At 52.8% G+C, this 57,671-nt stretch carries 44 protein-coding genes, 1 tRNA gene, 6 pseudogenes and 1 riboswitch (1 of these 52 running past the window's edge); of the genes and pseudogenes, 20 read left to right on the top strand and 31 right to left on the bottom strand.

Annotated features, from left to right (window positions below; all coding sequences use genetic code 11):
* The 4 genes from DXB00_RS08430 to DXB00_RS08415 form a co-directional block, all read left to right on the top strand.
* A protein-coding gene (locus DXB00_RS08430) for a LacI family DNA-binding transcriptional regulator (RefSeq protein WP_118729217.1) crosses the window boundary here: on the top strand, positions 1-88 show its end. Its footprint begins 926 nt before the window's first position; 88 of the gene's 1,014 nt are visible here — the last part of the coding sequence; its start codon lies off the left edge, out of view; it ends in the stop codon at positions 86-88.
* Between the two features lie 299 nt (positions 89-387).
* Complete coding sequence (locus tag DXB00_RS08425; RefSeq protein WP_118729218.1) at positions 388-1,398, top strand: Gfo/Idh/MocA family protein; 1,011 nt, start codon at positions 388-390, stop codon at positions 1,396-1,398.
* 96 nt (positions 1,399-1,494) lie between these two features.
* Positions 1,495-2,433, top strand: coding sequence for a sugar phosphate isomerase/epimerase family protein (locus DXB00_RS08420; RefSeq protein ID WP_118729219.1), 939 nt, complete (start codon positions 1,495-1,497; stop codon positions 2,431-2,433).
* Between the two features lie 46 nt (positions 2,434-2,479).
* Entirely contained in the window at positions 2,480-3,883 is a 1,404-nt protein-coding gene (locus DXB00_RS08415) for an MFS transporter (RefSeq protein WP_158578286.1), read from the top strand.
* A 121-nt stretch (positions 3,884-4,004) separates the two neighbouring features.
* Here the strand turns inward: DXB00_RS08415 and DXB00_RS08410 are convergent, their stop codons facing one another.
* The 3 genes from DXB00_RS08410 to DXB00_RS08400 all read right to left on the bottom strand — a co-directional run bounded on the left by DXB00_RS08410 (position 4,005) and on the right by DXB00_RS08400 (position 15,286).
* The gene (locus tag DXB00_RS08410) at positions 4,005-4,196 is read right to left on the bottom strand and encodes a helix-turn-helix domain-containing protein (RefSeq protein WP_118729221.1); all 192 of its coding nucleotides are present in this window, start codon (positions 4,194-4,196) and stop codon (positions 4,005-4,007) included.
* 301 nt (positions 4,197-4,497) lie between these two features.
* Positions 4,498-11,268 (bottom strand): S8 family serine peptidase, encoded by a 6,771-nt coding sequence (locus tag DXB00_RS08405; protein WP_118729222.1) that lies wholly within the window; start codon positions 11,266-11,268, stop codon positions 4,498-4,500.
* A 31-nt stretch (positions 11,269-11,299) separates the two neighbouring features.
* Positions 11,300-15,286: an S-layer homology domain-containing protein gene (locus tag DXB00_RS08400; RefSeq protein WP_118729223.1), complete on the bottom strand. Its 3,987-nt coding sequence runs from the start codon at positions 15,284-15,286 to the stop codon at positions 11,300-11,302.
* A 577-nt stretch (positions 15,287-15,863) separates the two neighbouring features.
* A riboswitch (purine riboswitch) is annotated at positions 15,864-15,964 on the top strand.
* Between the two features lie 68 nt (positions 15,965-16,032).
* Here DXB00_RS08400 and DXB00_RS17710 point away from each other — a divergent pair.
* Both DXB00_RS17710 and DXB00_RS08395 read left to right on the top strand, forming a co-directional pair.
* Complete coding sequence (locus DXB00_RS17710; protein WP_305143098.1) at positions 16,033-16,635, top strand: amidohydrolase family protein; 603 nt, start codon at positions 16,033-16,035, stop codon at positions 16,633-16,635.
* Positions 16,635-17,348, top strand: a complete 714-nt coding sequence (locus tag DXB00_RS08395) for an amidohydrolase family protein (protein ID WP_305143097.1) — start codon at positions 16,635-16,637, stop codon at positions 17,346-17,348. Before DXB00_RS17710 ends, DXB00_RS08395 begins: the two co-directional genes overlap by 1 nt.
* A gap of 56 nt (positions 17,349-17,404) precedes the next feature.
* Here the strand turns inward: DXB00_RS08395 and DXB00_RS08390 are convergent, their stop codons facing one another.
* The gene (locus DXB00_RS08390; protein WP_116705343.1) at positions 17,405-17,620 is read right to left on the bottom strand and encodes a hypothetical protein; all 216 of its coding nucleotides are present in this window, start codon (positions 17,618-17,620) and stop codon (positions 17,405-17,407) included.
* Positions 17,621-18,018: 398 nt separating this feature from the next.
* Here DXB00_RS08390 and DXB00_RS08385 point away from each other — a divergent pair, with 398 nt between their 5' ends.
* Both DXB00_RS08385 and DXB00_RS08380 read left to right on the top strand, forming a co-directional pair.
* Complete coding sequence (locus tag DXB00_RS08385; protein ID WP_118729224.1) at positions 18,019-18,441, top strand: MarR family winged helix-turn-helix transcriptional regulator; 423 nt, start codon at positions 18,019-18,021, stop codon at positions 18,439-18,441.
* Between the two features lie 11 nt (positions 18,442-18,452).
* Positions 18,453-19,079, top strand: a complete 627-nt coding sequence (locus tag DXB00_RS08380) for a YczE/YyaS/YitT family protein (RefSeq protein WP_116705346.1) — start codon at positions 18,453-18,455, stop codon at positions 19,077-19,079.
* An 18-nt stretch (positions 19,080-19,097) separates the two neighbouring features.
* Here the strand turns inward: DXB00_RS08380 and DXB00_RS17705 are convergent, their stop codons facing one another.
* The 10 genes and pseudogenes from DXB00_RS17705 to iolC all read right to left on the bottom strand — a co-directional run bounded on the left by DXB00_RS17705 (position 19,098) and on the right by iolC (position 28,372).
* Positions 19,098-19,232 carry a hypothetical protein gene (locus DXB00_RS17705; RefSeq protein ID WP_278278737.1) on the bottom strand — a complete coding sequence of 45 codons (135 nt, stop codon included), beginning with the start codon at positions 19,230-19,232 and terminating at the stop codon, positions 19,098-19,100.
* Positions 19,233-19,472: 240 nt separating this feature from the next.
* Positions 19,473-20,657 (bottom strand): Gfo/Idh/MocA family protein, encoded by a 1,185-nt coding sequence (locus DXB00_RS08375; protein WP_118729225.1) that lies wholly within the window; start codon positions 20,655-20,657, stop codon positions 19,473-19,475.
* Positions 20,658-20,671: 14 nt separating this feature from the next.
* Complete coding sequence (locus DXB00_RS08370) at positions 20,672-21,352, bottom strand: 3-oxoacid CoA-transferase subunit B (protein ID WP_118284779.1); 681 nt, start codon at positions 21,350-21,352, stop codon at positions 20,672-20,674.
* Positions 21,345-22,040: a CoA transferase subunit A gene (locus DXB00_RS08365; RefSeq protein WP_118284780.1), complete on the bottom strand. Its 696-nt coding sequence runs from the start codon at positions 22,038-22,040 to the stop codon at positions 21,345-21,347. Before DXB00_RS08365 ends, DXB00_RS08370 begins: the two co-directional genes overlap by 8 nt.
* A gap of 20 nt (positions 22,041-22,060) precedes the next feature.
* The gene (gene iolE, locus DXB00_RS08360) at positions 22,061-22,948 is read right to left on the bottom strand and encodes a myo-inosose-2 dehydratase (RefSeq protein ID WP_118729226.1); all 888 of its coding nucleotides are present in this window, start codon (positions 22,946-22,948) and stop codon (positions 22,061-22,063) included.
* Positions 22,949-22,959: 11 nt separating this feature from the next.
* The gene (gene iolD, locus DXB00_RS08355; protein WP_118729227.1) at positions 22,960-24,822 is read right to left on the bottom strand and encodes a 3D-(3,5/4)-trihydroxycyclohexane-1,2-dione acylhydrolase (decyclizing); all 1,863 of its coding nucleotides are present in this window, start codon (positions 24,820-24,822) and stop codon (positions 22,960-22,962) included.
* Between the two features lie 33 nt (positions 24,823-24,855).
* Positions 24,856-25,641, bottom strand: coding sequence for a sugar phosphate isomerase/epimerase family protein (locus tag DXB00_RS08350; RefSeq protein ID WP_158578287.1), 786 nt, complete (start codon positions 25,639-25,641; stop codon positions 24,856-24,858).
* A gap of 62 nt (positions 25,642-25,703) precedes the next feature.
* Positions 25,704-26,510, bottom strand: coding sequence for a 5-deoxy-glucuronate isomerase (locus DXB00_RS08345; RefSeq protein ID WP_117490217.1), 807 nt, complete (start codon positions 26,508-26,510; stop codon positions 25,704-25,706).
* A gap of 1 nt (position 26,511) precedes the next feature.
* Positions 26,512-27,344: pseudogene (locus tag DXB00_RS08335) on the bottom strand (class II fructose-bisphosphate aldolase).
* Positions 27,341-28,372 carry a 5-dehydro-2-deoxygluconokinase gene (iolC, locus tag DXB00_RS08330; protein WP_118729230.1) on the bottom strand — a complete coding sequence of 344 codons (1,032 nt, stop codon included), beginning with the start codon at positions 28,370-28,372 and terminating at the stop codon, positions 27,341-27,343. The pseudogene DXB00_RS08335 and the gene iolC overlap by 4 nt, the downstream one beginning before the upstream one ends.
* Positions 28,373-28,527: 155 nt before the next feature.
* On the opposite strand from iolC, the gene DXB00_RS08325 reads away from it, so the two are divergent.
* Both DXB00_RS08325 and DXB00_RS08320 read left to right on the top strand, forming a co-directional pair.
* The gene (locus DXB00_RS08325) at positions 28,528-29,274 is read left to right on the top strand and encodes a DeoR/GlpR family DNA-binding transcription regulator (RefSeq protein WP_118729231.1); all 747 of its coding nucleotides are present in this window, start codon (positions 28,528-28,530) and stop codon (positions 29,272-29,274) included.
* Between the two features lie 134 nt (positions 29,275-29,408).
* Complete coding sequence (locus DXB00_RS08320) at positions 29,409-29,861, top strand: VOC family protein (protein ID WP_116705357.1); 453 nt, start codon at positions 29,409-29,411, stop codon at positions 29,859-29,861.
* A 171-nt stretch (positions 29,862-30,032) separates the two neighbouring features.
* Here DXB00_RS08320 and DXB00_RS16350 read toward each other — a convergent pair whose 3' ends face one another.
* The 3 genes from DXB00_RS16350 to DXB00_RS08310 form a co-directional block, all read right to left on the bottom strand.
* Positions 30,033-30,188: a hypothetical protein gene (locus DXB00_RS16350; RefSeq protein ID WP_158578288.1), complete on the bottom strand. Its 156-nt coding sequence runs from the start codon at positions 30,186-30,188 to the stop codon at positions 30,033-30,035.
* A gap of 178 nt (positions 30,189-30,366) precedes the next feature.
* Positions 30,367-31,305 (bottom strand): tyrosine-type recombinase/integrase, encoded by a 939-nt coding sequence (locus DXB00_RS08315; RefSeq protein ID WP_119214787.1) that lies wholly within the window; start codon positions 31,303-31,305, stop codon positions 30,367-30,369.
* 124 nt (positions 31,306-31,429) lie between these two features.
* Entirely contained in the window at positions 31,430-31,666 is a 237-nt protein-coding gene (locus DXB00_RS08310) for a hypothetical protein (protein ID WP_118729233.1), read from the bottom strand.
* A gap of 402 nt (positions 31,667-32,068) precedes the next feature.
* Here DXB00_RS08310 and DXB00_RS08305 point away from each other — a divergent pair, with 402 nt between their 5' ends.
* From DXB00_RS08305 to DXB00_RS08285, 5 genes and pseudogenes are all read left to right on the top strand, one after another.
* The gene (locus DXB00_RS08305; protein ID WP_118729234.1) at positions 32,069-32,269 is read left to right on the top strand and encodes a hypothetical protein; all 201 of its coding nucleotides are present in this window, start codon (positions 32,069-32,071) and stop codon (positions 32,267-32,269) included.
* A gap of 425 nt (positions 32,270-32,694) precedes the next feature.
* Positions 32,695-33,833, top strand: a pseudogene (locus DXB00_RS08300) (macro domain-containing protein).
* Positions 33,834-33,910: 77 nt separating this feature from the next.
* Positions 33,911-34,555, top strand: coding sequence for a vWA domain-containing protein (locus tag DXB00_RS08295; protein WP_119214786.1), 645 nt, complete (start codon positions 33,911-33,913; stop codon positions 34,553-34,555).
* Between the two features lie 5 nt (positions 34,556-34,560).
* Positions 34,561-35,376: an ADP-ribosylglycohydrolase family protein gene (locus DXB00_RS08290; protein ID WP_118729236.1), complete on the top strand. Its 816-nt coding sequence runs from the start codon at positions 34,561-34,563 to the stop codon at positions 35,374-35,376.
* A 34-nt stretch (positions 35,377-35,410) separates the two neighbouring features.
* Complete coding sequence (locus DXB00_RS08285; protein ID WP_118729237.1) at positions 35,411-36,268, top strand: GIY-YIG nuclease family protein; 858 nt, start codon at positions 35,411-35,413, stop codon at positions 36,266-36,268.
* Here DXB00_RS08285 and DXB00_RS18175 read toward each other — a convergent pair.
* Entirely contained in the window at positions 36,185-36,463 is a 279-nt protein-coding gene (locus tag DXB00_RS18175) for a helix-turn-helix domain-containing protein (RefSeq protein WP_118729238.1), read from the bottom strand. The genes DXB00_RS08285 and DXB00_RS18175 overlap by 84 nt on opposite strands.
* 188 nt (positions 36,464-36,651) lie before the next feature.
* On the opposite strand from DXB00_RS18175, the pseudogene DXB00_RS08275 reads away from it, so the two are divergent.
* Positions 36,652-36,988 (top strand): annotated as a pseudogene (locus tag DXB00_RS08275) (transposase); the annotation flags it as partial.
* Between the two features lie 154 nt (positions 36,989-37,142).
* On the opposite strand, the pseudogene DXB00_RS08270 reads toward DXB00_RS08275, so the two are convergent.
* From DXB00_RS08270 to DXB00_RS08260, 3 genes and pseudogenes are all read right to left on the bottom strand, one after another.
* A pseudogene (locus DXB00_RS08270) lies at positions 37,143-37,854 on the bottom strand (IS256 family transposase); the annotation flags it as partial.
* A gap of 52 nt (positions 37,855-37,906) precedes the next feature.
* The gene (locus DXB00_RS08265; protein ID WP_118729239.1) at positions 37,907-38,473 is read right to left on the bottom strand and encodes a Uma2 family endonuclease; all 567 of its coding nucleotides are present in this window, start codon (positions 38,471-38,473) and stop codon (positions 37,907-37,909) included.
* 220 nt (positions 38,474-38,693) lie between these two features.
* A complete protein-coding gene (locus DXB00_RS08260) occupies positions 38,694-41,195 on the bottom strand; it encodes a tyrosine-type recombinase/integrase (protein WP_118729240.1) in 2,502 nt (833 codons plus the stop codon).
* A 341-nt stretch (positions 41,196-41,536) separates the two neighbouring features.
* On the opposite strand from DXB00_RS08260, the pseudogene DXB00_RS08255 reads away from it, so the two are divergent.
* Positions 41,537-41,839: pseudogene (locus tag DXB00_RS08255) on the top strand (transposase); the annotation flags it as partial.
* Positions 41,840-42,847: 1,008 nt separating this feature from the next.
* Here the strand turns inward: DXB00_RS08255 and DXB00_RS08250 are convergent.
* The 5 genes from DXB00_RS08250 to DXB00_RS08230 form a co-directional block, all read right to left on the bottom strand.
* Positions 42,848-42,923 (bottom strand) — tRNA-Met (locus DXB00_RS08250).
* 99 nt (positions 42,924-43,022) lie between these two features.
* Positions 43,023-44,549: a sensor histidine kinase gene (locus DXB00_RS08245; RefSeq protein WP_119214784.1), complete on the bottom strand. Its 1,527-nt coding sequence runs from the start codon at positions 44,547-44,549 to the stop codon at positions 43,023-43,025.
* The gene (locus DXB00_RS08240) at positions 44,546-45,226 is read right to left on the bottom strand and encodes a response regulator transcription factor (protein WP_116705062.1); all 681 of its coding nucleotides are present in this window, start codon (positions 45,224-45,226) and stop codon (positions 44,546-44,548) included. Before DXB00_RS08240 ends, DXB00_RS08245 begins: the two co-directional genes overlap by 4 nt.
* A 228-nt stretch (positions 45,227-45,454) precedes the next feature.
* Positions 45,455-49,147, bottom strand: a complete 3,693-nt coding sequence (locus DXB00_RS08235) for a M56 family metallopeptidase (protein ID WP_119214783.1) — start codon at positions 49,145-49,147, stop codon at positions 45,455-45,457.
* Positions 49,148-49,159: 12 nt separating this feature from the next.
* Positions 49,160-49,531, bottom strand: coding sequence for a BlaI/MecI/CopY family transcriptional regulator (locus tag DXB00_RS08230; RefSeq protein WP_118360575.1), 372 nt, complete (start codon positions 49,529-49,531; stop codon positions 49,160-49,162).
* A 1,033-nt stretch (positions 49,532-50,564) separates the two neighbouring features.
* On the opposite strand from DXB00_RS08230, the gene DXB00_RS08225 reads away from it, so the two are divergent.
* Genes DXB00_RS08225 through DXB00_RS08215 form a run of 3 tightly spaced genes read left to right on the top strand, consistent with a single transcriptional unit; the run spans position 50,565 to position 51,775 of the window.
* Positions 50,565-51,002: a hypothetical protein gene (locus tag DXB00_RS08225; RefSeq protein ID WP_118729243.1), complete on the top strand. Its 438-nt coding sequence runs from the start codon at positions 50,565-50,567 to the stop codon at positions 51,000-51,002.
* Between the two features lie 6 nt (positions 51,003-51,008).
* Positions 51,009-51,482, top strand: a complete 474-nt coding sequence (locus DXB00_RS08220) for a ribonuclease domain-containing protein (RefSeq protein ID WP_118729244.1) — start codon at positions 51,009-51,011, stop codon at positions 51,480-51,482.
* A gap of 26 nt (positions 51,483-51,508) precedes the next feature.
* Positions 51,509-51,775 carry a barstar family protein gene (locus tag DXB00_RS08215; protein WP_158574361.1) on the top strand — a complete coding sequence of 89 codons (267 nt, stop codon included), beginning with the start codon at positions 51,509-51,511 and terminating at the stop codon, positions 51,773-51,775.
* Positions 51,776-52,098: 323 nt separating this feature from the next.
* Here DXB00_RS08215 and DXB00_RS08210 read toward each other — a convergent pair.
* From DXB00_RS08210 to DXB00_RS08190, 5 genes and pseudogenes are all read right to left on the bottom strand, one after another.
* Positions 52,099-52,949: pseudogene (locus DXB00_RS08210) on the bottom strand (MetQ/NlpA family ABC transporter substrate-binding protein).
* 70 nt (positions 52,950-53,019) lie between these two features.
* On the bottom strand, positions 53,020-53,673 hold the full coding sequence (locus DXB00_RS08205) for a methionine ABC transporter permease (protein ID WP_110435731.1): 654 nt from the start codon (positions 53,671-53,673) through the stop codon (positions 53,020-53,022).
* Positions 53,660-54,685 carry a methionine ABC transporter ATP-binding protein gene (locus tag DXB00_RS08200; RefSeq protein ID WP_118729245.1) on the bottom strand — a complete coding sequence of 342 codons (1,026 nt, stop codon included), beginning with the start codon at positions 54,683-54,685 and terminating at the stop codon, positions 53,660-53,662. The genes DXB00_RS08205 and DXB00_RS08200 overlap by 14 nt, the downstream gene beginning before the upstream one ends.
* 281 nt (positions 54,686-54,966) lie before the next feature.
* Positions 54,967-55,689: a lysozyme family protein gene (locus tag DXB00_RS17185; protein WP_227600490.1), complete on the bottom strand. Its 723-nt coding sequence runs from the start codon at positions 55,687-55,689 to the stop codon at positions 54,967-54,969.
* Between the two features lie 161 nt (positions 55,690-55,850).
* Positions 55,851-57,017, bottom strand: coding sequence for an ABC transporter ATP-binding protein (locus DXB00_RS08190; protein ID WP_119214782.1), 1,167 nt, complete (start codon positions 57,015-57,017; stop codon positions 55,851-55,853).
* Positions 57,018-57,671: the final 654 nt, after the last annotated feature.

The following is a 57,671-nucleotide window of genomic DNA, read 5'->3' as shown; positions in this document are numbered from 1 at the left end:
CCTATTTGAATATATCATCTATGACCGCACGCCCGAATGCAGCACGGTCTACACCAAAAACGAAATCATCATTGCGGAAAATGCGTAAATTTTTCGGCAGCCCCAGCGGACACTTCTCGTAGTGTCCGCTTTTTTCGTCTGCCCTGTTTTGTGAAGGGTGCATAAAAAATTTGTAAAAAGTATGTGCGGTATTCCTGTTTACAAATTCAGATTTACAATGATATAATCATTTTGCAAACAAGAGATACCGGTATCGTAAACAGCGATTCCGGTATCGTAGAAACATTATATTCATCTAACGCAAGAAAACCGCCTCTGGCGGGAAATTTTTTAGAAAGTTACGATACCGGTATCGTAACTTGAAAAGTACAAAAGGAAGGTATAAAAATGAGCGAACTGAGAATTGGTCTTGTAGGCACCGGCGGTATCGGCCGCACCCACATTGAACGCATCAACAACACCCTGCAGGGCGGCAAGGTTGTAGCCTGCGCGGATCCGGTAGGCGCATTCGGTCTGTCGGTTGCAGAGAAGTACGGCATTAAGGGCTTCGAGAACCCGATCGACATGATCAACGATCCTGAGATTGACGCTGTCATGTGTACCACCGCTGATCCGTATCACGAAGAATACGTTCTGGCTTCCATCGCAGCCGGCAAGTATGTGTTCTGCGAAAAGCCGCTGGCTCCCAAGGCTGATGCCTGCAAGCGCATCGTAGAGGCTGAGATGAAGGCTGGCAAGAAGCTGGTTCAGGTTGGCTTCATGCGCCGTTATGATGAAGGCTACAAGCAGCTCAAGGCAGCGGTTGACAGCGGCAAGTACGGCGAAGCGCTCCTGCTGCACTGTGCACACCGCAACCCGTCCGTTCCGGCTGACTGGGACAACTCCATGGCGGTTGAGAACTCCATGGTTCACGAAATTGACGTTCTGCGCTGGCTGCTTGGCGAGGACTACGCAACCGCTGAGGTTCGTTACGGCAAGTCCACCAACAACGGTCCGAAGGATCTGCACGATCCGCAGATTATGATTCTGACCACCAAGTCCGGCGTACGCATCGACGTTGAATCCTTCGTAAACAACAAGAACGACTACGACATCAAGTGCGAAATCGTATGTGACGGCGCGGTACTGAATATGCCCAAGCCGAATTACATCTCGGTCAACGCGAACGCAACCACCGGTCAGGCAATGTACACCGACTGCTTCCAGCGCTTTGCAGATGCATACAACGCGGAGATTCAGACCTGGATCAACGCTTCCAAGGCAGGCTATGTTGACGGCCCGACCGCTTGGGATGGCTACTGCTGTCAGGTTGCAGCGGCTGCCGCTTCCAAGGCACGCGAGACGCAGACCATCGTTCCGGTCGAGTACGACGAAATGCCGGATTTCTATAAGAAGTAACGCTGAATCTCTCCAATATCCCTCATTTCTTCTCCGAGGCAGGCGCCTGATACCCAGCACCTGCCTCAATCATTCAAAACAACGGAGGTTTTATAGATGAAACTCGCAATTTGCACTGACGTATTCGCTGATCTGTCCTACACGGACATGCTTGACAAGGTAAAGTCCCTCGGTATCGACGCGGTCGAGATGACCGCCGGCGGCTGGGGTGCGCGCAAGCACTGCAACACCGCCGAGCTGCTCGCGGACGAGGGCAAGCGCAAGGAGTTCATGGGCGAACTCGAGAAGCGCGGCATGCGCATTTCTGCACTGAACACCTCGTGCAACCCGCTTTGGCCGTCCAAGACCGGCGAGGAATACAAGAAGTCCATGTACGACTGCGCAACGCTGGCCGGTCTGCTAGGCGTTAAGAAGATCGTAGCGATGGCAGGTCTGCCGGCAGGCAGCGAGACCGACACGACCCCGAACTGGATCACCTCTACCGTTTCTTGGCCGGATTTCATGGCTCCGGCTTACGAGTACCAGTGGAAGGTGACTATTGAGTTCTGGAACGAGTTTATTGTGCACTGCAAGAAATGCGGCATTGAACATATTGCAATCGAAGAATTTCCGGGTACAATGGTATGGTCGGCTTCTACCCTGCTCAAGCTGCGTGAGGCTACCGACCCGATGCTTGGCATCAACCTTGACCCGTCCCACATGATGGTTCTGGGTGCGGACCCGATCGCGGCTGCTCGTGCTCTCAAGGGCTGCATTTTCCACGTTCACGGCAAGGATGCCCGCATCGAGCGCGGTCTGGCTGACACCGACGGTCTGCTCGAGCCTCGCCCCGTTACCGAGTCCGCTGACCGCGTTTGGAACTACGTTGCAGTCGGCTGCGGCAAGGATTTGCAGTGGTGGAAGGAATTCTTCTCCGTTTGCCACATGATGGGCTACGACGGAGACGTTTCCCTCGAGATGGAGGACCTGACCATGACCGTTGATGCAGGTGTCAACACCTCGATCGACGCGCTGCGTCAGACCATCAGCCAGTAAAAAAGCAGCAAAAAAAAGAAAAAGAGAAAGAAACGAGGTAAAGAGTATGAATCTGAACGGCTACGGCAAGCTGATCAAAAAAGATCGCGTGTCCGGATTTGAGAAATTCGCCTTCGGCATGGGTGAAATTTCAACCAATATCGTTTTCACCATCGCAACCAGCCTGCTGACGATGTTCTACACCGATGTAGCGCACGTTTCGGCGGCCGTTATCGGTATGATTATCGCGGTTTCGCAGATTTTCAACGGCATCTCGGATATTTCCGCAGGCTTCATCGTGGACCGCACCCGTTCCAAGTACGGACGCGCCCGCGTCTGGATGCTGCGCATGTCCATTCCGTATGCGATCGCAGCCGTGCTGCTGATGACCGTTCCGCAGCATGTGGGACAGTTCGCACAGGCGATCTACGTGTTTATCACCTATAATCTTATGCTGACCGTGGTCTATACCATGTTCCAGCTTCCGTTTGCGACCACAATGACCTATATGACGCGCGATCAGGACGAGCGCGCCAAGATCAATATTGTCCGCATGGCGATGAGTCCAATCGGCAACATTCTGGTCACCTATTTCTTCACCCGTATCCTGAATTCTATGCCGGGCGGCATGGATTCCCAGCGCAACTGGATTGTGCTGACCGCCATTTACGCTTCTCTGGCAGCGGTTGCGATGCTGTTCTGCTTCGCGTGCGTCCGTGAGCGCGTGCAGGTGCTCGATGAGTACGGCGAGGAGAAGATCCCGCTGAAAAAGGCGATTCCGGCGCTGTTCAAGAACAAATACTTCATCATGCTGTTCCTGTTCTTCGTATTCTTTGCCATGTACCAGACCTTCTCCGGCACGATGGCATCGTACTACTGCAAGCAGATCATTCAGGATTCCAATATCATCGGCAACGTAAACGCGGCTTGCTACGGTATTTCGATTTTTGCAACGTTGCTGCTTGGCAAGGTCATGCACCTGACCACCAAGCGCAACTGGTGCATTATCGGTGCACTCTTTATCATCGCCGGCTCTCTGGTAGTGAAGATTGCTCCGCTGAGCGTCACGATGGTAACGGTCGGCGGTCTGCTCCGCGGTATCGGCATGACACCGATTCTCGGCCTGATCTTCACCATGATTGCGGATGCCATCGAGTACGGCCAGTGGTACACCGGCCTGCGTACCGCCGGCGCGATTCAGTCTGCCGTTACTTCCGGTCAGAAGTTCGGACAGGGCATTGGCTCTGCGCTGATCGGCTTCATCATGTCCGCTTCCGGCTACACCGGCGCGGCAGTTGAGGCAGGCTCCAAGGCAGCAGCAACTATCTCCAACCTGTACATTTACGGCATTGCCATCCTCGGCGCAGTCATGATCTTCATCCTGCTGTTCTATAAGCTGGATAAGGAATACCCGCAAATCATCAAGGAACTGCTCGAACGCGAGTCCAAGAGCAAGTCGAACAACGCTTAACCTGCAATCTCTCCTATATCTTTCCCTCTATGCAGACCAGCGCCTCACCGATTCTGTGAGGCGCTGGTTTTTTGTGCGTGTGAGACCGCTGCCGAGCTATATGCTTGGAACACAGGGATTTCTACAGCTTTTCATCATGCTTCGTATGCGTCATGCTGTGCCAGAAGGATTGACGGAATTTCCCGGGCGGCGTGCCGGTGTATTTCTTGAACATTGCATTAAAGTGACAGATACTGCTGAAGCCGAGCATATCCGCAATCAGTGTGACCGCATGCATAAGCATATCCTGCATCTCGCCGATACAGCGCTTCATCACATACTGCGCATTACTAACTATTGACTACTTCGCAAACTGTCCGACTCTTTCCACTTGATATGAAGTAATTATCTTGCGTACATACCAAAGCCTTCAGGCATGGGCTCGGTGATATCGGGCACGCCGACAAGTTTTTTCTCGATGATCTCGCGGGTGCGGGTACCGTCCGAGATGGCGCGCTCTGGGAAGCCGAGCGGATTGAAGGTCGCAATCCCCTAATGCAGTTCTTCTTTCAGCCTACATTAGGGGATCATTATCTTGAGTGATTCTATCGATTCGCTACAGTGTTTTAATCGACTTACTTGCCCATCTCGCAGAAGCGCATGAGAATTGCAGCAACCTCTGCGCGGGTTGCATTGCTCTTCGGGTTGAGTTTGCCGTTCGAGCCGTTTACAATGCCGTTGGCAACTGCCCACTGCATTGCGTTCACCGCGTAAGTGCTGACACTTGCAGCATCAGAGAACTCGCTCAGCGAACCGGAAGCTGCCGGAGAGCCAGCGTAGCGGTACAGCATGGTAACCAACTGCTCACGGGTAATATTGACGTTCGGATTCGTGCCGTCGGAAACACCGTTGGTCTTGGCCCAGTTCATGCCCTTCTCGTACCAGGTCGAACCGCCGGTGGTGTCCTCGCCAGCGTAGCGAGCAAGGATCGTCATCAGCATACCGCGGGTCGTGGATGCATTCGGAGAGAACTTTCCACTACCTGTGCCGCTCATCAGCTTCTTGCCGGACACATAAGAAATGGCAGATGCAAACCAATCATTTGCAGTCACATCGCTGAATTTTTCAGTTGTTGTACCGCCGGTATTACTGCCATTGTTCGGATCAGCAGGCTTCACAGGTGTTGGGCTGCCGCCAGAGGAAGAACCACCGCCACCGGAAGATCCGCCACTATTTCCGAAATCCTTCCATTTGAGGAGTGTACCATCGCTGCGCCGAACGTCATAACCTGAAGTCGGCACGATTTCCGGCGCATCGGTTGCAATGATAAACCGTCCATCCGTATTGTTGGTAAATGCAGTCTCATCGACCGCTGTTACTGTTTTCGGCAGAGATACCTCGTGCATTTGATTACCTGCAAATGCATTTGCAGGAATTTTCTCCAAGCCATCCTCATAGCCTGGCAGACGATCCTTGACCACAAGCTCAACAATCTGGTTGTTCATAAATGCTTCTTCGCCGATCTCTTCCGCGGTATCCGCCAGAACAACGCGACCGATCTTGTTGTTTTTGAAAGCTCGGGTGCCGACATGAGCAGTGTACTTACCGAGCTGCAGCTCGGTGATTTGGTTGTTCTCAAATGCGCCGGTACGTACACGATGTGTCAGCTCCGGCAGTTCTACCTTTTCGATAGCATTGCCGCGGAAAGCATATTCATCAATACTACGCAGCTTGGCGCTGTTAATGTTCTTCAGGTTCCATCCAAAGGACTGCAGCCCGGTGTTCATAAACGCGCCGATGCCGACAGTTTCCACGCTGTCCGGCAGGATTACACTGGTCAGTTTTGCATCCGCAAAAGCAAACGGTGCAATTTCCGTGATAGCACCTTCACTGCCCGATGCTGGAAGTGTCAGCGCACCGCCTTCTCCCAGATAACGAAGAATGGTCGTGCCCTCAATAATATAGTCCTTGCCCGGATTTTTTACAACCGTCTGTGAACCAGCTGCCTTGCCGTTGATTTTCAGAGTGATAACGGCATTTTCTGTCTGCCGGTCAATCGGCAGATCGAAATAGCCATCCGCATTAGCCGTTGCTGTATAGGTTTTGCCGTTTACAGTTGCCTCAACGGCTGCATTCGGCAGCGAGAAGCCGCGCAGTGTTTCATCTGTATCCAACACAGGGGTACACAAATGCGGTGCCACCGTATCATACAGGAAGGTCAGCGCATTGCTGCGTGCCAGCTTGAGCTTTACCGATGCATCGGTGCTGATATAGGAAACGCCTTCAATTCGAATATCCGGCGGCGTAATGGTCACCGTCTTGCCGATCTGATAGAACGCCGACGCCGGAAGATTGCGCGTCATGCGGGTTTGATTCGGCGCGTACAGCGTATTTCGTCCCAGAATATCCTCGGAATCGCGGATATTGACCTCGGTCAATGTTACCGTCGCTGGATTGATCAAATACTGCTGATCGACCGATTGCAGCTTGGTATTCTCCGCGGTGAACACCTGTGCATACGGAAAATCATACGAACTGCGGACACCGAACGCCTCATCGGCAATTTCGGTCAACTTATCCGCATAAACCTGCACATCGCGAATGCTATCAAAGGCATTTTTGCCGATCTTGGTCACGCCCGGCATGGTGATGCGCAGCGGACTGCCCACTGCCTGGAAGGCTTCCTCAGCAATCTCGTGTACGCTTTCCGGAATGGTCAGCGTCAAGCCCTTATCCGAATCGCTGTACTGATACTTGAATGCGCCCTTGCCGATGGTCGTGAGTGTGGAGGGGAACGTTATGTTGCGCAGCGCGTTGACCTTGAAGGCCTCCTCGTCAATCGTCTCCACGCCCTCCGGAATAACAACGCTCGTCAGTTTGCGCGCGCTGTCCTTGCCGGTGCCGTCAAATGCAGCCTTGCCGATATGCTTGACGGCTACGCCGCCAATCGCTGCCGGAATGACAACCTCTGCCTTGCTGCCCTGATAGCCGGTGATGGTCTGCGTTTCCGGGTCAAAGATAAAAGCATTTTCGTCATCAATCACAGGCGGCTGCTCACCGCTGCCGCTACCGTTGGGATCATCTGTTTCCGGATTGCGTTCCGCATCGGTCGGATACAGCCAGTTTGCTCGGATAGCATAGCCGCCGGCAGGAGAGATCGTCGAAGTGGCTGTAAAGGCGCCATCGTAAACGAAAGAGCGCTCTACCGCCTTTTCCACTGCTCCGGTGTCATAAAGAACGCCCATGCAGTCAGCAAAATCGGTCTTATCTTTCGCGTAGGTGACGGCCACATAGATCGGCTTGTCGGTCTTTACCGTGTACTCGGAAAGATCGACGGTGTTCCACGCATTGGGCGTTTCCACCTGATAATCGTGGAACGGCGCCAGCTCGATCAGTCGGCCGGTATCGTTATAGGTCAGCACGCCGACCTGCACATGCTCACCGCTGTAATACTGGTTCTGCACGAAGAAAATATCCGCGCTTTGCAGCATGCCGCCCTTGTGCGGCGTCTGGAAACGTACCGCTGCGCCCTTCGGGCCGCTGGTGAACTGAATGGTCTGCGCGGTATCCGCAGAAGCGTTGATGCCGTAGTCGGTCTTTTCGCTCTCCACGCCGGAAATGGGCGTGAGTGCTACGGTTTCCATGGTGTTGCTGCCCGCGCCGATCGTGATCTGCTTTTCTACTGCCATATAGCCGTTTTTATAGAAGCGGGCGGTATAGGTGCCGGCGTATACCTCCGCGGTATAGGCACCGGAAGCGTCCGTCGTCAGCATCGGCACATTTTCGTCATCGACCAGACGAACCAGTGCTCCATCCAGAGCGTTTCCGTCTGCGTCCGTTACCTTGCCGGAAACAGCAGCCTTTTCAGCCGGGTGCATGTAAACGGTCGGAACCGTGATCTTGCCCTTGCCGGAAACGGCCTGCGTCTGCGTCTGATAGCCATAGGCCTCAAAGCGCAGCGTATACTTGTTGTCCCCGGAGGCCGCCTGCGTGATAGAATAGCCGCCGTCGATCTCGCTGGACTGCGCGGTGCGCTCCGAACCCTCCACCGTCACTTTTGCGCGGAATGGAATGCCGGACGTACCATCACTGGTGCCGCTTGTCACCACAGCCATGCCGATACCAGACTGATCGTGATAGCCGGTCAAGCCGTTTGTCAGACCGTAGCCAAGCGCCTGACGCGCCTTACCCTTGATTGTGCTGGACAGCTGACTGCTTTCCGATGCAGAATGATACTCCTGCTGCTCGCTGCCGATCATAACATTGTCGATATGCCAGCCAAGGTTGTAACTAGAAAGGTATACTGTTTTTCCTACTGCGGCGCGGAAACGAATATTCACCGTTTTGCCGGCGTAATCTTCCAGCGAAACGCCGATCTGATGCCAGGTAAAAGTCTGCTTATCATCCATCACCGTTTCGCGGGATACGAGCGGCTGCCAGTAGTCACTGTCCGCCGGTTTGATCTCCACCGTATAGCTTACAGCGTCCGAGGCAGATTTAGAGCCGCAGTACGAATCAAAATAGAGGTAATCGCCAGACTGCACTTGCGTTTCAGGCAGCATCAAACCGGCATCCTGACAGTTCGAAGGCCGCTTGTTCAGTGTAACACCCCATTGAGAAGTAAGGTTTTTAGAAAGCCCTTCCCATGCATCGCGTTCAAGCAGTTCACGATCCGCAAGATCCTCCGGTAGAGTGGGCGTACCATGAATCCAGTCATTCACTGTGCCGGTGATAGCAGAGGCGGTAAAACCGCCGTTATCCGATTCAAAATCGTACTTTGTAAGATGCTCCGGCACCTTGTAGGTCAGCGTCAGCTCGTCCGAATACTCGCCTTCGTTGCCTGTAAAGTCCACTGCCTTGACGCGATAGGTATAGGTCTCGCCGTTTTGCGCGGTCGCGTCGGTGTAGTTGACATGATAGTGCGACAGGGGACGCTTATCCTCCTCGCCCTTGTTGATAAACTGAAAGGCATCGTAATCCTGCTCGATCTCGGCCAGCGTTTCAAAATCACCGCCCGCGGTCTTGCGCTCCAGAACATACTTTGCCATATCGGTCTCTTCGTTGGCGTCAAAGTGCAGGGCAAGTCCCTTGCCGCTGACGCTGGCAGCGAGCGCCTGCACCTGTCCCGGTGCGACGGTTTCATTCTTCACGACCGAAAGGTTATCCAGATACCAGCCGACGCCCTCGTCCGGGTCGGAATCGTGGCCAAAGAAGTACACACGGATCTGGATGGGAGCCTCCGCGCCTGCGTACTTTTCCAGAGAGAAGGTGCAGTGCGTCCATTCCCGCTCGGTAATATCCGGGCGGAGAATCACATCGTAAAGATCCTTCCAGCTATCCTCACCTCCGCCGGTGGTGGATACCTGAATTTTCGCCAGACACAGGCCGGTAAAGCCGGTGTACATATCCATGCTCAGCGACGGATGCTCGTCTGCCTTTACCGTACTGAGGTCGATCGGCGGCAGATACAGATTGCTGTCCACCCGGCGCTCAAACCAGGCCTTGCCGGGGTTGATGCCGATATAGGTCGTGTTGCCGTCGCCGGGCAGCTCGGGCTCGCCCTTGTTCGTGCGCTTGGAGATGCCCCAGCTACCGTCCATGAGGAAGCCGGGCAGACCGTTATCCGCATTTTCAAAATTCTGCGTCCACGGCAGGGTCATACCCGGCAGCACGCTGACCGTTTTATCAATGGTCGTTTCGTGCATGCCGTAGTCCACCGTCTTGACCGCAAGCGAAAGTTTGCCCTTTGCCAACTCCTTGCTAGGGATGGTGTAGGTGTATACGCCGTTGTTCTGCTCGCCGGAGGCGAGGCTCATTTTCACCGTTTGGGCCTCGGCGCCCGGCACGGTATAGGTCAGCTCTGCGCTGCGGATGGATACCGCATCGGCAAGACGTGCCGTCACCTGAATATCGCGCCCCAAATAGTATTCATCCTGCATATCAAATGCGGCGGTCGGCGTGTCGGTGTCCTCACCATCCTGCAATACTTCGCCTTCCAGCGTAACAGTATCGCGGCCTGCTAGCTTGGCAACGGCATCATAGGCGTTGACCAGGCCATAGCCGTAGGCGATATTGGGCGATTCTGTATAGGTGCTGTCAGTCAGCGGCTCGGCCGTTTCCTCCAGCAGTGCTCGAACCTCCTCCAGCGTATCCACCTTATCCTCGCAGTCCAGCTTTTTCGCCGCGGCGCGGATGAGTGCGACAACGCCGGTCACATGCGGCGCCGCCATAGAGGTGCCGTTCCAGCTGACATAGTTGCCGTTTGAATCCACCGAGCGCACCTGTACGCCCGGCGCAGAAATTTCCGGCTTCTGTCCGGCCTCCGGGAAGGCGGACGGTCCCTTGTTGGAGAAATTGCCAATCTCCTTGTCGCGGTCGGTCGCGGCAACAGCCAGTACATTGGCGTAGTTTGCCGGGTTGGAGATCGTACCCGCGCCGGGTACCTCGCCAGAGGTATTGCCGGCGGCAAACACCGGGATAATGCCGGCATCGACCCAGGCGTCTACAACATCCTCGAACCAGCGGTCGTCATCGTTGCTGCCGCCCCAGGAGTTGTTGATAACATCCGGCTTTTGCTCCAGCATCCATTCTGCCGCAGCGATCAGGTCGGATTCCCGGCCGCCGTCCTCGCTCATGGCGCGGGCGCTGATGAATTTCGCGCCCGGCGCGACGCCGATGCGGTTGAGGTTATCGCCCTCGCGGCCGACGATCGTACCGGCGACATGCGTGCCATGATCGTCCGACGAGGTGTGCTGCGGGGTGTCGTAGCCGTCCACAAAGTCCTTGTACTTGCCGCTCCACGCGTTTTTCAGCGCGTTTACATTGTAATTTGCGCCGCCGTCGATGATACCGACGGTCGCGCCGGTGCCGTCCACGCCGAACTCATCCCACACCTTATCGGCATGCACCTGCAAAACGCCCCACTCAATATCGCGCTCATCCGGCTGATAGATGGTGTTTGAGAACAGCTTGATGCTGCTCTCCTCCTCTTCGGCATCCTCTACCGGCTCTACACGCTCTACGGTGCCGTTCCATGTGATCTCGTCCACATCATCCAGCTGCGCCAGCTTATAGACCAGCTCTTTCGAGCTGATCTGCGCATGGATGACGTTGGTGATATAGAACGATTCCCAGCTGATTACATCGTCGCTCGCATTTTCCAACAGAGCGCGGGCCTGCGCCTGCGCCGCGTCCGCCTTCTGCTTGAGGGTGAGGGAGGAGCCCTCTGCCGATTTGAAGTAGATCAGCAGGTCATACGGCGCTTGTTTGCCAGCCAGCACCGACTGCACCGCGGCGCTCTGCGTATCCGCCGCAAAGGCGTATGCCGGCATTGCGCCGGGCAGCAGCACCGCCGCCGCCAGCAGCAGCGAAAGCCCTCGCCGCAGTATGGTTTTCATTGGTTGCATATGTGCTTTCTCCTGTCAGTCCATAATGAGATCAATAAATGTACTTGTACAGCACCACATCAACAGAGGCCGTTTTGTAGCCCGCCTTGTACAGCGTGATAGTGAATACCGGCCAGTCTGTTTTTTCATTCGTGAAGGACGAATCGTTAAAATTAAACAGCTCTAGCATTTCGTTCTGATGCTTGTACAGGCTTTCCAGAACGACTGCCTTTACGCCGCCGGTGCTCCAATTTGTGGTGGTGGAATCCACACCGAGGATCACCTTATTATCCGGCTCACTCTTTTTGGCGATGGTCGCACTCATGTTCTTCCAATCGTCCGCGGTAAGATCAGAACCATCCGCAACGAACAGGCTGATCGTGCTGGTGTAGAATGCTTTGGGCAGACCGTCCTGCATATCCGTTACCGCATTGCCGTAATTATCTCCGATCTTATCGGTCTGAATCGGCAGGTCATGGCCGTTTTCGTTCACCGCGCCGTAGGTGACGGTAAAGGTCGTCGGATTCGTAACGCCGACGACCTTCGCCGTCAGCGTTACGGTATTGCTTTCCAGATAGTCCTTAATGGACGCGTAGGGGATCTCCACCCAATAGGTGTACGCGCCATACGAGCCGGTAGAAACCACCTTCGCGTTTTCGATCTTGTTTTCGCCGTAGTACACTTCCAGACCGGTGTAGCCCTCTTCCGAGCCGCTAAGCTGCGCCCGCGCCGCCGCATACGGAGACAGGTCAGACACATTACCCACCGTCAGCGAACGATCCTTCTTGTAGGACAGCGTGACCTCCGCAGATTCGTCATCTGCTGCGGCAGAAACCACAATCGTTACCGTTTTTGCTTCCGCAAGGCTGGACGCACCGAGGAGCTTTTCGCTTACCAGCGTGATCGTCTTGTTTTCGGTATCCACAGTATAGTCCTCACCGACCTTGAGCGTCGTTTTATCTTCGCCGGCCTTGCGCGCTACCTCAATCGTGCTCATGCTCTCCTTATCAAAGCTGAAATTGCTGAGCGTCAGCATCGGATTCTCCGAAGCGTAGTAGCTGGACTGATTGGATTTCAGCGCAGGCGCGCCCATGTAGGACAGGCGGATGCTGACGCTGGACAGACCTCGTACACGCATGACAAGCGTTGCATAGTCGCCGCCGTAATAGCTGTTGGAGAGATGCTCCTTCACCGCGTCAAACGGTACGGTCAGCTTGTATACATTTTCCGTATCGGTCGCCGTCAGCGTGATGCCCTCCGCGGTATCCCCGCTGCCGAAGGCGAAAGTGGCTGCCTGCGCATCCTCCGCCGGCACATTTACGAAGGTCACATTGGTCGTAAACGGCTTCTTACGGGAGATACTCGAGTATTCCGTGCTGCCATAGGCGATGCCCTCAAACTTTGCGCTGCGGTCGGTCTTGTAGTTAATGCTCATGTTGAATTGGCTGCTGCCCAGAGACAGCTTTGCGGAAAGACCGTAGCTCGGAATCGTGCCGTTCAGCAGCTTTTCGCTGTTGATGGTGATGGTTTTGGCTTCGGCGTCATAGGTCAGGCCGTTGCCGACGGTCAATGTCACCATGTCCGAACCATACCCCTTTGTCAGATTAATATCCGAAGCACTGCCCTTGAAGTTATTAACCGTAACGGTAACATCTTCATTCCAGTTGTAGGTTTTGTCCGTATCCCAGTCGATGGAGAGCATGTTCTCCGGCGCGGTGAACTTGATCTGCATGGTGACTTCGTAGCCATCAACAAGCGGCGAACGGTTAATGCAGTTGTTGTACTTGTTGCCTCCGCTCAAATAGTCCAATGTATTGCGCACAGTAACGGTATTGCCCGCGCCCATCTTGCCTTCCTTCACACTCCATGAAGAACCCAGAACGCCCTCAACCGTATTGCCGTTGGACAGCTTGACGGTTACCTTAGTCGGTAAGTTATAATAATAGGATGAGAGGTAAGATGAACTGTAATCGCATTCCAGTGTCGAGATCGGCTCATAGCCGGTAACGGTGATTTCGCCGTTTTCGGCTTCCCGCCACAAGGCCGTTACGGTCGTATCGGCAGTGATGGTGATAGTATCGCCCGGTTGCTTTTCCTGCGCTTCGCCGTCGCCGGTCTTTACGCTCCATGCCTGGAATACATGGTTGGATATTTCTTCGCCGTCTGTTGTACCCTTCGGTGCAGAAAATGCGCAGGTGGGAAGCTCATATTCTGTGTTTTCCTTTACTGCTGCAGGATCCATGCTGCCGCTGCCCTCACCGGCGGAGAAGGAAATTGCGTACTCGCTCACCGGCACCGTCACAGTAATTTTGCCGGAATCCGCTTCCGCGCTGTTTTTGTGCTCCGCCTTGACCGCAATGGCGCGGATGCGGGTCATTTCGGTGGTCAGCGTCACCGGAGAGGCATAAACCGCGCTTTCGGCGGTCGGCTCGGTGCCGTCCGTGGTGTAATGAATGACGGCGTCCTCAGTCGCACAGCTCAGCGCAAAGCGGTCGGTCGTCAGAAACGCAGAACCGGTCTTGGACGCGCCCTCGCCGTCCGTAAACGCGATGACCGGCGTCGCCGCCTGCTTCATTTCAGTCCACAGGGCATACACTGTGGTGTTCGCGGTGAATTTCGTATCGGTTGTTACCTTTGTACCGGTGTTGTTCTTTTCGGTCGTCCAGCCTGCGAACAGATAACCCGCGCGCGTCGGCTGCGCCGTCGGCAAAGCAGAAAGAACGCCTTTTGTCGTTTTTAGCGCTGCCGGAGCGTTTTCACCGCCGTTGGCATCAAAAGTGATAGTGTATTCGGTCTGCGCAGACGAACTGCCTCCAGAGGAAGAACCGCCACCGGAGGACGATCCGCCACCGCCGCCAGCGGTGCCGGACGAAGCCGTTCCGACCGTTTCGGTCTTGCCTGCGGATACAACCTTATCACCGGCCTTTACGCCAGAAACGCCGCTGGCTGCCGTCACCTTTGCTCCCTTGTTGGTCACTGAAATGTCGTTCGCATTCGCTTTGACTTCGGTCACCTTGCCCTCGCCGGATACCTTGACACCTGCAGCATTGGCATAGATTGTGCCGACAGCGGCATTCTTCTGCACAGAAACGGCCACCTTGCTTGCGGCGGTCACGCTGTCCAGCTTGCCGTCCACCGTCAGATCGGTATAGGCGGTAACTGCGCCGAGCTTGCCATCTACCGCATGAATCAGCACCGTATCCGATGGATTAGAAACGATCGTTCCCTTTGCAGCCGTTGTGCCAGATGCAGTAACACCGCCCGCGCCGCCGCGAATAACAATGCGGCCGGTGACGGTAACATTGCTCAGCATAACGCCGTCCGCACCATCCGCAATGACGAGATCGCCATTGACCGTCACGCCGGAAAGCAGCGCGCCGCTAGCACGGACGATTAAGTTGCCCTCTACCGTGCGATTCGATGCACCCTCTTCTCCGATAAAGGTATCGGTCATGCCGGTGATCAGCTTGGCAAACTCCGCGCGGGTGATGTTGGCTTTGGGGGTCAGACGGCCGTTTGCGCCGTTCACATAGCCGCCTTCTACCAGCGCCGCAATGCTGTCTGCCGCCCAAGGAGATACACTGCCGTTATCTGTAAATTGTTCAAGTGCCGCAGAGGAATCGTCTGTCAACGCAAAGGCGCGCGCCAGTACAGTAAACGCCTCCTCGCGTGTAACAGGATCGTTAGGATTCATCATACCGTTAGAACCCTGCAGAATCCCCATCTGCACAGACTTTGCTATATCGTTATAGTACCACTCACTCGGCAGTACATCATTAAAATTCGTCAAGGAAGCACTCTTCACTGCGCCAAAGGCACGATTGACGATGGCAGCAAGCTGCGCGCGGGTAAGCAATCCCTTGCCATTGATTTTGCCGTTTGAACCGCTGAGCAGACCGTTGTCGATTGCACGAATCAACGGTTCTGTTGACCAGTCATTCGGCAAATCGCTGAAATCAGAACGATTTGCTGCAAAAGCGTTCGCTGGCAGAAGCATCGTACCGGCCAACACCAGCGCAAGAGTGTTTTTCTTGTTCATATTCTTCCTCCTTCGATCCTTAATTAGCCAAAGCTAACTTCCAATCCGAAAATTTGTCCCTCTCCAGGGACAGTTGCGTGGTTAGCGCATGCTAACCACGCAAAGAAGTATATCACGCTTTTTTTTCGATGTCAATTCTATGTTGATTTTGTGTCTTTTCCTGTCCGATCCAAAGAAAGCAATATTTTCCCTGGATTGATAGAAACTTGCAATTATTCAAAAAACAAAAAGCTTCCGACAGGCTTGTAAACACAATAACCTATCGGAAACTTTTTGCGCGTTGTAAAATGAAGTTGCGCATTTTACAACGCGCGGTTTTTATATTTTCGCTGTCTTTCTCAACTGGTATCTCCGAACAATTTCCCACATTGTATTGACAAACATCCAGCCGAGACCGTCGAAAAACTTCGTTTTTCCGACAATCTGTATTGCCTTAATATATAGTGTATTTGCCCTGATGCAATACATTTCCGCAGCCTTTTTCATTCACTTTTCTCATCGGCTCAACCCCAAGGATAGCATTTGACCATGTCTTACAGAATTCTTCTCTTGACAGCGGCGGCTTTCCTCTGCTATAATACCGCTCGGAAAAAGAGCTCATATAATCTCGCTTGATATGGCGCGGGAGTTTCTACGAGATCGCCGAAAGATCTTACTATGAGTGTCCGATGATGGAACAGGTCCATCTTTCGGGCACTTTTTTCATGTCCATTTTTACAGAACATCGTACAGAAAGGTCGATCACAATGAAACTGCTCAAAGGCAACATTATTCACGCGCCCATGCTTGAAAAGCTCGAAACGATCGAAAACGGCGCACTTCTGCTGGAGGACGACGGCACAATCCGCGAGGTGCTGCACGCGGCGCCGCAGGACTTTGACGGCCGCGTCTACGACTGCTCAGGTCTGCTCATCATGCAGTCGTTTGCCGATATGCACCTGCACGCGCCCCAGTTTCCGAACGTCGGCATGGGCATGGACCTGCCGCTGCTCGACTGGCTCAAAACCTACACGTTCCCGGTCGAGGCGAAGTTCGCAGACCTCGACTACGCCCGCCGCATCTACCGCCGTCTGGCGCACGACCTCATCGCAAACGGCACAACGCGCGTGTGCATGTTTTCCTCGCTCCACACGGACGCGACGCTCGTTCTGATGGAGGAGCTCGAAAACGCCGGTGTGACCGGCTTTGTCGGCAAGGTCAACATGGACCGCAACGGCGGTGAAAACCTTGAGGAGACCACCGAGGAGTCCATCCGCGAAACGCGCCGCTGGCTTGAGGCTGCCGCCGCTTCCGCTTTGTCCGCCCGATCATCACGCCGCGCTTTACCCCAGCCTGCACAGACGAGTTGATGACCGCGCTCGGCAAAATTGCCACCGAGCAGAACCTCTGCGTCCAGTCGCACCTGTCGGAAAACCTCGACGAAATCGCATGGGTGCGCTCGCTCCACCCTGACTGCGCGCAGTATTGGGAGAGCTACGACAAGTTCGGCCTGTGGAAAAGCCACACGGTCATGGCGCACTGCATCCACTCGGACGAGCGCGAGCGAACCGCCATCCGCGAGGCAGGCGTCGTTGTGGCACACTGCCCGGACTCCAACATCAACCTGTGCAGCGGCATCGCGCCTGTGCGCGAAATGCTGAACGAAGGCATTCACGTCACCCTCGGCACGGATATTGCCGCAGGCTCGTCCCTCGCCGGCAGCCGCATGGTCACGATGAGCATTCAGGCGTCCAAGGTTCGCAGCTTCACCGACCCGGCACACCCGGCGTTTCTGACCGTGCCCGAGGCGTACTACCTCGGCACGACCTCCGGCCACCGCTATTTCGGCGCAGGCAGCGGCTTCACCCCCGGCGACCGCCTGCACGCTGTCGTGGTGGATGACCGCAGCTTCACCGAGACCCCGTGGGCGCTCAGCCTGCCCGAGCGGCTTGAGCGCGCCCTCTACACCATGAACGCCGCAAATATCACAGCCGTCTGGTCGGAGGGCCGTCTGGTGCATACCCACGAGGCGAAACCTGTCCGTGAACACAGAACGCGCATCGTCGCGCGGGGCGCGAAATAAGCTTGCACAGAAAAACCGGAGAGCCGGGGGATTTTTCCCTGCTCTCCGGTTTCGCTTTATTCTTCTATCCGGTCGAGAATATCGTCCGCGAGGTCCTCAAGCTGCTCGTGCTCCTCGCTCCACTCGTCGTAGGCTTCGGAGCTCATGTTCTCCGGCTCGCGCTCGTCGAGCGCGGCAATGCGGCGGCGTATCTCTGCAAGATACGCCGTGAGCGCCTGCCGGTCCATCACGTCGAGGTCGGGCGACGCGCCGAATGCAATGATTTCCGCCATCTCTGCTCTCCCCTTTCCGTTGTGGCTCTATCATACCATCTTCTGTCGCGCCCCGTCAATACGTTTCGCGGTTGTCTTTTTCTGTATCCTGTGCTATGCTAAATGCACAGTCACCGCTTTCCCGTTTCTACGAAAGCGGTTTCGATTTTTTTGAGCAAAGCCTGCAAATAAAAAGTCAAGTTCCAAACAGGACTTGAGAAAAGAAAAATTTCGGTTGATTGTAAACTGAAGTTGAACACTCAAGGCAATACCGCATACCTGGGTAAGAGCGATTTGCGAGCACAGTTTGCGCTATTTCCACGAATTTTTTCGTTTTCCGCGTTGGTGCTCTTGACATACGAACCAATCCGCGCTAATATACAATGTATTGTATATTATATTTAACAAGGTGAAATTACATGGATATTTCGTATATTCTCACACGAAAAATACAGCAATTATCGCATCGCATCGTACTGCGCCGCAACAAGGATCTGAAAAGCATGGGACTTACCGCCGAGCAGGCGGACACGCTCCTGTTCTTTCATGCGCACAGCGGCAGCTCCGCCTCCGACCTACGGTGCAGCCTCGGCGTGACCCACCAAGCTGCGCGCGCACTCGTGCAGCGCATGGCGGACAAGGGTCTGCTCTGCGTGACGCCTTCGCCGCGCGATGCGCGGTACAAGCTGATTGCGCTCACCGCCGAGGGCGAGGAGCTTTACGAAACCATGCAGCGCAACTGCACGAACTTCGGTGACCGTCTTCTCGAGCACATCCCGGCAGACGACCGCGAAAAACTGCTTGCGATGATCTCGCAGGCGCTCGACAACATGGAAAAGTGAGGTGAAACCGCATGAAACCTTCCTCTGATCTCAAAAAGCGTACGGCCTGGTATATTCTCGGTCTGAATCTGATTGCAGCGGCAGTGGTGCTCAACATCCGCTACAACGTCGGCGTTGCCGCGTTCAGCTCGGTGATGTACGCCATTTCAGAGATTTATCATATCTCGCTCGGCACAGCATCCATTCTCTGTTATCTGCTGTTTGTGGTACTGCAATGTATCCTTTCGCGCAAAATCACACTTACTTATCTGCTCGAAATCCCGCTTTCGTTTGCGTTCGGCATACTTACCGACGTGTACGACTGGCTCATTCCCGTGCTACCGTTTCCGCTGCCACTGCGGCTGCTCTGCTTTGCGCTGACGATGTTCATCACCGGCGCGGGCGTGTTCCTCTGCGTCAAGAGCCGCATGGTGCTTACCCCGACCGATGGCATCGTGAACACGATATCCGAGGTGTTTCATCTGCGGTTTTCCACCGTCAAGAACGGGTTTGACCTCTCTATGGTTGCCATCAGCGCTGGATTGTGCCTGTTCCAGCACTGCCCGTTTTACGGCATCGGTGTCGGCACGGTGCTCTCCGCACTGCTGCTCGGACGGGTCCTCAAGCTTTTTGAACTGCTCCCGCTGTCCGGCGCATAAAAACGCCGCCTGCACACATCATTCCTTGATGTAGCGCAGACGGCGCAGAAACTCTTCGTTATCGGTTTTTTCGCAGATGGCGTCAATGCCGGAGAAGATGATCCAGACCGCCATGCCGCGCCGCGCACACAGTACGAACAGATCAATGATCACACCGATTCCTGTCCCGCGAACGGGAAAAAGCGAATCAGCCGCTTGCCTGCCTTAGGAATTAAACAGGCGCACAAACCGTTGAGGTCTGTGCGCCCTTTTCATCTGTCAAATCTTAAATTTAGTTATTTCCCAACATCAAATGCCGTTAATACGTCCGAGTCTACCTCCCCGTCTTTGATTGTATGGGGTATTTCAATGGTATATCCCGTGTTAGTGTAAATACACATACTTTATAGTTTGTCAAGTGTAGTTCACCCAAACACTGTCTTGATCCGACGAACGCACACAGTTTTCGATGAAACGGACACCCTCCGCACCGTCGCGGATATTCGGGAACCAAATATCATCCATGACTACATTGGACGATTCTCCATGGATAACACGATCCATTGCAGTTGCGAACCGGCGATACAGATTCGCCCAAGACTCAAATAGCCCTTCGGCATGTCCACCTCCCATGCGGTCACAAGTGATGGCTTCGTCATCCTGATAGAGATATCCCTGACCACGATCTAGAATCTGAACTGGCCTTCCCTGCTCCTCAAAAATAAGCTGATTGGGGTGTTCATCCCACCACTCGATAGATGCCTTTTCACCGACTACTCGGATTTTCTGCTGATGGGTAGAACCAGCGTTGACACAGCTCGCCCACAGGTTGCCGACCGCACCATTATCGTATTGGATCAGAACAAAAGCGTTGTCCTCCAGAGGGGCACGGCTCTTGACAAAGCTCTGTCTGGCACACATCAGCTTTTCAATTTTGAGGTTGGGTACCATGGTTTCAGCGAGGAACAGCGCATGTGTACCGACATCCCCTAATACGTAGGAAGGTCCCGCCTTTTCGGGGGTGACGCGCCACTTTGTACCCGGATCATTCGCTTCCACAGCGGAGGAATGATAGCCGTGCGCAAATTGCATGTTGATGATGCGGATTTCGCCTAACATCCCTTCCTGAATCATGCGGCGTGCCTGATGAACCATCTGAGCACCAGTATAACCGTAGGTCACGCCAACGATGCGATTTTGCTTTTTTGCAAGAGAAACCAGTTCTTCAGCCTGTTCAGTTGTAAAGCAAAGCGGCTTTTCACAGATGGCATGCAGACCGGCTTCGAGCGCGGCTTTCAGGATCTCGTAATGCGTAAAGTTGGGAGTCGCGATAGAGACCGCCTGAATGCCGTCCGGGCGCTTAGCTTCCTCGGCAAACATGGTCTTGTAATCGGGGTAGCAGCGCTCGGGGGCAACGCCCCAGTTGACGCCGAATTCCCGGCCGCGCTCCTCGTTCACATCGAACGCACCCGCGCACAGCGTGAACAGGCGATCCCGCAGCGCGGAATTGCGGTGGATATAACCGATCTGGCTGCCGCGGCCGCCGCCAACCATACCCCAGCGAATGGGCTGTTCCAGATGGAATTCCTCGTTAAACATAATCAATATCCTCCTTATACGATATTCATTTCTGTCAAATTTTTTGAAATTGCAAACTCAGCTTCGGTTACTGCCTGCACATCGTCAATCGTATACTGTGGATTTAATTCAGTCAATACAAGACCTGTATCTGTAACATTAAACACACACATTTCAGTGATGATTTTAGTGACACAATGTACTGCTGTTAACGGAAGCGTGCATTTTTTCAGAATTTTAGGAATGCCTCGTGCCGTGTGTTCCATCGCAACAATGACCTGACGAACACCTGCCAGCAAATCCATTGCGCCGCCCATTCCGGGGGTTTTCTTTCCAGGGATCATCCAGTTTGCAAGAGATCCCTCCTGATCCACTTGCAGGCTTCCCAGAATCGTGACATCTACATGTCCGCCCCGAATCAGACCGAAGGAGGTCACAGAATCGATGAATGCGCCTCCGGATGCTACCGCAGCCAGTTTGCCGCTGGCATCTGTAATATGCGGATGCCGCGTATCATCCTGCACCTTGTCTAATCCGATAATTCCATTCTCCGATTGGATCGTCACACGGATATCGGAGGGTAAATACTGCGGAATAAGCGTCGGAAGCCCAATGCCAAGGTTTACGACCATGCCATTTTTCAATTCCAAGGCTGTGCGACGTGCAATAATCTCCTTGGCGGAACGTGCTTCAAATGCGTTCAGAGCTTCACTCATCGTCTTGCCCCCCATTCACAATATAATCCACCAGAATCCCGTATGTCTGCACATCTTCAGGTCGAATCTCTCCCACGGATACCAGTTGCTCGGCTTCTGCAATGACGATATCTGCAGCAGTTGCCATAACCTGATTGAAATTGCGAGCCGTGCCGGCATACCAGACATTTCCTTCCTCATCTACCTGCTGACCACAAATCAACGCGAAATCAGCGCTCAGAGGACGCATCAGTAAATAGTCAACACCGTCGATGTTCTGCCGCCCGACCACATAATCTTTTGCGTCCTCAACCAACGTGCCAACGCCGGTTTTGGTTAAGGTTCCGCCCAGACCGGCACCGCCTGCTCGGATCATCTCCGCCAAAGAGCCTTGCGGCAACAGATCAATACGCATGGTACCGGCATTCATCTGCTCTGTTGCCTCTGGGTTCAGTCCAATATGGGTAGTAACTAAGCGGCTGACCTGATGATTGTGAATCAGCTTGGCTACGCCATAATACGCTTCTCCGTTCGGGCCTTCCAAGAGACCGGCATCGTTGCAGATGATAGTAAGATCCTTCTTTTGACTGGCTGCTAGCGCATCCATGAGACGATGTGCCGTGCCACATCCCAGAAACCCGCCGCACATGATTACGGCACCATCCGGAATCATATCAACAGCTTGCTTAGCGGAAAGTTGTTTCTTCATGCTGCACCGTCTCTCCTTAATTATACGCCGAGCTGCTCGCGCATGAACGCGCGCGCTTTCTGGGCGTACTCCAGCGGATCAGCCTTAGCGGGATCCTGCTCGGCCTCCACAACGATCCAGCCCTCGTAATCGCTGGTCTTCAGAATCTCAAAGATCGACATCCAGTCCACGCAGTTGCCGTCGCCCGGCACGGTGAACATACCGTTCTTTACACCCCACAGGAAACTGTGGCCACCCGACTTGACCTGCTCAAACACCTCGCTGCGGACATCCTTCACGTGGATGTGCGCAACACGGCCGATGTACTTCTTCAGGATCTCGACCGGGTCCTCGCCCGCAATCGTCGAGTGGCCGGTGTCGAACAGCAGTCCGACCAGAGCCGGATCGGTCAGCTTCATCAAGCGGTCGATCTCATCCAGCGACTGAATGCCTGTGCCAACATGGGGATGGAAGCAGACCTTCATTCCCTTCTTTTGGGCGCGGCGGCCCAGCTCGTTCAGACCCTCGGCCAGATTCTTCATCTGCTCCTCAGTCAGGATCGGGCAGTTGGAAAAGAGAGGAGTCTCCTCCTGGCCGTGTACGGTCACGCCGCATTCACCGACGCCGATCACACGAGCGCCCAAGCCATAGGTAAAGTCCATGTGCTTTTCAAACTCTGCAAAGGTACGCTCGTTCTCAAAGGTGGTGAAAAAGCTCGAGAACCACATATTGCAGATCTGCAGACCGCGCAGATCGAGCGCCTTCTTGAGCACATCAAAATCCTTGGGGTATTTGCAGCCACCCTCGCTACCCTTGTATCCAGCCAGAGCCATTTCGCTCAGGCACTGCTGATAAGTCAGTTCGCCGCCCAGAGAGGGCAGGTCATCGTTCGTCCAGTTGATCGGCGCGCAGCCAAATTGTACCTTCATATTTATTCTCCTTAATATTTCCGCAGATTCTTGACAACATCATTCAGCTTTTCGTAAGCCTTGCGCACGGATTCCTTCTCGGCGACAGAGGCGGTGCCAACACGCCAAAAATTCTCATAACCTTCGGTCATCGTTCCAGGCAGAACCATGATCTCGATCAGGGTCGAGACATCGGACTGCTTGCTGGCCTCGATGGCAGCGTGCAGCTCGGTGAGCGTGGTGACGCGCCAGGTCTTTACGCCATAGGCAGAGGCAAGCTTGGCATAGTTCACCGGGACGTAACCGCCGGTCAGTCCGCCGGTGGACTGTTCACGGAAGCGGAACTCAGTGCCGAAGGTACCCATGCCCTGCGAACGCTCCAGATTGTGAATGCACTGGTGGCCGCTGTTGTTGAAAAGCAGAACGTTGATCTTGTGCCCCTCCTGAATGCTGGTCAGCAGATCGGAGTGACCCATCAGGAAGCCGCCGTCGCCGACGAAGGTATAGACCTCGTGCTCGGGATCGGCCAACTTGACGCCCAGAGCGCCGGAGACCTCATAGCCCATGCAGGAGAAACCGTATTCCAGATGGTATGCACCCGGACGGCGCGCAGTCCAGACGCGTTCCAGATCGGACGGCAGACTGCCGGAGGCGGCAACGATATTGTCCTCGCGCAGCAATTCATTCAGTTCCATCAGCACGCGGGTCTGGTTGAGCGCCGCGGCTTCCGGAGCCTCCAGCTGCGCCAGACGCGCAAGCTCGGTCTGCCAAGAGCGCTTTGCGTCCTTTACCTCATCGCTCCAGTCGGTGTGCCAGCCGCGCGCCTGCAAAGCGGTGTGCAACGCCTCCACGCCTGCACGCGCATCGGCGACAACCGATTCGGCATCCAGCTTGAGCGCGTCCATGCGGCTGGTGTTGATGGAAACAAAGCGTGCATCGGCTGCAAAGCCATTCTTGGAATTGGTAACAAAATCATTGAGTTTGGTGCCGACCGCGAGAATCAGATCGGCCTGCTTGGTGATCACGTTGGCAGACAGCGTGCCGCAGATACCAGCGCAGCCGAGATACCAGTCGCTTTCGCAGCTGACCTCGCCCTTGCCCGCCTGCGTCTCGGCAACCGGAATACCAAATTCTTCAGCGAACGCCAGCACAGCCGCGCCCGCATCGCTGTAGCGCACGCCGCCGCCCGACAGAATGACCGGCTTCTTGCTGGTCATCAGAAGTTCTGCTGCCCGCTCCACTGCCTCGGCACTCGCGGGCTGGCGATCCAAATGCCAGACGCGTTTTCTAAAGAATTCTTCAGGGTAATCATAGGCTTCTCCCTGTACATCCTGAGGAAGGCAGACAGTGACCGCACCGGTCTTAGCAGGATCGGTCAAAACACGCATGGCGTTGAGCATGGCTGTCATGAGTTGTTCCGGGCGTTGTACACGATCCCAGTAGCGGCTGACCGCCTTGAACGAATCGTTGACGGAAATCGAATAGTCCTCGTCATGCTCGAACTGCTGGAGCACCGGGTCGGGCTGGCGGTCGGCGTAGGTGTCGGACGGCAGCAGCAGCACCGGGATACGGTTGACCGAGGCCGTGCCGGCTGCGGTAACCATATTGAGCGAGCCGGGGCCGATGGACGCAGTGCAGGCGTAGATCGCGCGGCGGCGCATCTGCTTGGCGAATGCCACACAGACGTGGGCAATTTCCTGCTCGTTCTTGCCCTGAATGAAGGGCATCTGGTCGGCATACTGCTCTAATGCCTGCCCTAATCCCACTACATTGCCATGACCGAAAATTCCCATGATGCCATGCACAAACTTTTCTTCTTTCCCATCAACGCAGACATATTGCATGTCAAGAAAACGTACCAACGCCTGCGCCATTGTCAGCTTTACTGTGTTCATTTTCATGATCTCCTCACTGAATGTTCGTTACTTTCATCTATTCAGCACATATTTATCCAGCAATCGGCTGGTTTCGGCAGCCACTTCCGCTACATCACACTGCCAATGCTTGGCACTGATCAGCTCGTAGCTCCACCAACCCTCATAGCCGGTGTCCTTGACGGCCTGCACCCACTCTGCAAGAGGGACTTCACCTTCACCAGCGTACATACCTCGCAGAATAGTCTCATCGAAGGATTCTCCCTCCTTGGGAAGCCTGCAGTCACAGAAGTGAATGTGATAAATACGATTAGGATCAAAATGCCGCACATCATCCGGTGTAGTATCACCGCCGACAAACAGATGGAAAAAGTCGATGACGGTGCCGAAGTTGTCCCGTCCTACTGCTTGGATCAGCTTCTGTGTCAGGCGAAGCGAGTTGATCGGTGACCACCCAACAGGCTCCAGCTGGAAGCGCACGCCGTACTTCGCACCGATGTCACAGATACGCGCAATATTTTTTGCGGTCAGTGCAATTACTTCATCTTCCGAACGCCCCTCCAGAGCCAGCAGTGGAACGAGTTGGATGCAATCACAGCCCAACCGCTGCGCAACCGCAGACAGCTTTTCTGTTTCTGCCAGTGTATTCCGCACCGCATCGTCGTCTGTCCGCTCCACATTGGCAATATCATTGATGCTGATGATCTGCATGTTATATTGTTTCAGCCGTTCCGTCACATCACTTAATGGACTTCCGGAGGATAAGTAGTCCCAAATTTTGCTTGAAGCCACTTCCATTGCGCCAAATCCGGCTTCGCTGGCCAGGCGAATGTCGGTCATTAGATTGCTTTTCCAAATTGATTTCGTATGTAATGCCTTTCCTAACATGCGTAAGTCCTCCTTTACGCTTTTCCTTCGCAGGAATCAGGCCAGTATTTTGCGCCGGGTTGTTCCACCCACAGATGCTGCGGGTCAAAATCCGGTTTAATATACGGATTCCCTTCCAGATGCCGAATGACCCAAAGGTAATACATCGCATAGCCGGGGGCGGCAACCTGTGGATGAACTTTGTTGGGTTCAATTAAAACGGTGTCGTTGTGTTCCAGCAGAACGCCTTCCTCTCCCAGCCGCAGCAAGCCAAAACCGTTTTGAGGATAAAACTTATAAAAGTAGATCTCCGGCTGTGCGTGTGAATGTGACGGGAAGCCGGACCATTTTCCGGGATAGTGCATATCTTCCCCAAACATGATATTGGATTCCGGAGAAAGTTTTACATCCTGTGCCGTTCGCACAATACGAGTACCGGCCTCGTTCATGAAACCTTGGCCACGTACTTCTTCCACAATATCATCCTGAGCGCGGATTACCGGCATGAAATCACGTTCATTTTCAGTTCGAATGACTGCGATCTCGCTCTCTTTTGCAATACCACGCAATTTGACAGGGATATCCTTGGGCAAGTTTACGCTCCAGATCGTATCGTTGGTGTAGGTGGGTCGAGTACCCTTTACGATTTTTCCATTGAACTCGACTTCAATTTCACCGTAAAGCAAGACAAATACACGTTCAAGCGGCAGGTTATCTTCAAATTCCATATCTGCGGAAATCTTGAGGATACCAAAATCCATCATCATCTCACGATACTTGCCGTTTAATTCTGTAATTGGGTGATAACCAATCGAAAAAGGCTCCTGCTGATGAATTTTCATGTTAATTTTCCTCCTGCCATAGCATTTTGATGATGTGAAGCGCCTGTTCTTCTACCTGCGCAATTGGATGACTGAATAGGCGAAGTCGATCGAATTCGTCCGGCTGGGCTTTCATTTCGGAACGCAAGTGATCTGCAAAGGTCTTTCGTAAAACGGTTCCAAAATTCATTTTTCCAACCCGAGTTTGCTTGAGCTGTGAAATTTCCCCCTCCTTGATGCCGCTTGCTCCGTGAATTACCAGAGGTAGTTGGCATTTGTGTTCAATTTGCTGCAAAACAGGAAATTGAATGGAACCTTACGGGTGGCTAAACGATGAATATTCCCAACCGAAACAGCGAGCCAATCGACCTGTGTCTGCTCCTGCATTTCCCGCGCTTCTTCCGGATCGGTTAGATTTATTTCGGTTTCTCCGATATCGCTATACGGAACGGTTCCCAGTTCCGCTTCTAAAAACACGTTTTTTTTATGTGCATACTGCGCAATAGCTTGTGTGATCTTCAAATTTTCGGTTATCGGTAGGTGCGAACCATCAAACATAACCGAGGTAAAGCCGCTGTCGATCGCACGGATGAGGGTATCTGTTTCGGTACAGTGATCCAGATGAATGCCAACAGGTACACTCGAAGATTCGGCTAAAGCGTTCAGCAGTGCTGACCAATGCTCCACCGCCATTGCCGTACGTGCATCACGGTTGATCATCAGCAAAACCGGACAAACAGCGCGTTCGGCGGCACGGATCACAGCCTGCGCATCTTCGTATCCAAATATATTAAATCCCGGGATGATTCGCTTTTGCTGTGCGGCCTGTGCAACATAATTCTGTTCCCACTTCATGGCATCATCTCCTTTTCGTGCTGTGCACGATGCTGCTCTGCGGCTTGTAAATTAGGCATTGCATCTCCACAGCTGATTGTTTTCAGCGCCAATGAGGCACAGGCGGTGCCAAGCTGCATTGCATACGCTAAGTTGTGTTTTCGCAGAATGCCATACATCAATCCTGCTGCGTATGCATCACCGGAACCAAACGTCTTTACTGCTGCGGTAGGAATGCTGCCGCAGCGCAAGACCTTACCGTCAGACGTGTATGCTGCGGATCCGTTTGCACCGTCCTTTACAATGACCAGCTTCACGCCGGCATTCAACAGCGCCTGTGCTGATTTGGTATTGTCTTTGTTGCCCGGCATGGTGAGGTATTCAACAGCATCAAATTCTTCTCGATTGCCAATAACGATGTCGCATTGTGTGATCACCTGTTGGTAGCAACGTGCAGTTTCATTCTTTGATACCCATCCGAACGGTCTGTAATCGATATCTAAAACGGTCATCGTTCCAAAATCTCGTGCCAGCTGCAATATTGTAAACATTGCTTCACGCGAAGGGGATTGAGAGAAGGCAGTGCCAGAAAGCATCACGGACTGGGATGCGGCAATCAGATCACGATTTACATCTGCGGGGGAATATAGCATATCTGCTGTTCCCTGCCGGTATAGATACGTTCCATGGTGGAATGCATCCCCGCCGGTTGCATAGCCGCCACTCTCTTCGGCGCTGATGATCTCTGTTACTGCAATACAGTTGCGAGCCCCTGTTTTATCAACCACAATACCTTTGGTTTCGATATTTTGTGTCTGCAAAGCGGATAGGATATATTCTCCCATACCATCGTGCGCTACTTTTCCAAGAAAGCCTGTTTTTAGTCCTAAACGTGCCGCTCCCTGCACAATATTAGCGGGAGATCCGCCTACGGATTTTGTGAATGCCGGGATATCAGCAAAGGTGCAGCCTGCTTTTGTGGTGTTCAGGTCGATCCCCGCACGTCCGGACAATAACAGTTCTATACGCCGATCCTGCACATTTTTCATGTTGGATTCCTCCTTTGGGCTTTCGTTCCCTTGTTGATTTTAGCATATCACCATCCTGCGTTTATTTCAACTTTCGCTTTCTTTCAGTTTCGATTATTTCATATTGACATTTCGTTTTATTTCGTTTATCTTAAAAGAAGAAAGGGGAATGTACTATGACAAGTCGTATTGAAGAAATAAGGAAGATGCTTTTTACAAATAAAAAAGTGTTAGTCAACGATTTGAGTGAGCAGTTCGACATCAGTCGTGTTACCATTCGGAAAGATTTGCAGCAGCTAGAGGACGAGGGGATTGCCAAGCGTATTTACGGTGGTGCGGTGCTGGCGGACTGCGCTTTGCCTTCTTCGCTATCCAATGTAAACGATCGAACACGAATTGCTTTGGCTGAACGCGCTTGCGAAGAAATACAGGATGGTGACAGCATTTTTTTGGGATCCGGACAAACCTGCTGCTATCTGGCCAAGCTTCTTGAGCGCTTTCATGGCCTGTCGATCGTAACGAATAATATTACCGCGCTAAATGACCTGTTGAAGACGGATTCCCGCGTATATCTGCTCGGTGGAGAAGTGACATCCACAGATGCGCATACCTTATTTTCAAGTCCTGAAAACCCAAACACCTTCACAAATCATGTTTTCGTTTCAAAAGCATTTACGAGTATCTCAGGCATTGATTTACAGGCGGGGCTTACAGTACATTCTATTGTTTCGACGCATATTTATCGCAATCTGCCGTCTATGGCACGGTCCTGGTATTTGATGGCAGATTGCCATAAATTTGGTCAAATTGCCATGTATCCTGTTGCCGATCTCGATGCATTTCAATATCTGATTGCGGATGATGTGCCTGAAGAATACCGTACGATTTTGCATCAGAATCATACCGAAATCCTTTTGATATAGTACCGGTAAGGTTTATGGCAACACCGCACAATTAAAGCTGCGGCGTTTTGCGGAAATTATGCGGTATTGCCTTATGAATACAGTTGTGTAATGAAAACAGGAGTATGGAAAATCTTTAAGGAGATATATAATAAATGGTTGGAAGAATATATCACGTTGGATTAACAATATCAGATTTGGATAGGTCGATTGCTTTTTATAGAGATATTCTTGGACTTGAATTCCAAGGAGAATTATTGATGGCGGGTGAGGAAACTGATAAATTATTTCATAGGCGAAACTGTAAAGCACGGATTGCTTATCTAAACGGTTCTAAAAATGTTGAATCTCCACCGGTTGAACTTATTCAGTTTATAGATAATGCGGTTCATAAGATACAGTCAGATTTATTCACTACATCTATCTCCGAACTGTGTTTTTATACTGATGATATTGATTTGACTTATAAGCATTTTATTGAAAACAATGTAGAGTGCTTATCTGAACCTCAACATTTCAATTTCACTTCACAAGGATTTGGAGAAAGTAAAGCCTTCTATTTCAAAGATCCAGATGGAATTATACTTGAAATGATGCAAGCACTATAAAAAGAGAACGAAGCGTCCTGTTTGTTAGTCACAAACGCTTTCTCGTTGTGGCTCGCTGCATAAAATGCGGCCGGCAACCTATAGGCTGCCGGCCAGAAAATCTTTATATTTTTTCACTGTCCTCTTGACGGGTAGCGGTTCAATTCACAGACAGCAGGCCCTTTCGATCGTTTACTTCTGCCCTTCCTCAAGCGCTCGCTTGGCCATCGTATAGCAGGTTTCCACCGGCAGCTCGACAAGACTGGCAATATTCTGATAGGAAATGCCCTCCGCACGATACTTGAGAATGGTCAGCGTCAGCTGCGTTCTTTTAATCGCTTTCTGCAATGCATCCGAGTCGTACCGCTTGTTCTCTTTGTCTTTCTTCTAGCATTTACAACAGAACCCGTCCGGTGATGCTGTCCAAATTTCTCCGCACGCTTTATAGAGTGACCGTTCTCTGCTTCGGTGGCGGCAAATCGCACAAATCCCATCCTCCGCATTCGTGGGGCGTTGCTGACACACCTTACACAAACTTTTGAAGTTTTTCATAGAAATCCGCTTTCGGGATTTTCTCCTCCGCATGAGTCGGCGCAAACAAGCGCGTGTTCTGCCATGCGTGACCGATTTTCCCGACCGGCTCGATTGCTTCCATTTCGCGGTGCATGGACGCTTCGCGCGGGTGAACGTAATAATGCGTAGTAGTCGTCACATCGGCGTGCCCGAGCAGACCTGCGACAGTCGCGGCGTCCACGCCCTGCTCAATGGCGCGCATCGCAAACGTGTGCCGAATGTCGTGAAACCGTACATTCGGCAGGTGCAGACCGACTAGCACATCTCGCCAGTAAGCGCTCAGATGGTCTAGGTCGAGCACGCCGCCCACTGCGCTGTAAATTGTCTCTGTCGGCGCCCGTTCAAACAGGGAACGAAACCGCTCCCACTGCACGGTCAGCAGGCCTTGCAGCACTTCCAGTAGGTACAGTGAACGCTCCGAAGCCTCGGTTTTCGCCGTGCTGAACACCAGTTTTGTGCGTTTTCCGTATTCCGCGCTCGGGTCGATCGTGACGCGCCGAACCGTCTGCGTGATATGCAGCGTGCCGCTCGACGCGTCGTAATCCTTCCACCGCGCTGCGCAGACCTCGCCGATCCGCATTCCGGTGTACAGTGCAAGAATGATGCCCGCATTGTTAAGCGACAGGTCGGAAAACAGCCACTTTTCGAGCTTTGTCTGCGCGTTGTCGCTCAGCATCGTCAGCTTTTTCGCCCGGCAGTGCGCGTAAACGGTTTCCGGGACCGGATTTGCGGTCAGAACTCCGTCTGCGACCGCACGTTTGCAGCAGACATCGAGCACCACGCGCAGGTTTTTGACACTTTTCGCGCTCAGCGGACCGCCGGTGCGCAGATTGCCATGCTGTGCCTCGTCGTTCAGAAACCGTTGCACGACCGCTGTCGTCAGCTGGCTCATCGGCAGATACCCAGTTTAGGGAGAATATGTTTATACATATTGTCGCAGTAATGCTCATAACCGCTCGATTTCGCCACGGGCTTGACATATGTTGCGAGCCATTGCCCTGTCCATTCGTTCAGCGTCATACCGTTTTCACCTTGAACGTCTGAAAAATACGGTCGCCCATGTGCGGCGCGTGCTGATGATACTCACACTGCTTGCGATAACAATATCGCACAAAAGCTGCCTGCATATTGTCCAAACAAACTTTTCTGCCGTCCGGCAGAGTCAACTGCTGACGTTCAAAGTCCCAGCTTTCCCAGCATACTGTTTCGATACCCGGATATGGAAAAACACGAAATAAATATTTGTTTTTCATTAAATCTCGCCTTCCTTTGTCATTTCATAAATGCAAATACCGTCAAAAATAAAAAACTGTGCAGATCTAAAACCTACACAGTATTTATCGGTATGACAAAGAGACGGAAGTTCTGCACTGATCGTGGCGTTTACCCTTGCGTAAACGTCGAAAAAAGGGTATACTGGTACTATAGTGGGGAGATTTCCGTTGTGTAGGTGGGTCGTCACCTGCGCAGGTGCAAGGGAGTTGGCGCTCTCTTGTACTGCCGTATTTGATTTGAAATTCTCTTACTATTGATATAATAGCATATAAGTAGCACTTGCATAACATGCATTATGCACAAATATAAGTGCAACTTGTATTTCAATTTCACTATATTCGTGTAATCTATTCTCTGATATAATATCGAGGGGGGAGCAAATGGCGGCTACCGAGGCGCAAATGCGTGCTACTGCAAAATGGCAGAAAGAAAAGACAGATGAGGTGCGTTTCCGCGTGCCCAAGGGCGAACGCGCCGTTATTCAGGCGCACGCTAACCACCAAGGCGAATCCACCACCGCATTTATCAAACGTGCAATCAAAGAAACTATGGAGCGCGATAATGCGGAGAAACGTGAGTGATTATCCGCTGCACTCCCAGTGCAATTACATATCGTTCAAAAGACTCGTTGCGTATAGACGGTCGCAAAATAAGGCGAAAGGCTTTCCCGAAAGGGATTGTCTTTCGCCTCATTAGCGTTCAAAGGGAATTACGGTAAAAAAAGGCAATCGCTTTTCGTTTTCGTGAAATCCAGAATATTCCTCATATGCTGCAAATCTCCCGGAGAGTCTGGAACGCTCGCGTCTGAACGCGGGAAAATCCTTTTTCACATAATTCGAGTAATCCAGATCAAAATCCCGGCGGCGTATGGCAATACCGCATAACTGGGTAAGAGCGATGTACGAGTAAATTCTGTACGGTGTTGTCTTAAACATTTCACATTTTACCAAACAAGCTGGTGAAGTTTTGTCCCGCAAGCGAGCCGAACCGCTGTAAAAGGAAATCTATGTCAGCCGATCAAGAAAGGTGCACTCATTCAACATACCTATTGTTAAACCGGTTTGATGCAATAGATTCAAACGAAAAACAAGAGGTGAAGATTATGCCGCTCCAGGTTGTGAGAAACGACATTACGAAAATGAAGGTTGACGCCATCGTCAACGCTGCCAACGAGTCGCTGCTCGGTGGCGGCGGTGTGGACGGCTGTATTCATCGTGCTGCAGGACCAGAGCTGCTGGCGGAATGTAAAACGCTCCGTGGTGCAAAACCGGGAGCGCGAAAATCACAAAGGGCTATCAGCTGCCATGCAAATATGTCATTCATGCTGTCGGTCCTCGTTGGTACGATGGACAGCATGGTGAACGTGAACTGTTGATCTCCTGCTATCAGACTTCGCTCATGCTGGCGAAGGAATACGGCTGCGAATCGGTTGCATTCCCCTTGATCTCCTCCGGCATTTTCGGCTATCCGAAGGATCAGGCTCTCAAGGTTGCAATTGACACCATCAGCAGTTTCCTTCTTGAAAACGAAATGACAGTATACATTGTCATTTTTGACCGTAAAGCCTATCAGATCAGCGGCAAGTTGTTTGCTGATATTGCAGCGTACATAGATGACCGCTATGTGGACGAACATACCGATAGTCGTTCCGAGCGTCTGCGCAGAATGAACACCTTCCGGATGGAAGAGCCGATGCCTTGCGAGGCATCCATTCGTGAAATTGCAATCGAACAGCTCACACCTCCCTTCTCTGCGGCAGTTGCCCCTAAAAAGGCGGCAACCCTTGATGATGCACTGGGACAGATCGACGAGAGCTTTTCCGAGATGCTTCTGCGGAAGATTGATGAGCGCGGCATGACGGACGCACAGTGCTATAAGAAGGCAAATATTGATCGGAAACTCTTCTCGAAGATCCGTTCGGACAAATCCTACAAACCTTCCAAGCCCACAGTCATTGCATTTGCCATTGCCCTTGAGCTGCCGCTTGCGGAAATGAAGGATATGCTCATGAAGGCGGGGTTCGCGCTCTCCCATTCCAACAAGTTTGACATTATCGTGGAGTATTTCGTGGAGCATGGAAACTACAACGTCTTTGAAATCAACGAAGCTCTGTTCGCCTTTGATCAGAGCTTGCTCGGCGCATAAAAATGTCGCTTGAAAAGCGACCACTGCTCTCCTGTGATTTGCTACCATAGAGATAACAAATCACAGGAGGTTTTTTTATGAAGCATACAACAGAATTGGTTTTTATCCTGGACCGCAGCGGCTCCATGTCGGGGCTGGAGACAGACACGATCGGTGGATTCAACTCCATGATTGCCAAGCAGAAAAAGGAAGCGGGCGAGGCGCTGGTCTCCACCGTACTCTTTGACAACGAGAGCGTGGTCATCCACGACCGCCTGCCGCTGGAGGATGTGCCGCCCATGACCGAGAAGGAGTATTTCACCCTCGGCTTCACGGCGCTGCTAGATGCCGTGGGCGGGGCCATCCACCACATCGGCAACATCCACAAGTACGCCCGCCGCGAAGATGTACCGGAAAAGACGATGTTCATTATCACCACCGATGGTTACGAAAATGCCAGCCGCCGTTATGACTATGAAACGGTGCGGCGCATGATCGAGCGACAGAAGGAAAAGTACGGCTGGGAGTTTCTCTTTCTGGGTGCCAATATCGACGCAGCGAAGGAAGCGGCACGCTTTGGCATCGGCGCTGACTGTGCGGTGAACTACAAGTGCGATGAGGCCGGTACAGCACTGAACTATGAGGTCATCAGCGAAATAGTTTGCAGCGTTCGCGCCGCAAGACCTCTCGGCGCCGACTGGAAGCGCCGCATCGACGAAGATGTGCAGAAACGCGGGAGATGATGAATATGTACGGTGCGATTTTGGGCGACATTGTGGGCAGTCCCTACGAATTTGACTGCAACAACTACAAGGCCAAGGACTTTCCGTTATTCAGCCAGCGGTCCGAATTTACCGACGATACGGTAATGACGCTGGCCGTGGCACAGGCCCTGCTGGATACTCACGGACAGGATGCTATCACCATCAAAACGGCGCTGGTGCGGGAAATGCAGCGGCTGGGACACGCTTATCCCGACAAGGGCTACGGTGTGCGGTTCAATCAGTGGCTGTATGAGGATAACCCGCAGCCGTACCTCAGCTATGGCAACGGCAGTGCCATGCGGGTTTCTCCCGCGGCATGGCTGGCAGAGAGTATGAAAGAGGCGCTGCATCTGGCACAACTCACCGCCGAGGTAACGCATGATCATCCGGAGGGAATCAAGGGCGCACAAGCCGTTACTGCAGCGATTTTTCTTGCCCGCACCGGCCACAGCAAGGTGGAGATCAAAGCGTATGTGGAATGCGAGTTCAGTTATGACCTCTCCCGCACCTGCGACGAAATCCGCCCAACCTATCATCATGTGGAGAGCTGTCAGGAGACTGTGCCGCAGGCTATTGCTGCATTTTTGGAAAGCACGGATTTTGAGGATGCCCTCCGCACGGCGGTGTCCCTCGGCGGTGACAGCGACACGCTGGCCGCTATCACCGGCAGCATCGCCGAGGCATTCTATGGTGTGCAGGAAGATCTGAAACAGGAGTGCCGCAAACGCCTGACACCGGAGCTGGAAGGGATACTGCAAGCGTGTGAAAATGTGCTTTTACTGCGGCAAAAACTATGGTAAACTGTAACCGAAAAGAGAAAAAGGATGGGCAGTCATGGCGATTTTGAACTTTTCCGATGTGCTGAAGAAAGTAGGACTTGACCCGAAAGAGGTCAAGCTGATACGCCACGCATTGTCTGATAAACGATTCAGAGAATGCTACAAGGCCGGTATGGTATACGAATACACACAGCATCAAAAAACAGGTTTCAGCAAAGGGTATTCCTACTGGATCACTTTTATCAGCGACGGCGGTACATACGCGAGACTGCATTCCTGCTGTCGTGTCAATGGCTTTGTAGCGGATATACCGGATGTATGTCCCGCCGGATTGCCCGACTGTGAGGCAAAAAAATACCGTGGTGAAAGAGCGTTTTTTGATTTGGAACCGGTGGATCTGCTGAAGGACTACGAAGGAAAGCTGGTCATCGACTGGGGCGGATCGACTCGAATGTGGCACCAAAAGGCCACGACCGAAAAGCCCATCGTAGCGATTGAGTCAAAGACTCAAAAGCCGTTTGTGGGGTTTGAACAGCTCATTCTGTCCTTTGATGATCTGAAAGAAGTGATTGAAAATGATACGGACTATGAACTGTGGCATGCGGCCATGTCTTCTGTCAACGCAGTTTATCTGATCGTGGATACCAGGACAGGGAACCGATATGTCGGATCGACATATGGTTACGACGGACTTCTTGGGCGTTGGTCCGTCTATGTATCCACTGGCGGCCACGGAAATAACAAGGGCATGATCAGCCATTTGAAGTCTGCGGACCACAGCTGTCACGATTTGCAGTTTTCTGTTCTGCAAATTTTGTCAAAATCGCTTTCAGAGCATCAGATCATAGATGCAGAAACGCTCTGGAAGAAAAAGCTGCTGACCTGCGAGCCGTTTGGCATGAACCACAACTAATCGTTTTGTGATATTTTTCGGATAATACATCAACTCCCTGATGGAGTGACAAATCCTATCAAGGCCGGTGTATTTCTTGAACATTGCATTAAAGTGATAGATACTGCTGAAGCCGAGCATATCCGCAATTTCCGCAATCGGTGTGACCGTATGCATAAGCATATCCTGCATCTCGCCGATACGGCGCTTTATCACATACTGCGCATTACTAACTATTGACTACTTCGCAAACTGTCCGACTCTTTCCACTTGATATGAAGTAATTATCTTGCGTACATACCAAAGCCTTCAGGCATGGGCTCGGTAATATCAGGCACGCCGACAAGTTTTTTCTCGATGATCTCGCGGGTGCGGGTACCGTCCGAGAAGGTCGCAATGGTACGGTAAGCCGGATCACGGATAAGATTCTGCCTGTGGCGAAAGAATGGCAGCAGCGGCCTCTGGAATCGATCTACGCCGTAGTTTTTTCTGGATGCGATCCACTATCGAAGGTCAGATTGTAAAAAAGCAGTGTACATTGCCATCGGCCTTGATCTGGATGGCCGCAAAGATGTTCTGGGGATGTGGGTCGGCGAGAATGAGAGCGCAAAGTTCTGGGCGACCGTACTGAATGGCCTGAGGAATCGGGGCGTAGAGGATACTTTTATCGCATGTACAGACAATTTGACCGGTTTCGATACAGCCATCCATGCAGTGTTCCCGGAAACGGAGATTCGAGTGTATGAAAAAACTCTGTAAATAAGATTCTTCTATGATAATTACGGGCGATAAGCTTGTGAATCAGGCTTGTCGCTCTTGCTTTATATATAACGGCTACCTACGGGCTTGTCAAGAGCAGGCGATTCCCCGCCTGTCTTCTTGATCCGCTTTTGGATTATTCAGGTAAGCGTCCTTCATACATAATGCTCAATTCTCCATAAACCTGAGCCCAGTTATGAATCGTAGCAGTCCATTTTTTCGCCGCCTCAAAAGTATCCAGATACAGCGCCTTTAACAGAGCGGTATCACTTGGAAATACGCTTCTCTGGCGATTCAGCTTCCGGTAAGTGGAATTCAGCGATTCGATTGTATTTGTCGTATAAATGACCGTTCGGACAGTGGTTGAAAACTTAAAAATTAGAGAATAGCATCTCGGTTGCCCTTCCAGCGTTTCATGTAATTCGGGTATTTCGGAGTCCATTTTTCAGTTACGCGGTCTAAGGTAGCCAGAGCCTTCTGCTCATCAACGGCCTGATAGATGGTTTTTAAATCTGCAAAAAAGGCTTTTCTGTCCTTATCCGGAACGTATTTCAGGGTGTTTCTTATCTGACGGACAATATACCGCTGATATTCTGTCTTGGGAAACGCAGCTGAAATCGCTTCTCTCATACCGGTAAGGCTACCGGCACAGACAATCAGGATATCTTTCACTCCGCGATTCTTCAGTTCGTTCAAGACTGCCAGCCAGTATTTTGCGCTTTCATTGTCAACAAGCGTAATCGTCAGAACTTCTTTTTCCCCTCCGCATTAATGCCGAGAATAACGTAGGCTGCAAGTTTACGAATGACTCCATTATCCCGTACAGAATAGTGGATTGCACCCATGTAGGTATCGTAAATTGCTATCCCCTCTGAAATAGGGTGACGTTTCGTTACTTCATCACTCAAATACGTGCATCAAATCCAGCTCACAACCGATCAGCGTAAACACCTTTGCGGCGGTGTCTTCTTTAGTATAAACGGCAACGGTACGATACAAGCCGTTCTCCAGCACAAACACGGTTGCATTCTGTTCCTGCGGCGATACGATCCAGTATTCCGGTACGCCCGCCTGCTGATAACGGTTCAGCTTCACCAGTCGATCCGCTTTGGCAGTTGAGGGAGAAAGGATTTCCATTACTACAGTCGGCGCACCGAAGCAGTATTGTTCACGCAATTTGTTAGGATCACAGATTACCGCCAGATCAGGCACATAGACGGTACTCACATCATCTGCGCTCTGGTTGGCATGGTTCGGAAGAAGCACCTCAATCTCTGCAAATACGCGGCAAGGCTTGCCGTCCAGAAAGTTGCGGAGCTGCTGCAAAAGTGCGCCCTCTATGTTCTGGTGCTGGATACTCGGACGCGCCTGCATGACTGCCACGCCGTCGAATAACTCATACTTCTGCTCGGTATCCCATGTCAGATAGTCGGCATAGGTGCTGTGTGTGGTTTGCGGTAATGGCATGGTTTAACCCTCCTCGTATTGTCAGACACTCGTTTTTCGCAATAATTTGATTTTATTATAACACACTGAAAATAGCATAACCAGTAAAACTACTTCGGCTATTAACTGGGGCCTCTGCCTGCGACGGCGGCACACTCCACGTCCTGCGTCAAGGCCGGTAAAATGACGTTGCGCATGAGGCGCGGCAGCGTGACCGGAACCTACGCAAGGAGCCGCGACTTTAATTGTGCGGTGTTGCCTTAGCAATCCCCACCTCAACCGCACCCACAACATCATGATTTGTAACCCACCAGTGTCCCGTCGTATCTCTATTTTGCGGAGTTACTTCACTCAAGTCATGACAGTGCGCCTTACCCTGCTTAGTTACCAGCAGTACACCTGTTTCCACATATAACGCATCTATGACATCGCCGCCATGCCCCCACTGTATCAGCTGTACACCTGCACCCAGTCCCAGCTTTGGCTCAATCATACGCTTTTCCGCTGTGTCCGGCGACAGTACAAGTCCTCTGCCTTTCTCTGTCACAATAATCAGCTTATGCTCCGGCTGGTAGACCATAAGCTGACAAAGTGAATCTCCTGTCTTCAACTTCATGCCGGAAACCAATCCGATACCTAGATTTTTATACTCATGCATCGCCTGAACAGACACGCGCAATGCCTTTCCTTGACGGCTGACAAACAGCAATTCGTCTTCCGCTGTGCTGCAACACGCTGTGACAATTTTCTCCCCACCTGTACGTACAATCTGCATACCGTCTGGTATAACACGCACTTGATCCAACGACAGCCGCACCTGCCTGCCGCTTTGCGCTGCACAGACCAGCGAAGTATCCTTAAGATTACATTCGGTCAGCACACCATCTTTAAGCAATGCTTCATGACATTTCTGCCATCTACCATTTTTGCAGAAGTCATCCACTGTTATTGAAGCCGGCAGATACCATGCCTGACCACTCGAACTGACCAGAACTTTATCAGCTGATTGTCGGAAAACCACTATCCGCTTCACTTGAAGTTTCTTATCCAATCCCATCGAACAAACGCCTGATTTACAAATCCAGCGGTTTTCCGGCACTTTAACCAGTCTGCCGCTGGATAACACAGCCAGCAATTCTTCTTCACAGATACCCTCTTTCTCCTCCAGCTTTGACTTCATCTTTGACGATTCAGCCTGTTGGCTGCATGGATACGGCTTTCCCTCTGCATCCACGACCTCCGGCAGCCACTCGCGCTCTAAATCCTCCACTTCCGGCATACTATCCACAAGTTCCGGATTCTCAAAAAGGCCGACCGATGTATAAATAGACCGGCTCTTCTCAGCCATATCCGCCGCAAGACGTGTTTCCTCACGCATTGCTGACGTACATCCCAGTTCCATCGGCCGTTTAAACGAACTATATGTATGCAGGATTGTTTGCTCTGTCAATAACTCTGCCTCGCCCTCGATTTCGACTCTCAACCTATCATTTGGCTCTATCGTTTCCGTATAAAGCTCATACTCTGCATTCTCCGTCACCGTCAGTTCAACCGGACCGTCATACACTTTCGACATACCCTTTTTCAGAGTATCCTGCTCCATCCCGGTCTTACCACAGATATACATATAAATCGGCCGCTGCATCATGACATGAAGCAGTCTGCGCTGTCCATCTGCATTGGCGAAGTCAAACACCTCGGTTCCATCATTCTCCTGTGCATGACCCATCAGTGCCGAAATTTCGTCACGAGAAGCATCCGTGGTATCATACTCGGTTGCTGCCTGATGACGCAGAATATACGCCGTGACAGATTGTTCATACTCTTTCCCATATGTTTCATCAACCGTTAACAGTGCATCCGCTTCCTCAAAAAAACCTTCTTCTACACCAGCATCGCAGCAGATATTTTTAAACATTTGATTCACTTCTCTCGTCGTGCAGCGTTTCCAGTACGCTTGACCTTGACATCCAAGCGGCCATCTATCTACCTCTGCATCCGATGTACCTCCATGCTCATGGTAATATGTGAGCGCTTTCTTTTTACGTTCCATAAGAAAATTTCGAAACTCTTTTACAAGTGGCAGCAAGCGATATGAATTTGATGTTTTTCCGCCCACTTGAACGTCACGCGAGCTCTGCTTTTCCACATATCTGCGTTCAATCGCATATAGATCCTCATCCATCTGACGAATATCGCCATATGACAAGCCAGCGGCCTCTGAGGTGCGAAGGCCCAGCAGCAGCATTGCAAGCAGTGCAACGCACTCACCAAAGCGATCTGCACGACTTAACATTTCTTCATAAATACGAATTACTACGCTGATGGGAAGCGATTTTGGGCGCTTCAGCAGCTTATGTGCAAGATTGAACAAATACTTTTGCCCCTCAGCGGTGCGCGCAAGACCATTTTTGCAAAGTTCCACATCAACATTTCCCCAGAAACGCATCTGGGACAGGTCATGCTGATATGCTTGCTCAACAATGCAGGAAAAAATTTTCTCAGCGTTTTGCTCAATGATCCTGTCACCCAGACCAAACTGTCGCCTTTCCATCCACAGCTTTTCTGCCAGTTCTTCATTGAGATCTGCATACGGTATCCCCCGAAAAATCGGTGCAACAGACCGCCAGAATTCTCTGTCATACGCTATGCATGTACTCTTGGCCCAGTGACGATCATTTTGCATATCCAGCAAAAATTGTTCGTAACCGCCTTCCAGCGTTAACTCGCCTTCTGCTGTCACTGGTTGATACTTATAATCGCTCCGATCACACTTGCACGGAACTTTAAACTCATCTAAATTTTGTCCCGTTACTTTTCTTGGGCTATGAAAAAATTTCCCATTTTTCTCCTTTTTATCTAAAAAACTTGGACAGTCCGCCCAAGTTTCTTTGGTTTGCCGCCGGAAGCTTTCAGTATAGACACCCTTTTATCTCGCAGCAAAGCTCTTGTTAATCAGATGCGCAAGGAGGTGGATAACTGGTGCTTACAGGAACCGCTCTCATGAACGAGCTTGTCAATGAACTGAATGAGCTTAAACTTTTAACAATGGCAGCCACCTTAGATGATCTGTATGGTACAGACCTCATTCTCCATTCCGACCAGGGCTGGCCGTATCAGCACAAGCAGTACTATCGCATGCTCCGAGAGAAGGGCATCCGGCAAAGCATGAGCCGCAAGGGAAACTGTCTGGATAATGCTGTGATTGAAAACTTCTTTGGATTACTTAAAAGCGAGCTGTTGTATCTACAGGAATTTCATTCCATGGAACACTTCAAGCAGGAGCTCATTGCGTATCTGGATTACTACAACAATCGCAGGATCAAGGCAAAGCTAAAGGGCTTGCCGCCTGCAATTCACAGACAGCAAGCCCTTTCGGCTGCTTGAACAATTTTTACTTCAAAATATTGTCTAACTTTTTGGGGGCACTTCACAATGCCGCATGTCTTCTCTTCATAACTGGTTTTTCTGTCGTCCGCCGACATACAGTTCCATCTGATCAAAGACCATTCTACTGCATCGCTATCGGGTTTTTCCGTTGCCCGCCAACATTCCGGCCCAAAGTCCGGCATCAATTTCAGATTTTAGGTGCCAGCCGCACCAGAGGGATGACGCCCTCTGTCCATTTTCATTATATGCATTTCCAGTGGAAAAGTCAACGAAACGTGTGAAGAAAGAGCTGTCTACTTGCGCAGTTAACTCTAATATTGCATCATAACTCTTTTCAAGTTAAGATACAATATTAGAGTTAAGATCCGTCGCAGACTACATCTCCACTACCGCTTCTCAGCTAAGCTACTGATAGCGCTGCGCTTATGCACTTTATAAAACGAAATTTCAAAAGAGAATTCTCAAAACTGGTTGATTAAAAACCATATATCGAATATACTATAAATAGGAAAGCAGGCGACATCCTGCTGGTGCGGCTGACACCTTAAATCCGATAGAGAATCCGGATGTATAGACCGGAGGGTTGGCAGGCAACGATAAAACCTGATTGTGATTCCAGACGTATGGGCTGGAGTGTTGGCGGACAACGATAAAATCAGTCATAAGGGGGAGACGCACAGCATCGCGGTGTTGTAGTCTCCCTTTTAATTTATATGGAGTCAACATCAACCGAATATTTAAAAAGGTTGCGAAATTAGTTGATATTACGCTATGAAGGATTGTCTAACTTTTTTTGGGGGCACTTCAATATTCTATTCGCGCGGGAATAAATTCAAAAAAACTTCTATTGTCATTATACCTATCACACAAACGAAAACCAGCAAATCCCACTCTCATTTTATCCCCGTTGGGGTACAATTGGGGCTGGAGCGCCTATCTGCGCATCTTCAAATCCTCTGAAAATACAAAAAAACCGCTGATTTCAACGAAATCAGCGGTTAAACATGGTTGCGGGGACAGGACTTGAACCTGCGGCCTCCGGGTTATGAGCCCGACGAGCTACCAACTGCTCTACCCCGCGATATAGATTTTATCGCAGCTCTCTTTCAGAGTGCTTATATACTATACCATAGGATAACACAGTTGTCAAGCATAATTTTCAATTTTCTATTCGACAAATTCAGTCTTTTATCTTGCTGTCCTCCGCGGGCAGCAGATCCGGCAGCTCAAACCAGAAGCAGATACCGCCTTCGACGTTCTCCGCGCCGCAGGCGCCGTGCAGGGTATCCGCGATGGCGCGGACAAGCGACAGACCGATGCCGGTGCCGCCGGCCTCTCGGGTACGGGCGCGGTCGGTGCGGTAGAATTTCTCCCAGATCTTCGGCAGCTCCTCCTCCGGCAGACCATCGCCTTCATTGAACACGGACAGGCGCACGCTGTTGCCGGTTTTTGTGGCCGAAATCTCAATATGCTTTCCCTCAGGCGTGTAGCGGATAGCGTTGGACAGGTAATTCATCAGCACCTGATCGAGCAGATCGCCGTCCGTGCGGACCGTAATATGCGCGTTCTCATATTCCACGGTCAAACCTCGATTTTCACACAAAACAGCGGTTTTGCGCACCGCTTCCGCACAAAGTGCATGCAGATCAATATCCTCGTCGAACGTCTGCTCTGCACCCAGCTCCAACCGCGACAGACTGAGCAGCTGCATGACCAGCTTGTTCATGTGGTCGGCCTCATCGGCGATGGTGTCACAGTAGAACTTGCGGTCCTCAGGGTCATCGGCCACGCCGGCCGTCAGGCCCTCAGCATAGCCCTGAATGAGCGCGATCGGCGTTTTCAGCTCATGCGACACGTTCACGATGAACTCCTGCCGCATATTGTCGATACGCTCCTTCTCCTCGATCTCCTGTGCCAGCTGATCGTTGGACTCCTTCAGCTCACCGATCGACTGCTCCAAATACGCAGACAGGCGGTTGAGCGACTGTCCCAGCTGGTCAATCTCATCGCCGTCCCCCTTGCCGGTGTACTGCATAGAGAAATCCAGCTCACTCATCCGGTCGGCCAGTCCCGCCATTTGAATAAGCGGGCGCGTAAACTGACGCGAGATAACATAGCCGCACCCCAGACAAATCAGCAGCGCACAGCCGCCGGCAATCAGCAGAAACACCAGATTCAGCGAAGAATTCTGTTCGATATACGCATAGGGCATATATGCGATCAGATATTCACCGTGTTCCGCATTCAGCACACCGATCAGACACAAATACTGGTCATTATCGCGCAGACTGATCGTCATAAAGCGGTATTCGTTTTTACCCAAATCTACCCAGTCACGATTCTGGACCACGGACGCCAGCACCGCAAAGCTGCGGAACTTCTGCTCCATGTGCCCAAAATCAAACCCTACGTCACCCTCCTGCATGGCAGACGAGGTAATCACATCGCCGTTATCGGTCACCACTGCCAGACGAATGGCACTGCGGCTCTCATAGCTGTCCAGCAGCGCGGCAACATCCGAGGAATCACTCGCGTAGCTGGTACAGATGCTGCCGTAGGCATCACGCAGCTCGCTCCGGCGTGTCATCATATAGTAATCCTGATAGAAAAACACGTTGAGCAGCACAAGAATACCGATAAACACCAACGCGATAATGCTGATCGCAGCAAAAAACGTAAACCGGATTGACCGATGCTTCAGCTTCATACCTCAAAGCGGTAACCGTAGCCGCGCACGGTTTCGATCATGGTGCCGCACTCGCCGAGCTTGGCGCGCAGCTTTTTAACGTGCGTATCCACGGTACGCAGGTCGCCGAAGTAATCGTAACCCCAGACTGCATTGAGGATACTCTCGCGCGACAGCGCAATCGCACGATTGTTCTTGAAGTAGATAAGCAGCTCGTACTCCTTGGGGGTCAGGTCGATCGGCTTGTTCTCCACCATGACCTCACGGCGCAGCTCATTGACCGACAGCTTGCCAAGCTGTTCGAGCGGTGCACCGGCACGGCCTTCTCTTTTGAGCAGTGTGCGCACGCGGGCCGCCAACACGATCGGCGAGAACGGCTTGGTGACGTAATCATCCGCACCGCCTTCCAGGCCGCGCACCTGATCCGCGTCCTCGGCACGGGCGGTGAGCAGCATAACCGGCAGGTGGGTTTCGCCGTGCTCCTGCTCGCGCAGCTCCCGCAGGACTTCAAAGCCGTCCATCCCCGGCATCATCACGTCCAGAATGGCCATATCCAGTCCCGGACGGCGGTTCTCCAGAATATTCAGCGCTTCCTTGCCATCGGCGGCCTCGACGATGATATGACCGTCCCGCTTGAGAAAGTCGCTGACCAGACGACGGATACGCGCCTCATCGTCTGCGATTAAAATAGTAGACAATATAATTCCACCTTACATTCTTATAATACCGCAAGTATACCGCCGGTGTTTGTTCGTTGTGTGAACAAAATCATGGGTTTTCAATTTTTGTTGAACGGGAGGTTGCTGCTTGAGAAGCGAACGGGTCTTGCCTACCCTACTGCTGCACATATCGGCTACTCAACGCAAAGGGCGGCGTAACAGCGCCGCCCAGAGGTTTTATTGGTTATTATGCTCAGCACCGCCGGATTAGACTGTATACAACTCGTAGCTATACGGAATCCACAGTGCGGGCAGGCTGCTGTCGGCTGTTGTCTTGTGCATGGTCAGCTTGACGTATTTGCCGTTTTCTTTACCGGTATTCGGGTCGGTAAACCGGTATGTCAGCGATGCAAATTCGTTATTATCGCCGTAAATCTTCACAGAATCACCGTCAAATATGCCGTACATATCACCTAAACCAAGGAAAAATGCGGCTCCCTGTTCCGGTATCTGATCTTTCTGCAATACTCTTTGCAGATTTGCCAATTCATCATCGGTATAGACCGGCAAATCAAGCGTACCGTACAGCAAATCAAACTGCTCTGCGGTCAATCCCTTTGCAGAATCGGCCAGATGCTCCACCGTTGTCGGTTCGGTATTGGTAATATCCTCAAAAGTCACCCTATCAGCGGCATAGACCTTATACTGTGCTTCGGTTGTCCAGTCGATACGGCTGACATAGACCTCACAGGAATTATTATCCGTATTAACGGCAACCTGATACGGCTGGTCATGCTGTGCGCCCATATGCAGGACCGCATAATGTGCACCGAGACTTGTCAGCAGCTGCGCACGGCGAACGGTACCGTCCTTATCCGTCAGGTCGTCGAGTACAAAATCATCCGCAGTGATATTCTGCGCGGCAGTGAACATTTCCTTGTACTTGGCGGCAATCTCCTGATTGGCCGGGTCATACTGCACATCGGATACATACGCCAGATAATAGGTCAAACCGTCCTTCTCGGCAAGCTGCTTGACCGGAGACGGATAGTTTTTCGTCCAGTTTTCGCCGTATTCGCTGTGCAAAACGGCGGTTGCGTCTACATTCAGCGTCATAATGCAGATGTCATGCGCCGAGCTGCTGTCTGCCTCATCCAGCATATTGAAATGCACACTGCCGTCCTCATACTGGCTGATGCCGACCGTATTATGGAACGAAAGTGGCAGCTCAAGCGTATAGTCCAGCACATCATTGCGGTATGCCACCGAGTTCAGGGTTTCGTCACCGTGTACGACGGTGGCCGCCTCCCCGTTCTGCATGGCGTACAGCGCCGCCGCCTTGTGCTGAATGTGACGGGCATCGGTGTATTCCAGCACCAGTGCGTGCAGATACGGCTCCACCGCCGTGGAGGTAAGCGACTTGCTCATGCTCTCCGGCACGGTGTACGTCCAGCCGTCAGCGGTTTTGGTGAGCACTGTCTGCTCATCTGTCAGCGCATCCTGCATGGTGCCGTCCGAATTGACCAGCCGATTGGTGAGCTGTACGCCGCCGGACGGCTCGTTCGCAAACGTAAATTTGATGGTATCACCGACTGCCAGCTCAGGCAGTTTGCCGGTTATCAGCGCACCTCTTGCGTTCGCACCGATGCCGAGCTCCTGTTCCCCGCTCTTGGCGGTGATGTCCTCCACCACGCCGACCGGCTGCCAGTAGCCCGCGGCGGTTTTCTCCAGCTGCACCTTAACCGGCGCACTGGAATCGCCAAATGTCAGCTGTACAACGGCAGTTTCTGTATTGCTGTCGCCTTCACCGAACGAACCGGTCGCCCGCCGGATGACCTCGGTGTCCTTCACCAGCATCAGATAGGAATCGCCGCGCAGCGCCATGCCGAAATACTGCATAGCCGCCTGTGCCGGATCGGCGTAGCCTCTTATCATCTGCGTATCCATGCTGTCGATGTACTGCGGCACGGTCGGCCACGACAGACCGGTCGCATAGTACGTCCGGAACAATTCGCTCTGCGTCATGCTGTCCGTACTGAGTTCGCGGATATTGCCGATCACCGAGCTGTTTTTGTTCTCGCGGATGGTCTGCACGGTGTAAGCCGAGCGCGCATCATTCACGCCGCTGCCCGACAGACGGAATACAACGCGGCAGCTATTTTCGTCATCGGTGGGTACAAGCACGAAATCCGTTGCAGACGGCGAGGACGGACCGTATTTCCACGTCCACTGCTCGCCGCCGGTCATAGCCATCTGCTGCGCGATAAGGTCTTTCTGACCGTCCGGCGTCAAAATCGGGAAGATATACTGTGCGCTCTTGTGCAGAACTGCGCGTGCGTACTGCTGCGCGAGATCCGCCGCCGTGCGGGAACGAACGCCGCTGCCGTCCGTCCAGTCCTGCGGCAGCCAGCCCTGACCGAACTGGTTGACCATCGTGACAACAACCTTGCTGTTATCCTTAAACGTGAATGTCACCTTGCGGATGTCGTTGTACGGTGCGGCATCTTGGTTGCTGCCTTCCACCTGACTGGCCGCCGGGAAAATACCGAGCAGCACTTCTGCTGCATTTACCGGGTCGCTGATATTGTAGCCGTTTGTGATTTTCCACTGGTTGCTGTCCGAGAGGAAATCAGGCAAGCCGAGATCATTCTCATACAACAGCTTAAATTCATCCAGAGAAGTAACACGGCCGTTTTCCGGCACAATCTCGCTGTTCGATACGGCCCACTCTCCATCCTGTTTTGCAAAGGTCAGCTTTTGTACCACACGTCCGGGAATAGTTTCGCCCGGATTATCGCTGAACTCTCTATCCGTGATCAAATAGGTGTCTTTCCCGTCCAGTTTGACCGTATAACCGAGATTTTCCGCCTCATTCGCCTGTTTTTGTGCCAGCTGTATACGCAGCTCTTTCGTTAGACCCTTATCGTTATCACCGACCGCGATCGTGCAGCTAAGCGAACCGACCAGAAGCGCGATCATCACAACGAGCGCGACACCGCGTTTTTTGACCGACTTGTCAAACAGTCCCTCAAACCGGCGCATGAGCGTCTTTTTGTCATCACCGAAGCAGGATACCAAAGCCTTTCTCTTTTGCGCCTGCGCGATAGCCGACCGCAGGATGGTCTCGCCATAGGCTCTGCGGTACGCGCCGTCGTGTCCGCGAACAACCGCGTCGTCGCACGCCGCCTCAATGTCCTCCTGCGCGAATCGCGCGATCAGATGCACCAGCGGATTGAACCAGTGCAGGCATCGTGCCGCCAGAAGCAGCAGCTTGAGCCACAGATCGCCATGCTTGTAATGCGTCAGCTCGTGGCGGAAAATGAACGCCGCATCCGTCCGGGAAATGCGCTCATCCGGCAAATACAGCGTCGGATGGATAAATCCGGCCAGCATCGGGCAGTCCGCCGCCGCAGATACCCGCAGTGGGATTTCCCGGTCAATAACCAGATCGGCGCACTGCTCCTGCAAAATCGTGTGCAGATCCGCGCGTTCGACCGAACGGGACTTACCTTTCAGGCTGCGTATCAGCCGGTAATAGCCAATCCCCTGCCAGAGTATACAGGAAATAACACCGGCCAGCCACAGTGTCAGCAGAATGTCGGTAATATCCACGGTCTTGACCGTGCCGGTGTCTGCCGCGCTGAGCATTTGCGCCTGCGTGCCCGTCACCCATCGGGCTGGGTTCTGCGCAACCGGCAGTCCGGCCTGCCGGAACGCCGTCTGGTTGCTCTGCACCACATAGTTGGTGCGCGGCATGACCTGCACCGGCGCCTGCGGCAGTGTCAGCTGCACCGGAACGAGCAGCCGCAGCGCGAGAATCGCCCACACCACACATACCATACGGGCCGGATAGCGTTTTTTCATCAGCCGCCGCAGAATGAGCGGCACGAGCGCCGCCAACGATACGGTCAGGCCGATCTGCATCAGATTGTTGAGCAGTTTTTCCGAGAATTGCAGCATAAGATCCCCTCCTTAGTGCGCCTGCCTGTCGAGGAACGCGCGCAGCTCGTCGATGTCCTGCTCGGTCAGTGCGCCCGCATCCGACAGACTCGCGACCAGATTTTTCACCGAGCCGCCGCACAGCCGGCGCAGAAAACCGACGCTCTCGCGCTGACGGTAGTCCTCCTCGCTGACGAGCGGCGTGTACAGGTTTTGCCGTCCCTCCTTCGTGCAGGAAAGAAATCCCTTGTCGCACAGGCGGGACAGGAACGTGAGCACGCTGGTCATTTTCCAATCCTTATCCGCGTGCTGCTGCACCTCGGCCGCCGTGACCTGTGTGCCCAGAGACCAGATTGTCTGCATGACCTCCAGCTCCGCATCGGGCAATCGCTTGTCGTTTCGCATAGTCTAACCCTCCTTCTATTCTACAAATGTAAAACACCTTTTATTGCTTATATTCTACAATAGTAGAAGATGGTTGTCAATCCTTATTGCACAAATTCCCACAAAGTGCGCTGACATATACAAATTGTTTACATTTTGTAATTTTTATTGCGTTGACAGTGCTGTTTTTTTAGGATATGCTTTAATTAGATGCGTTTGATTTATCAATTCGGCACGGATTTTTCTGCACCGGCTGACCGGGGTATGCTAACTGCGTAAGCGTGTTCGCCCCTAACGGGCGGGAGGTTTTTCGCTGAGGTTCAGCGAGGGATTCGCCGCCGCTGCGGCGGGAACGTCGCGGCACCCGCGGCGGGGCAAAAAGGAAGGACAACCTGCGGTTTTCCTTCCTCTTTGAACTCCTACCTTTCCCTTGCTTCCTAATCTGGCGCAGATTACCGACATGTGACTGCTCCGAAAAGGGGAACGGCAGAGGATTTTTTCTACCGTGTTTTTCGTAACCTGTTCGCAGGGTCAGATACCGTTCTGCTACACAGGTCGGAGGGTCAACGCAGGCGCAACATACTCGTGTTGCGCAACTCGTTAGTCTGGAGATTATGGACGGCACCTACGAATCTATCTATTTAGTAGCATTTATCCTCGCAGGTGCCGTCTGGTATAACACGTTAAAGAGTTGTGCGGTACTGCTATGCCGCACCCAGCGGAGGTGAAACCACATATATAGCAGAACGGTATCCGGCACTGCGTATAGGTTTCGACATGGGAGCACACTGTGCTCCCCTACGGTAGAAAAAATCCTCTGCCGTCCTCCTGATCGAAGCGGTCGCCGATCTCTGGTCTGCGCCAGACTAAGAAATAAAGGGAAACGGGAGTTAAGAGGCTAGAAACCGTAGGTGTCTACCCTCTTGCCCCGCCGCGGGGCGCGGCGAACTCCCGCGCTCCACAGCGCGCACCTCCCCGCCTGATTTCAGGCAAAAAACCTACCGTTCACAATCAAAAATCTGTTTTATATAAAACCCAAAGGAGTTAATTTTCCATGCGAAAAACCGTTTCGCTCGTGTTGGCTATCTGCGGCACGCTGCTGCTTCTGCTGCTGTTCGCCACCGGACGTTTGATCTATACCCACGTTTACAGCCAGGACTTTTCCGACATCGCGGAAACCGGACCGCAATCCACCATCACCCTCACCGAGAATGACGTGGAGGTACCGCAAACCGACGACAACCAGAAAACCGCTATCATACAGCTTCTCAGTGAGCAGACCTACACCGCCTATCCGCACTTTATCAAGCCCAGCCAGAACAAGCTGACTGCCAACCGCCTGACCGTGACTTTCCAGAACGGCAACTCGATCGGCGTAAATACAGACGGCTATGTGTTCGTCAATGGCAAGCTGCGCGCCATCAAGAGCGGTGACGGACGCAATCTGTACCACGAGCTGTTCGTGCTGTTCTATCCTACGGCGAAGGAGTAACAGAATATGAAAAAATTAACCGCTTTATGGCTGTCTCTGCTGCTGGCGTTCGGCACACTGACCGGCTGTGCCGGTCAAATCGGCATTATTGGCGGGGCGGACGGACCGACCGCCATCATCACCTCGGACAGCGCTTCCGCTGTTTCCGTCACCGAAGATGGGCAGTACGACAGCAAGAACGAGGTTGCCGCCTATCTGACCGAATACGGGCACTTACCCTCCAACTACATCACGAAAAAGCAGGCGCAGGCACTCGGCTGGCAGAGCGGCTCGCTCGAGCCGTATGCACCCGGCTGCTCGATCGGCGGCGACCGGTTCGGCAACTACGAAGGCACCCTGCCGGACGGCAGCTATCACGAATGCGACCTCAACACCCGCGGAGCCGACAAGCGCGGCGCGGAACGGCTGGTCTACGCGGACGACGGCCGAATCTACTACACCGCCGACCACTATGAAACATTTGAAGAAATCACAGAATAACAATTCAAATTTCGGGGGAAATGAGAATGAAAGAACTGCTTTTGGATGCGGAAACGCTGTACACGCGCGAGCAACTGCACGATGTGCTGACCAAGGTGTGCGGCTTCCCTGCTGACTACGGCCGCAATCTGGACGCACTGTACGACCTGCTGACCGCCTATCCGGCGGCGCGGCTTACGCTGCGGCACCCGGAGATGCTGGTCGTACATCTCGGCAATTACGGCGAGCTGGTGCTCCGCGTGCTGGCGGACGCGGCCGCCGAAAATCCGGCGTTTACGCTCAATGTACAGTAAACAGGCAAAACAAAAACCGAGGCATCCGCCTCGGTTTTCTTTTTATTCCGGCTTGCTTGCAAGCCGCACCCGCATGGCAGGATTTCGTCCAGAAATCCGAGCCATTGGCTCCGCCGCAGCGGACAACGCGTAAGCGCGCATATAATAGAAAAAGGCGGTCTATGCCGCCTCTTTTCATAAAATCCCGCGACATGTGCGTGAGATTTTATACAAGTAAGGGATTCTGTGTGCCCGCAAAGCGGGCGCGCAGAATCCCGCCCCAGACATGTCCGAGCTATTGCTCGGCATGTCCTCCTCGATCACGAGCGTGGTCGTGATCGAAGTTAGAATACGGTTACGACTGCACCCTTATAGGTCTCGTCAACGTACTTCTTAACGTCGTCGCTCTGCAGCGCCTTCTTCAGTGCCTGAATCTTGTCGCTGTTCTCCTCACCGGAACGGCAAGCAACTACGTTTACATAGACCTTAGCGTAGTCCGGGTTCTCGGTGATGAGGGAGTCCTCAGCGGCGTTCAGGTCTGCCTGCAGTGCATAGTTGCCGTTGATAACAGCAAGGTCAACGTCTGCCAGAGAACGCGGCAGCTGCTCAGCAGCGATCTCCTGGATGTCCAGGTTCTTCGGGTTCTCGGTGATATCCAGCTTGGTAGCGTCAGAGGTCGGGTCAATGCCGTCCTTCAGCTGATCAGACCGGCATCCTGCAGCAGAAGCAGTGCGCGAGTCTCGTTGGAGCCGTCGTTCGGAATGGCAATGGAAGCGCCGTCCTTCAGCTCCTCGATGGAAGCGGTCTTGCCGGCGTAAATGCCGAACGGCTCGTAGTGCATATCGAATGCAGAAACCAGATCCGTGCCGTTCTCCTTGTTGAAGTTGTTCAGGTACGGGGTGTGCTGGAAGTAGTTTGCATCCAGATCACCGTCAACCAGTGCGGTGTTCGGCTGCACATAGTCGGTGAACTCAACAACATTCAGGGTGTAGCCCTCAGCCTTGAGTGCATCCTTTGCCGCATTCAGGATTTCAGCGTGCGGAGTCGGGGTAGCGCCAACGGTGATCGTCTTGTCGTCGCCTGCTGCAGCGCTGCTGCTGTCAGCTGCAGCGCTGTCGGTCTTGCTGCCGCCGCAAGCGGTCAGTGCGGTCAGGCACAGGGCGCCTGCCAGGATTGCTGCGATTGTCTTCTTCATGGGAATTCGCTCCTTTTCTGATATATATCATTTTTAATGATAACAAAATAAAATTGAGAATGAAAAACGATTATCTGTTTCTCTTATCCAGATGGTGTGCAAGACGCATGCCGACCTCCTGAAAAATCTGAACAACGATAACGATAATGATAACCGCTACCAACATGATCGGGAAATTATAGCGGTTATAGCCGTAGTTTACGGCTACGGTACCCAGACCGCCGCCGCCGATAAAGCCTGCCATTGCGGAATAGCCGAGGATGGTAACGACCGAAATCGCGCCGCCGACCATCAGGGACGGCTTTGCCTCCGGCACGAGCACCTTCCACACGATCTGCCACGGACTTGCACCCATGGACTGTGCGGCTTCGATCACACCGAACGGCACCTCCTTGATGGAGGACTCGACCATGCGGGCTACATACGGTGCTGCCGCAAAGGTCAGCGGAACGATCATCGCAGTGGTGCCGATGGCCTTGCCGACGATCGCGCGCGTAATCGGCGTAATCATAACGGCAAGAATCAGGAACGGGATAGAGCGCAGGATATTGACAACCACGCCCAGAACCGTGTTGACGATCGGCATCGGACGAATACCGCCCTTATCGGTAACAACCAGCGTCAGACCGAGCGGCAGACCGATCGCATACGAGATAACGGTCGAAACAATGACCATATACAGGGTTTCCCAAAGGCTCTGCGCCCAAACATTAAACGGAAGCATAATCGGCTACCTCCTCTGCGTGTATGTTCTGGGTTTCGAGGTACGCCAGTGCGCGTTTTGCCGCGCGTTCGTCCTCGGGAAGCTGCAGGATCATCTGACCGTAAGCCTTGCCATCCATGTTCTTGGTGTCCGCGAACATAATATTTACCGGCGCCTTGCACTCGAGCACCATGTTGGAGATTACCGGCTCGAACGACGAATTGCCGTCGAATACAATGCGGCAGTACCGCTTGCCGGTCGCAAGAGAATTGCGCTTGCCGTCCGGATAGATAAGCTGCTTGGCCATTGCGGATTTCGGTCGGGTGAACACCTCGTCCACCGTACCGACCTCGGCAATACGGCTGGAATCAATGATTGCAACTCTCTGGCAGATTTCCTCGATGACCGCCATCTCATGCGTGATAACGATGATGGTGATGCCGAGCGTCTTGTTGATCTCCTTAAGCAGTGCGAGGATCGACCGCGTTGTCGTCGGGTCGAGTGCGCTTGTCGCCTCGTCGCACAGCAGGATTTTCGGGTTGGTCGCAAGTGCTCGTGCAATCGCCACACGCTGCTGCTGACCGCCGGACAGCTGGCTCGGATAGTTATCCGCACGGTCTGACAGGCCGACGATCTCAAGCAGCTCACGCGCCCGCTTTTCCGCATCGACTTTGCTCGTTCCCGCAATCTCGAGCGGAAAACAGATATTCTGCAGTGCGGTTCTCTGCTGCAGCAGGTTGAACTGCTGGAAGATCATACCCATCGACCGGCGGGCCTCCAAAAGCTGCTTTTTGCTCAGCTTTCCAAGCTCCTGTCCATCCACCGTTACCGTGCCCTCGGTGGGCTTCTCCAAAAAGTTGATACAGCGTACCAGTGTGGACTTGCCTGCGCCCGAAAGACCGATAATGCCGAAAATCTCGCCGCGATAGATATCAAGGTCGATACCGTTCAGCGCAACTACCGTTCCGGCTCTGCCGCGAAAGGTCTTGTTCAGACCCTGAATCCGGACGATCACATCCTGTGCCACATTCATTCCTCCTTACATTTTCAAAAGAAAAGCGGAAAGCAGGTTTCTGCTTTCCGCCCGTTTTCTGTATCAGCCGCATGAAAAGCGGCCCGCCTATGCGTTTCAGCCTTACGGCTGCTTCGCAGAAAAACGAGCAGAACCACACATCATGCACATTTCCATTCGAACTGCACGCACGGTGATTTCCTCCTTTTCCTGCGGTTTAAATACTCTAAGCTGTGGGATAAGTATAGCTTTTTACAGGCGGTTTGTCAAGTAGTTTTGTCCAAACAGAGCGTAAAATACGATCACTCGATCAAATACTGCTTCACCAGACGGGCATAGAACATATTGCCGTAGGCATACCGCCAGCCGCCGTTTTCCTGAACTGCCATCGGGTTATCATACTGGATGGTATTGCCGCCAGACTGCTTCTCCGCGAATTTCTCAGCCAGCTCGGTGCTGTACACACCGTTGAACTTGGCCGCGTAATCGAGGAAACCGCTGCCGTAATTATACGCCTGAATGATGCAGTCCAGATCACAGTCCAGCGATTTGCCCTTGCTCAGCAGGTGTGCAAAATAGGTGCAGCCCTGCCGGATCGAGCTCTCCTCCTCGAGTGAATCGTTCGGCAGTCCGGCGCTGCCGGAGGACTGCATGATGTCGGTCAGCTTGCCGCCGCTCTCCACCTGCATGATGGCCAGCAGTACATCCGTGTACTCCGGAATGCCGTTCTGCTCGGCATATTTCTGCACCACCGGCTGATAGTACATAACCGACTGATAGACATTCACTGCCTTGGCTACCTGCTTGACCTCCTCGGTCGCGCTCGTGCCGGAATTGCCGGTATCACCGTCCGCGCCGCTCTGCTGCGGTGTGCTGATCAAATGCCGAAAGGCGAAAATAAGCACAATGAGCAGGACTGCCAGCCCGAGCAGCGCAAACTGCCGACGGCGTGCCCGCTGTCTGCGGCGCACTTCCGCCTCGGGCAGACGGCGTCTGACCGTTTTCTGCGTTCTTACCGGCTGCATATGCCGCGTACTGCGATGTGCATGGGCGGTTTTCCGCCGATAGCTGCCTCTGTTATGTCGTTTTTGTTGCTTTCTTGCCATGTTATCACTTTCCTGTGACAAAGTGGTTGCTCTCACCGGTGACCGGGCGGAACCTCCCCTGTCACCATTGGCATTATTGGCTATTTTACCACAACATTGCGTTTTGAGCAACATTTCAGGCGATCATCATGTAATATTTTCCAATTCCGATTTGCTCCGCAGCAGCCCCTCCTGCTGTGCCCAGTCGCGCAGCACGCGGTTTTTTCGTTGACCGGACCGAACAAATCCAGACAGCAGACCGCATTTCCGCACTGCCGTACAAGCGCCTGCGCACGCGCGTAAGCGTCCTCACCGATCGGCTGATACGCCCGCTCGGTGACGGTCTCGACCGCCAGAGCACGAGCCGTCGGCAGCTCTACATCGTTCTCCGGCAGAACGCCTGCCGCGAACGGAATGCCGCGCCGCTGCAGTCTGCGGTACAGTGCCGTTCCGCTTCCGCCGCCGCCGATAACGAACACACGCGGCTCGCCTGTCACCCGCTCGAGCTCCAGACTGCCGAACTGCTCGTTATAGGTGCCGCGCTCGAGGTCATACAGGGTGCGGATGTAGTCGCCGGTGAATACCTGCTCCGGCGTGCCGCAGCGCTCAATTCTGCCGTTGTGAACGCAGATGAGCCGGTCGGACAGCTTCTGCGCCAGATCAATCTCGTGCAGCGAGAGAATGACCGCCACCTGCTTTTCGCGCACCAGCTGCTTGAGCACGGTCAGCAGTTCCAGCTTGTAGCGAATGTCGAGGAAGGAGGTGGGTTCATCGAGCACAATGACCTCCGGCTCCTGGCAGATGGCGCGGGCCAGCAGCACACGCTGCCGCTGTCCATCGCTGATGCAGGAAAAATCGCGGTCGGCAAGTTCATCCGCGCCGACAAGCGCCAGCGCCTCGTCCACCTTAGCGCGGTCCTCGTCGCTGAGCAGACCAAGCCGTCCGGTGTACGGATAGCGGCCTGCAGCCGCCACATCCCAGCAGGTCATCAACTCCGGCCGCACATGCTCGGTGAGCAGCACGGACATCGTGCGCGCAAGGTCACGCTCGGGCAGGGTCTGCAGCGATTTGCCATCCAGATATACCGTACCGCCGATGAGCGCCAGCTGACGGATGAGGCTTTTGAGGATGGTCGATTTACCCGAGCCGTTCGGACCGATGAGCGTTAAAATCTCACCGCGGTGAACACGCAGGGCGATGTCGCGGATGAGCGGCACACCGCGGTAGCCGACGGTCATTTCTTTTGTTTCGACGAAAGGATGGGACATTTTGTACCTTCTTCTTTAACATGATTGCTTACGAAGCAAGAGAATCTTGCCTACCCGACAGGGGCGCCGTGCCTACAGCGAAGGGCATAAGGGTGGACACCAAGGTTTCCACCCTTATGAATCCCGTTTCCTTTTGGGATAGCACGGCGAAATTTGCAGAGCTGAGACTCGCAAAGGAACGGCAGAGGATTTTTTCTTCCGCAGGCACGTTTAACGCGCCCATGTGTCCACATATTCGCAGTGTCAGATAGCGTACTGCTACACATACCGGCTACTCTGTGCAGGGTGCGGCATAACAGTGCCGCACGATTTGTGAGCCGGTTATAATAGACAGCATCTGCGTAGATAAATTCTACTAAGCAGAAAAATTCGTAGGTGCCGGGCGTTACAGCGTGCCCAAGGGTTGCGCGGCACTGCCATGCCGCGCCTGCGGAGACCTTCCGACCTGTGTAGCAGTACGTTATCTGTGAACCGCGAAAAAGCGGAGAAAGACACGAAAGAGTAACCCGTCTGCCGTTCCCCCTTTTCGGAGCGGTCGCCGGTCTCTGGTTTGCGTCAGACTATCTCACAAGGGAAAGGTAGGAGTTCAAAGAGGAAGGGAAACCGCAGGTGTCCCTTCCTTTTTGCCCCGCGGCGGGCGCCGCACTCTCCCGC

This window comes from Butyricicoccus sp. OF10-2 (genome assembly GCF_003481925.1).
GTDB lineage: Bacteria > Bacillota > Clostridia > Oscillospirales > Butyricicoccaceae > Agathobaculum > Agathobaculum butyriciproducens.
Note: the sequence above shows the minus strand (reverse complement) of the source record. Positions and strands in the feature narration are given on the sequence as shown.

What these genes read in the sequence shown, in the direction of transcription:
- DXB00_RS17185 (WP_227600490.1), bottom strand. Translation starts at nt 55,689, where the DNA reads ATGCAGCCGGTAAGAACGCAGAAAACGGTCAGACGCCGTCTGCCCGAG.
- DXB00_RS17710 (WP_305143098.1), top strand. Translation starts at nt 16,033, where the DNA reads ATGAAACTGCTCAAAGGCAACATTATTCACGCGCCCATGCTTGAAAAG.
- DXB00_RS08225 (WP_118729243.1), top strand. Translation starts at nt 50,565, where the DNA reads ATGCGAAAAACCGTTTCGCTCGTGTTGGCTATCTGCGGCACGCTGCTG.
- DXB00_RS08265 (WP_118729239.1), bottom strand. Translation starts at nt 38,473, where the DNA reads ATGCCATTACCGCAAACCACACACAGCACCTATGCCGACTATCTGACA.
- DXB00_RS08305 (WP_118729234.1), top strand. Translation starts at nt 32,069, where the DNA reads ATGGCGGCTACCGAGGCGCAAATGCGTGCTACTGCAAAATGGCAGAAA.
- DXB00_RS08400 (WP_118729223.1), bottom strand. Translation starts at nt 15,286, where the DNA reads ATGAACAAGAAAAACACTCTTGCGCTGGTGTTGGCCGGTACGATGCTT.
- DXB00_RS08290 (WP_118729236.1), top strand. Translation starts at nt 34,561, where the DNA reads ATGTACGGTGCGATTTTGGGCGACATTGTGGGCAGTCCCTACGAATTT.
- DXB00_RS08295 (WP_119214786.1), top strand. Translation starts at nt 33,911, where the DNA reads ATGAAGCATACAACAGAATTGGTTTTTATCCTGGACCGCAGCGGCTCC.
- DXB00_RS08315 (WP_119214787.1), bottom strand. Translation starts at nt 31,305, where the DNA reads ATGAGCCAGCTGACGACAGCGGTCGTGCAACGGTTTCTGAACGACGAG.
- DXB00_RS08320 (WP_116705357.1), top strand. Translation starts at nt 29,409, where the DNA reads ATGGTTGGAAGAATATATCACGTTGGATTAACAATATCAGATTTGGAT.
- DXB00_RS08395 (WP_305143097.1), top strand. Translation starts at nt 16,635, where the DNA reads ATGACCGCGCTCGGCAAAATTGCCACCGAGCAGAACCTCTGCGTCCAG.
- DXB00_RS08235 (WP_119214783.1), bottom strand. Translation starts at nt 49,147, where the DNA reads ATGCTGCAATTCTCGGAAAAACTGCTCAACAATCTGATGCAGATCGGC.
- DXB00_RS08410 (WP_118729221.1), bottom strand. Translation starts at nt 4,196, where the DNA reads ATGAAGCGCTGTATCGGCGAGATGCAGGATATGCTTATGCATGCGGTC.
- DXB00_RS08350 (WP_158578287.1), bottom strand. Translation starts at nt 25,641, where the DNA reads ATGACCGACATTCGCCTGGCCAGCGAAGCCGGATTTGGCGCAATGGAA.
- iolE (WP_118729226.1), bottom strand. Translation starts at nt 22,948, where the DNA reads ATGAAGGTACAATTTGGCTGCGCGCCGATCAACTGGACGAACGATGAC.
- DXB00_RS08310 (WP_118729233.1), bottom strand. Translation starts at nt 31,666, where the DNA reads ATGAAAAACAAATATTTATTTCGTGTTTTTCCATATCCGGGTATCGAA.
- DXB00_RS08220 (WP_118729244.1), top strand. Translation starts at nt 51,009, where the DNA reads ATGAAAAAATTAACCGCTTTATGGCTGTCTCTGCTGCTGGCGTTCGGC.
- DXB00_RS08190 (WP_119214782.1), bottom strand. Translation starts at nt 57,017, where the DNA reads ATGTCCCATCCTTTCGTCGAAACAAAAGAAATGACCGTCGGCTACCGC.
- DXB00_RS08370 (WP_118284779.1), bottom strand. Translation starts at nt 21,352, where the DNA reads ATGAGTGAAGCTCTGAACGCATTTGAAGCACGTTCCGCCAAGGAGATT.
- DXB00_RS08365 (WP_118284780.1), bottom strand. Translation starts at nt 22,040, where the DNA reads ATGAAGAAACAACTTTCCGCTAAGCAAGCTGTTGATATGATTCCGGAT.
- DXB00_RS08205 (WP_110435731.1), bottom strand. Translation starts at nt 53,673, where the DNA reads ATGCTTCCGTTTAATGTTTGGGCGCAGAGCCTTTGGGAAACCCTGTAT.
- DXB00_RS08390 (WP_116705343.1), bottom strand. Translation starts at nt 17,620, where the DNA reads ATGGCGGAAATCATTGCATTCGGCGCGTCGCCCGACCTCGACGTGATG.
- DXB00_RS08405 (WP_118729222.1), bottom strand. Translation starts at nt 11,268, where the DNA reads ATGCAACCAATGAAAACCATACTGCGGCGAGGGCTTTCGCTGCTGCTG.
- DXB00_RS08375 (WP_118729225.1), bottom strand. Translation starts at nt 20,657, where the DNA reads ATGTTTAACGAGGAATTCCATCTGGAACAGCCCATTCGCTGGGGTATG.
- DXB00_RS08345 (WP_117490217.1), bottom strand. Translation starts at nt 26,510, where the DNA reads ATGAAAATTCATCAGCAGGAGCCTTTTTCGATTGGTTATCACCCAATT.
- iolD (WP_118729227.1), bottom strand. Translation starts at nt 24,822, where the DNA reads ATGAACACAGTAAAGCTGACAATGGCGCAGGCGTTGGTACGTTTTCTT.
- DXB00_RS08415 (WP_158578286.1), top strand. Translation starts at nt 2,480, where the DNA reads ATGAATCTGAACGGCTACGGCAAGCTGATCAAAAAAGATCGCGTGTCC.
- iolC (WP_118729230.1), bottom strand. Translation starts at nt 28,372, where the DNA reads ATGAAAAATGTGCAGGATCGGCGTATAGAACTGTTATTGTCCGGACGT.
- DXB00_RS08215 (WP_158574361.1), top strand. Translation starts at nt 51,509, where the DNA reads ATGAAAGAACTGCTTTTGGATGCGGAAACGCTGTACACGCGCGAGCAA.
- DXB00_RS08425 (WP_118729218.1), top strand. Translation starts at nt 388, where the DNA reads ATGAGCGAACTGAGAATTGGTCTTGTAGGCACCGGCGGTATCGGCCGC.
- DXB00_RS08245 (WP_119214784.1), bottom strand. Translation starts at nt 44,549, where the DNA reads ATGAAGCTGAAGCATCGGTCAATCCGGTTTACGTTTTTTGCTGCGATC.
- DXB00_RS08285 (WP_118729237.1), top strand. Translation starts at nt 35,411, where the DNA reads ATGGCGATTTTGAACTTTTCCGATGTGCTGAAGAAAGTAGGACTTGAC.
- DXB00_RS08380 (WP_116705346.1), top strand. Translation starts at nt 18,453, where the DNA reads ATGAAACCTTCCTCTGATCTCAAAAAGCGTACGGCCTGGTATATTCTC.
- DXB00_RS08420 (WP_118729219.1), top strand. Translation starts at nt 1,495, where the DNA reads ATGAAACTCGCAATTTGCACTGACGTATTCGCTGATCTGTCCTACACG.
- DXB00_RS08200 (WP_118729245.1), bottom strand. Translation starts at nt 54,685, where the DNA reads ATGAATGTGGCACAGGATGTGATCGTCCGGATTCAGGGTCTGAACAAG.
- DXB00_RS08325 (WP_118729231.1), top strand. Translation starts at nt 28,528, where the DNA reads ATGACAAGTCGTATTGAAGAAATAAGGAAGATGCTTTTTACAAATAAA.
- DXB00_RS08230 (WP_118360575.1), bottom strand. Translation starts at nt 49,531, where the DNA reads ATGCGAAACGACAAGCGATTGCCCGATGCGGAGCTGGAGGTCATGCAG.
- DXB00_RS08385 (WP_118729224.1), top strand. Translation starts at nt 18,019, where the DNA reads ATGGATATTTCGTATATTCTCACACGAAAAATACAGCAATTATCGCAT.